Here is a 57,671-nt window from a genome sequence, read left to right on the forward strand (position 1 = left end):
CCTCAAGTCCGCTCGACTTGCATGTATTAGGCATGCCGCCAGCGTTCGTCCTGAGCCAGGATCAAACTCTCCAATAAAGTATTGAAAAGAGCGATTAGCTCATTTTGAATCTGACGAGATTAAAAATCTCATTGTTGTTCCAGTTTTCATGCAGCCAGATGGCATGCACCAAAAACCTTCACGTTCATTCTGCAAGCAGAATGATTACTCACTCGTTGTTCAGTTTTCAAAGATCAAACTTTTTTGTCACTGTCGCTAGTTCGCTTCAGCAACTTTTATATCATACCATTTCCGAACCAACTTTGCAAGCTCTTTTTTTTAAGCTTCTTTCGAAGCTTTTTTGTAAGCTGCTTGCCGCACCGTGTAAACCGTGTTTTCTTGGCCGGAATTAGAATATACCATGTATAGAATATGAATGCAAGTGTTACTTTTTATTTTTTTGACGCGATATGCACCTTAACAACAAGAGTATTTATCTAAGCATACGGATATAAGTACTGCCACATACAACACTCCGCTTTTACTCAGAGTAAAGCACCAAACACATGTGGCTGACCACCTTGTGACGAAGCAAAGCACGCGTGCTAAAATAATCTCTCATGAAACTTGTCATCCGGCTTTCTCTGCCGCTGCCTTTTTCGGCCATAGGGTATAGCTAAAGCTAATCAAGAAATCAATCCCCAATATCATTGTCCAAACTCGAATCAAACCTGAAAATACTTCTGTGCGATCTGCATCACCAATCCACCATATCATCATGAGCAGAATAGCACTCCCTATACCCCATGCCACAAGATGTCTAATCCAGCCCATCCGCTCGTTTTTTGCATGTTCCCTTCCATATAGTTTATTCCTTCTCGGATTGTCCCCTCCTCTAAACCAATATTGAAAGTAACGATCTGCCCAAGCAATCATCTGGTGACCAAAAGCAATGCTGACACCTATATAGATTGCTGCTATGCCATGAACTGTACTTGCTACAGCTCCGCGCTGCAGGTCTAATACCGTCGCAACCAGGAGCATAACATCTACAACTGGTGTAGCTGCCAGTAAGGCGAGCCCCAATCTTTTTTTACCCAGCATATAGCGTACACTAAGACCCGCAGCGACAAACACCCAAAAAGCAATTTCACATGCCACAATGAAATAAGCGATCATTTTGCTCCCTCCTTTTATATAATACAACTGTACTACAATTAATTTAACACATTTGTATCATATTAATCAACAGTGATATAATAGAGCTATGCCTAAAATTGTAGACCATGACAAACAACGCGTGCTCGTAGCTGAAGCCGCTTGGCGTGTCATCCGAAGAAACGGTATGGAGCAAGCCTCTGTTCGAAATATCGCTGAGGAGGCTGGCATCTCTGTTGGCTCGATGCGTCACTATTTTTCTACACAATCGGAGCTGCTGTTATATGCCATGAATCTTGTATCCGAACGGGTGACATCCCGGATTCAGCGCATGACCTTCAACGGTCCTCCCATGGATGATATGAAACGATTATTGCTTGAATTGATGCCAAACACGGATGAGAAAATGGCTGAAATGGAGGTGTGGTACGCTTTTACTGCCAAATCCAAAACTGATCCTGCATTTAAAAAGCTTGCGGATACTGTTTATAACGATATCAGACGCGCTGTTGAAATCGCCATCACTTCACTGACGAAGCTCAACCTTTTCAGACCTGATCTGGACCAGGAACTGGAGATTGAGAGGTTGTACGCGCTTGTTGACGGCTTGGCAATTCATGCTGTACTTAGACCCGATCAGGTGAACGGCAAGCTTATGGATGAAGCTCTCTCGTTACATCTAACCTCTCTATGTTCTAAGTCAGATCATTGAAGTTGTCCTTCGATTGACATTAATGCCCGGAGCATTTTACTCCTACATCTCTGCAAATAAAAAAACGCAGTCTATTCAATGCCCATCCCTTTAACATCCGGGACGCTCACACTGAATACCTGCGTTTTTACGTTTTACATCTTGTATTTTACATTTTACATTTCAAAAAATTTTATTTACCCAATAATGATTCGGCCCTCCGGATGGCGATACAGCTTTTTCTCCTTGCGCGGACGCAATGCGTATGCAATCGTTAACGGCCCGATCCGACCCACAAACATGGTGAAGGTAATAATAATTTTTCCCCAATTCGTCATCTCATGGGTTACACCAACAGACAAGCCTACCGTACCGATAGCCGATGCTGCCTCAAACATCAGTGAGAGAAAAGGTGCATCCTCTGTTGTAAGCAACAGCATGACCACAATCATAAAGATACTGAGGGAAACCATAATAATGGTCAATGCTCGCATGAGCAGATCTTTAGGAACCCGCTGACGGAAAAACACAATATCCTTGTTCCCGCGAATCATCGCGTAAACAGCCCCAATCATAATCAGGAACGTGGTCGTCTTGATGCCTCCTCCGGTTGAGCCTGGAGAAGCCCCGATAAACATGAGCAAAATAAAGAAAAATTGAGTCGCCTGCCGCATCTGTGTAATATCAATTGTACTTGTTCCCGATGAGCGTGTAGAGACCGATTGGAAGAATGATGCGTATATTTTCTCACTCCATGTAAGCGATGCAAGTGTATGAGTGTTTGTGAATTCGAATATAAACAATACAATCGCACCGATCCCAATCAACGCACCCGATACAGAGAGCACCAGCTTGGATTGTAACGACAAACGGCGGCGTTTGCGATATTCAAACAGGTCATTCAAAACAACAAAGCCGAGACCACCCGATACGACAAGAATGGATGCCGTGATGTTAAATATCCAGTCCCCCGTATAATATTGAAAACTGTTGCCAAACAGATCAAAGCCGCCGTTGTTAAACAAGGAAACCGAATGGAATATACCATAGTACACCGCTTGCATGAACGGCATCTCGGTAGCCCACAACATTGCCAGAACAACCGCAGCAACTCCCTCGATTGTAAAAGAGAAAATTAACACCTTGCGGATAATGCGTACAATCCCCTCCATGCTATCTGCATTAATTGCTTCCTTCAGCAAGAGCCTGTCCTTGAGGGATATGCGTTTGCCCAGCACAAGCGCAAACAGCGTGGCCATCGTCATAAAGCCCAACCCGCCCAGCTGCATAAGGATCATAATGACAATCTGACCAAACAGATTAAAGGTGGTTCCAACATCCACTACAACCAATCCAGTTACACATGCCGCAGATGTAGCCGTAAAAAGAGCATCGACAAAGGCCAGATGAGTCCCGCTCTGATTGGAGATCGGCAGCATCAGCAGCACTGTACCCACCGATATGATCAACAGAAATCCACCAACCAGAATCAACGGAGGGGATAGGAATTGGGCTATGTACAGCCTGAACTTCATGGAGGGCACCTCTTTTTAAAATACTTTGTAAACCCAAAGAGGAACTTGCCCCGGCATTAAACGAGCGGGCAGGTTCCTCCTCTATTATGAACGAAGACTACGTTCCTTATTTACTCTTGTGTACGTGGACGCATATGCGGGAAAAGCAGTACGTCACGGATGGATGGCGAATTGGTCAGCAGCATGATCAGACGGTCAATACCAATGCCTAGGCCACCTGTTGGCGGCATACCATATTCGAGCGCACGGATGAAGTCATCATCCATCTCATGTGCCTCATCATTACCGTGCTCTTTCTCCAGCATCTGTGCCTCAAAGCGTTGGCGCTGATCAATTGGATCATTCAACTCGGTGAAGGCATTCGCATGCTCACGTCCAACGATAAACAGCTCAAAGCGGTCCGTGAAGCGTGGATCAGCATCACTTTTCTTCGCCAGTGGCGAAATTTCAAGTGGATGTCCCATAATGAAGGTTGGCTGAATCAATGTCTCTTCAACAAACTCTTCGAAGAAAGCGTTCAGAATATGACCAAATGTCATATGTGGTTCAACTTTTACATTATGCTTTTTGGCCAGATCATGAGCTTCCTCATCTGTCATATGCACGGAGAAGTCTACGCCCACTACTTCTTTAACGGCATCCACCATTGTAACACGGCGCCATTGCGGCTTCAGATTCACTTCATGATCTCCGTATTGGATGACCTGTGTGCCGAGCACTTCCTGTGCGATGTGAGCGACCAGGTTTTCGGTCAAAGCCATGATATCCTTGTAATCCGCATAAGCTTCATACAGCTCGATCATTGTAAATTCAGGATTGTGCCTTGTAGACATGCCTTCGTTCCGGTATACACGGCCAATCTCATACACTTTTTCCAAACCGCCAACAATCAGACGTTTCAGATGAAGTTCAATTGCAATCCGCATGTACAGTTCCATATCCAGTGCATTGTGATGTGTGATAAACGGACGTGCCGCGGCACCACCCGCGATCGCATGCAGCGTTGGCGTCTCCACTTCCAGATAACCGTGGGAGTCGAGGTAACGACGCATGGATTGAATGATTTTGGAACGCATAATGAAGGTTTGCTGTACATCAGGGTTCATGATCAGATCCACATAACGCTGCCGATAACGCAGTTCAACGTCGGTCAGACCATGATATTTATCCGGAAGCGGGTAGAGTGATTTCGACAACACTTCCAGGTCTTTTACTTTAATGGTAGTCTCGCCTGTTTTCGTTTTGAAAACAACGCCGGTTACCCCAACGATATCTCCAAGGTCAAGCAGACTGAATGCCGTAAATTTATCCTCTGGCACGCTATCCTGACGAACATAGATCTGGATTCGGCCGCTCAGGTCCTGAATATGCGCAAAGCTTGCTTTACCCATGCCCCGCTTCGCCATAATCCGTCCGGCAATACTGACTTCGATGTGCTTCTCTTCCAGCTCTTCCTTGGTCAGTTCTTCATACTTCTTCAGAATGGAGCCGGCCTCTTCGGTACGTACGTATTTTTGGCCAAAAGGGTCGATCCCCAAGTTGCGGAGCTCGTCCAATTTGTCGCGGCGAATCTGTAACAGCTCGCTAAGTTCGGTTTCCTGATTCAAGACTTCATCCGTCATGATCTGTATTCATCTCCTTATTTACATTGCAGCCCTTGCGTTTACGCTTGTCCGTAATGTTGAAAAAAGCTTCCCTAAGGAAGCTTTTGTCTACTGCGCCTGACTGCTTCGTTACTACAGCTTTTTAATATCTACAATTTTATATTGAATTACGCCAGCAGGCACACTTACATCAACCACGGTACCTTTTTTCTTGCCCAAAATGGCTTTACCTACAGGACTTTCGTTGGAAATCTTGTTCTGAAGCGGATTGGATTCCGCAGTACCTACAATCGTATATTCCGTGATGTCACCAAACTCCAAATCTTCTACGATAACGGTAGCTCCCACGCTCACAGCATCGGTATCGATCTCGTCACTGTTAATGATCCGTGCATTACGAAGCATTTTCTCCAGCGTAATGATACGTCCTTCAATGAAAGCTTGCTCATTCTTCGCATCTTCATATTCGGAGTTCTCACTGATATCACCATAGCCGATGGCTACTTTGATCCGTTCAGCCACTTCGCGGCGCTTCACTGATTTCAGTGTTTCCAGTTCTTCTTCCAGCTTCTTGAGTCCTTCTGGTGTAAGGATAACTTCCTTGTCGCTCATCTCAACCGATTCTCCTGTCATGGGAATAATTTGATTGTACGGCAACGGAATCAGTGCTGATGACAGAACTCCGCCCGCATACATCTTCAAAACTATATGAAGTTCTCCAGAGAAATAGAATATTCCTCCTGATGCACTAATACTTAGTAAACGCACATGGCGAATTTATACTGAGAAATTATAGGGGAACGATCTCGAAAAGTCAATGTTACGTCCCCTGCGGCTGTAAACGTTTTACAAGACGACTGAGGTAATCAAGAGGCGTTTTCAGCAATTGCCGGTTCGGACTCCAGATTGCCCTCCATTTTCAGCTGAGCCACAAAGTTCTCCAGAATACCCACCATCTCGTCCCGCTTGGTGCCCTCCATAATAACGTCTTTAATTCGCGCTGATCCCTTTAATCCCTTCAAATACCAAGCCAGATGTTTACGCATCTCACGAACCGCAACCGTTTCATTCTTGAGTGCGATCAGTCGATCCATGTGCAGGACAGCTACACGAATTTTCTCTTCGGCATCCGGGTCCGGAGGCAGCTGGCCAGAGCTCAGGTACTGGATTGTACGATACAGCATCCACGGATTACCTAACGCAGCACGCCCGATCATTACGCCATCACAGCCGGTCTCATCCAGCATGCGGCGGGCATCCTCCGGGGAAGCTACGTCACCATTACCGATCACGGGAATCGAAACAGCTTCTTTAACATTTTTGATATGTGACCAATCCGCTGTGCCAGTATACAGCTGCTCTCTAGTCCGGCCGTGTACGCTGACAGCACTTCCGCCGGCGCGTTCCACCGCAAGAGCATTTTCCACCACATAGATATGCTCGTTATCCCAGCCGATCCGCATTTTCACGGTAACGGGTTTCTCGACGGCTTCTACAACGGCGGATACCATCTCGTAAATTTTATTCGGGTCCAGCAGCCAGCGCGCACCTGCATCACACTTGGTTACTTTTGGCACGGGGCATCCCATGTTGATATCGATTATATCTGCGTTCGTTTCCTGATCTACGATTCTGGCTGCCTCAACCAGGGATTCTCGGTCGCCTCCCCAGATCTGCAGACTAAGCGGCTTCTCGCGTTCATCGACAAACAACATCTCACGTGTTCGCTGGTTGCCATGCACAATGGCTTTACCGCTGACCATCTCCGCGCAAACAAGACCTGTACCAAACTCCTTGGCGATCAGACGGAAAGCCGGGTTGCACACCCCCGCCATTGGTGCCAGAACGACCTGATTTATCATTTCAATATTGCCAATCTTCAGCATGCTTGCTGTTTCACCCCTTTATCCATTCTTGAAACCCTGTAACTCCTCAACACTGATCGCAAGCACTTCAGCAATTTTACTGAGCTCCTGCTGCGTCACCCTGCGATTTCCACGTTCAATCGTTCCCAGAATGGCCAGGGATATGCCTGTCTCGGCTGCAAGCTCATGCTGCGTTAACCCCTTCAGCTTCCGGAATGCCCGGATTCGGTTGGCCAATTGCATGTTTTCCAACGCTGTATTCCATCCTTTCCATCCAGTACAGACAACGATGCGTGTACAAAGGTATACAAACCTGATGTGTCGTCCTGCGGCACGATGTCCGACAGCGGCACCAGCACAAATGCCCGCTCTCCCATCCGGGGATGCGGCAGCTGAAGCAATTCGGTATCCCGCGTCTCGCCGTGCATCCAGAGCAAATCCAGATCTACGGTACGCGGCCCCCAGCGAATATCCCGAACACGTCCAAGACGATTCTCTACATCCAGCAGTTCCTTGAGCAGATGCTCAGGAGCCAGACTTGTCAGAACTGCAGCAGCCATATTCAAAAACGCAGGCTGATCCACATACCCTACCGGCTCCGTCTCATACAGCGCAGAGCAGCGCAGCACAGATATGTGAGGATGGGCATCCAGCAGCGTCAGCGCCTCAAGCAGCGTCTGCTCCCGATCACCCAAATTAGCCCCCAAAGCAATATAAGCCTCTGAGGATTCAGAGGTCGAATGTGCAATCATAATGGTTCTCACTTTCTTGAGCGGCGAAGCTCTACCGTTACGCCTCCAAAATGAATATCAAACGGCGGATGAGGCTTCGTCACCTTGACTGTCAATGCATTGATAATAGTATAAGTGTCTAGTAAAGAAGATGCAATATGTTCGCCCAAAGCTTCAATTAACTGGAATGATGTGTTCTCAACCATCTGCTTCACCAGCTCATGAATCTCGGCATAATTAATTGTTTTGGTCAGATCATCATTACGCCCCGCCTCACCCAGGTCCATATCAATCTCCAGATCAATGTAATACCGTTGACCCAGCTTCCGCTCTTCTGCAAAAACACCGTGGTATCCGTAATACTCCATACGATGCAACACCATTCTGTCCATCCGTTTCGCCTGCCCTCTATCTGAAATATATTGAAAATTTAAGTTATATGATAAACGCTTCGCTCTCCCATGGAAGGGCTGTATCAGCCCTCCATCATGATCTTCTCCGCAAGCCTGGAGAGCGATATAACATCGCATCACACATGTCCGCCGTCCGCCGGATCGGCTTCACATCATGGACGCGCACCATTTGGCAGCCTTGGGCAATGCCAAATGCCACCGTTGCCGCTGTGCCTTCCAGCGCATCATCCGCACCGACATCCAGCGTATGCTGGATAAACCGTTTGCGGGAAGTGGCGAGCAGCACAGGGTAGCCCAGCTCATTCAGCATGCCCAGAGAAGACATCAGCTGCAAGTTCTCTGAGATATCCTTCACAAAGCCGATGCCCGGGTCCAGTATAATTTGATGCTCCTGCACACCCGCTGCAAGTGCAAGCTGAATGCTGTCCTGCACATCACGCACGACATCATGCAGATAGTCGGTATAATCATGTGCCTGACGATTATGCATCAGTATAACGGGACACCCCAGCTCGGCGGCAGTCCGGGCCATTGCCGGATCTGCCTTGGCTCCCCATACATCGTTGATGATATGGGCACCGGCCTGAATGGCCTCGCGCGCAACATCTGCCTTGTAGGTGTCCACCGAGATCGGTATGTGCGGCGCTTCAGCATGCAAAGCTTCAATCACGGGAATAATGCGGTCAAGCTCCTCGTCTGCGCTGACAACCTTCGAGCCAGGACGAGTGGATTCGCCGCCGATATCAATCAGATCGGCTCCGTCTGCCATCATCTGCTTCGCATGAGCGACAGCTCGTTCCACGCTATTGTAGCGTCCACCATCCGAGAATGAATCAGGTGTCACGTTTAAAATACCCATAATCTGTGTCCGGGCTCCCAGCGTAAGCGAAGCTGGCCCCCATTCATATTTTCGTTCATAGATGACTGGTGCAAGTGTCATGAAGTATACCCCGCTTTCTCCCGGTACATACGCAATAATACAGCCGTAACCGGGCCAATCTGTCCACTGCTGATCGTTGTCTCTTGACCGTTCAGATCTCGCAGCGTTGTCACCGGAACCAATTCGGCTACCGATCCGGTCACAAATATTTCATCCGCCTGCCACAGCTCCTCCCACGGCGACTGTGTTTCTATGCAAGCAATGCCTTGCTCGGCAGCAATCTCCATGACCACCGCTCTGGTGATGCCCGGCAGAATGCCAGTGGAGAGCGAAGGCGTGTAGAGCACACGCTCGCGCACCCAAAATACATTGCTAACCATACCCTCCGCTACGAACCCTTCCCGGGTAAGCTGCAGCCCCTCTGCACCCTGCACTCGCTGATCCTGCCGAACAAGATGGTTTAGCTCACGCTTTGCCAATATGCTGTTCATATAATGCAGCGACTTGAGCCTGACTTGCCCTTCCGGCGTATTGCGCGGAGTAGAGAGGCGTTGAAGCATTTTTCCACTCTCATACAGGGTGGGAGATGGTTCAGGCAGTGCTTTTGCCAATACAATGTGGGTTGGAGAGGTGTAGTCTCCTGAAGGTAAACCGAGCGGCGCTTCGCCAGCAGATACGGTATAACGCACATAAGCATCCTCAAGCTGGTTCGCCTGCATTAGACGAGATATCCAATCCGCAACCTCACTCGCCGTGACTTCAAAAGGGATACCCAGCTCTGCACAGCCGGAAGCCATTCGCTCCAGATGCCGTTCCAGAAGATACGGCCTGCCCCCGTACGTCCGAAATGTCTCGAACAGCCCGAGTCCGTACAAAAAGCCGTGATCCGTTACAGGAACCACGGCTGATGCCAGCTGAACCAGCTTTCCGTTCATCGCGGCATATTGCATGTTATACGGTTGCCTTCTGCTGTGACAGGAAGTTGCGAAGCATCTGATGACCATGGTCTGTAATAATGGATTCCGGGTGGAACTGTACCCCTTCAATGGCATACTCTTTGTGACGCAGACCCATAATTTCACCTTCTGCTGTCTCCGCTGTAATCTCCAGGCAGTCCGGCAGACTGCTGCGCTCCACAATCAGGGAATGGTAGCGCGTTGCTGTAAACGGAGAAGGCAGACCTGTAAACACGGACGTACCCTGGTGGTGCATCTCGGACGTTTTGCCATGCATCATACGATCCGCACGAATAACATTGCCACCGAACGCCTGTCCGATAGCCTGATGTCCAAGGCATACGCCAAAGATCGGAATGCTGCCTTTAAAATGATCAATAACCGCCAGGCTGATCCCCGCCTCATTCGGCGTGCACGGCCCTGGAGAGATCAGAATATGATCCGGTGCCAGCGCTTCAATGCCTGCCAGATCAATTTCGTCGTTGCGGCGAACTTCCACCGTCTCCCCCAATTCACCCAGATATTGAACCAGGTTGTACGTAAAGGAATCGTAATTGTCGATAACCAGAATCATATGCCCGCTCCTCCTCATCTTCCGCCGCAGCATGCGGCTGGTACCTTATTTATTTTAGATTCGTTACGCCGTTCATTTCGTCAGTTTGCTTCTCTGCTTCAGCTCGTTCACTATAATTTACAGCTCTCATCATTGCCCTGGCCTTGTTCCGACACTCTCTGTATTCACGATAGGGGTCAGAATCAATGACAATACCTGCACCAGCCTGCACATACCCTGTACCATCCTTAATCGCAAGGGTGCGGATAATGATATTCAGCTCCATATTACCACTGTAATCTATCCACCCGATTGACCCTGTATATGGACCCCTACGTACCGGCTCAAGCTCTTCAATAATCTCCATGGTGCGTACTTTAGGGGCACCCGTTATCGTTCCGCCTGGAAACGTTGCGGCAATCACATCATATACCGACAATCCTTCAGCCAGTCTGCCTTCTACCTGCGATACGAGATGCATGACATGGGAATATTTCTCGATGGTCATTAGCTCGGGCACATGGACCGTACCGTATGCAGCAATTCGTCCAATATCATTACGCTCCAGGTCAACCAGCATAATATGCTCGGCCCGCTCCTTCTCACTGCCAAGCAGCTCATCCGCCATCGCCTGATCTTCTGCCGCATCACGACCTCTTCTTCTCGTTCCCGCAATCGGGCGTGCGCTGACTTTGCCATTCTCCACTTTGACCAGTAATTCGGGCGAACCGCTGACCAGCTGGAAGTCTGGACTGCGAAGCATCCCCATATACGGTGAAGGATTCACGATTCGCAGCCATTCATAGATGTGCTCACCACTCGACTGCAGCTTCTTCTCATGTCTGAGCGATAAATTAACCTGAAACACATCACCTTGACGAATATACTCCTGTACCTTGTGCACCGCCTGTTCAAAGTCCTTCTGGGGGAAGGTGGTATGCCATCCTTCCGCTTCCTGCTCCGATTCTTCCCGCCGCAATGCAAGATGCACCTGTCTATGACGCAGCTCCAGGGCCTGCTGCTGCTCTTCTGCCTGGGCAAAGCCCAAAATATGAAGCCATCGCTGCTGCATGGCTGCCGCGCGCCGCTCTGCTGCCGCATAGCGGCTACGCAGGTCCTCATGCTCCTGCTGCTCTGAATTCAATTCGAGATGCACCATGCAGAAGAGCGCCTGCTGTTCGTGGTCATAAGCCCATATCTCTTCAAAACGCATCCACCAGTAATCCGGCAGCGCAGGATGATCTTCAGCCAGTGTTGGCAGCTTCTCCAGCGACCTTGCCACATCGTAGCTGAGATAACCGGCACAACCACCTGCAAAATCCGGTGCTCCATTCACCCTCGGTGCGCGGTAAGGAGCCATCCATCTTTTTAATACGTCCAGCGGTTTGCCCCGATCCGTCCGAGTAATTCCTCGGGATACGTCAAGAATTGTGGCCTCCAGCCCTTTGCCAGAAACGATGGACACGGGATTCAAGCCAAGGAATGTGTATCTTCCTCCCTTGCCATTCTCCAGCACAATCGCATTAGGGGATGCATACTGCCATGCCGCTTCCCACGTCAGCGGTAAACCGCCATGATACGGCCCCTCATCCGACCTCGTAATAAAAGGCAGCATCGTCCAGCCTTGAGCAGCCCATGCTTCCCAGTCGGCGTATGTGGTCATCTGGTGTGTCATTGCTGCCAGCCGCCCTTTCCTCTGTCGCTATATATGTTGTGTATTACATGTTCAACTTATATAGTTCTTATTGTTTGATAGTATACTAAAGCGTCGTTGCTTTTAAAAGCATTACGCAAAAAATCCTCCCCACCCGTCAGGGCAGGAAGGATTCATTTTTACAAAGCATACATCAGAATCATCTCATCAGAATATATGATGCATGCCAAATCGTTATATTATGCTTACGCTTCAAAGTTATACAGCGGTGTGCTCAGGTAACGTTCACCGTTACTTGGCACGATCACAACTACACGTTTACCTGCTCCAAGCTGTTTTGCTACCTGGAGACCTGCGCGGATTGCTGCACCGGAAGAAATACCGGACAGGATGCCCTCTTCTTTTGCAACTGTGCGAGCTGTTTCGAACGCATCATCATTCTCGATGTGAATAATTTCGTCGTAAATTTCCTGATCCAGAATTTCGGGAATAAAGTTGGCACCGATCCCCTGAATTTTGTGAGGGCCAGGTTTGCCTCCAGCAAGGATAGGCGATGCTGCTGGTTCTACTGCCACAATTTTAATGCCAGGGAATGCTTCTTTAAGCACTTCACCCGCACCTGTAATCGTTCCGCCAGTACCAATACCTGCAACAAATGCATCCACTGTTCCACCTACGGAGTGGATTGCCTCAACAATTTCAGGGCCTGTTGTTTCGCGGTGAATTTTCACATTTGCTTTGTTCTTGAACTGCTCTGCCATGAAATATGTTGGATTCTCTTTGAGCAGCTCTTCAGCTTTCTTAACTGCACCATTCATTCCTTCTGCCCCAGGAGTAAGCACCAGTTCAGCACCATATGCACGAAGCAGGTTGCGACGCTCCAAGCTCATCGTTTCAGGCATTACAATAACAGCCTTGTAGCCTTTAGCCGCAGCGACCATCGCGAGCCCAATTCCTGTGTTACCGCTTGTTGCTTCAATGATGGTACCGCCTGGTTTCAGCTTGCCTTCTTTTTCCGCTTCTTCAACAATGCTTACTGCGATACGATCTTTAACACTTGATCCCGGGTTCTGATACTCTAGTTTCACCAATACTTCAGCGCTGCCTTCAGGTACGATACGGTTCAGACGAACAAGCGGTGTACCTCCGATGAGTTCTGTTACGTTATTAACTACTTTAGCCATATGAATGCCCTCCTTAGTGGGATGAATATATTATAAATTCATGTATGTCAGATCTCGATGTATTTTTTATATCCGAGTAAACGAGTAGGTATTTATTATTTTCATCTTATCAACCTTACAGGACATTGTCAATATGAGTACTCAAAAAAATACTTTGCCTTAGGCCCAAGGGCTGTAGACAAAGTATTTTTATCCAGATGCAATATCTATAAGACGGGACAATAGTCATTCGTATTCATGATCTCACGATGCTGGAATATCAGAGATAATGACGGCTTTGTATTTATCTCGCAGCATCTGTTCCACCTGTGACAGCGGATCAGCCTGACTTAGCGCCAGCTGCAAGCGAATCTCTTCATGCACTTCCTCAGGCGATTGTTCCTGGCGCTCGACTTTATCATTCAGCTTGATGATCGCATAGCCGTCTTCCACTTCTACCGGACCACCAAGTTCACCAACTTGCAGTTGTGCCGCAAGCTTCAGAATCGCCTTAGGTTGAAACGGATCATTCTGTTCAATCCAGCCCAGCTTGCCGCCGGAGTCACGGGAATAGCTATCCACGGATTGCGTGCGGGCTGCCTCTTCAAAGTCCTGCCCCTTCCTCAGAGCCGTCAGCAAAGCTTCCGCTTCAGATTTCTCTTTGACAACAATCATCGACAGGTCATACTTCTCAGGTGTGATGTAATCTTCACGGTGCTCTGCCCAATACTGTTTAATGTCATCATCTTTGATCTGTATGCCAGCGGTAGCAATCTTCTCCAGCAGCAAACGATAACCCGCCTCCAGCTCCAAATCCTGTTTTGACAGGCCAAGCTGCGATTTCATCGCATCATAATAAGACTTCTCGGAGTCATACCCATCCATGGCCTCAGCCATTTCTCGGGCAATCTCTTTCGGAGTCACGACCAGATTCCGCTGAACAGCCTCGGCATATACCGCTTTCCGATTCAGCATCTGAAGCAGAACTTCGCTGCCGTAACGTCGTTTTAATTCATCAATCCAGGCTTGATCTGTAATGACTTCCCCATTAATGGTTGCAACCGTGCTGCCCTCTTCCTGATTTGTATCCTGAGGTTTCTCTGCTTCGTCTTTACCTTGGTTTAGCACCTGCATAGCCATCACTGTACCCATAACCATTACGCCCAATGTCAAAATAACAACTGCCGTCCACAGTCCCTTTTCCTGTCTGTTCATACCTCATCCCGTCCCTGCATCGATCAGCTCTTGGCTTGTTCTAGGATGGTTTCTAGCTGCTCTTTGTTAAAATCATATGTTTCGTTACAAAATTGGCAAACCACTTCGGCCTGTCCTTCTTCCTCAATTAACTGCTCCAGTTCAACCTGACCCAGACTGATTAACGTTTTCTCCAACCGCTCACGTGAACAGCTGCAATTAAAACGAATATCCAGTTCGCCCATAACCTGCACATCTGGCAAGAGACGGCGCAGCAGCTCCTCCAGCTCAAGTCCCTCATTCAGCAAGGTTGTTACGGGTGGCAGAGCACCGATCGCATTCTCAATCTCCGTAATCTCCGGGTCCGTTAAACCTGGCAGCAGCTGAATAATAAAACCTCCCGCGACAATAACGGAGTTATCCGTATCTACCAGGACCCCTACACCAACTGCCGAAGGCGTCTGTTCAGATTGCGCGAAATAATACGTAAAGTCTTCACCCAGTTCACCCGAAATAATAGGGATGCTGCCGCGGTACGGCTCCTTCAATCCCAAATCCTTCGTGATGTTGATAAAACCTTCTGTACCTACGGCTCCGGCTACGTCCAGCTTGCCAAAACGGTTACTTGGCAGATGTACATGCGGATGAGTAACGTAACCCCGCACCTCACCCTTGGCATTGGCATCTGCTACGATCTGACCAATTGGACCGTCGCCCTTAACCTGGATGGTCAGCTTTTCTTCACCTTTCAGCATCGCTCCCATAATAGCCGCTGTTGTAACTGTACGCCCCATGGCTGCTGTAGCCGTGGGAAACGTATCATGTCTTCTTCGCAGTTCTTCCACCAGTTCCGTTGTCTGAACGGCAAAGGCTCTTACCTTTCCGTTCATCGCTGTACCACGGATCAACCGGTCAAGCTTGTTGTTGTTTTCCAAGTCATTCAGCCTCCTTTGGCGTGTAATTTTGTATCCATTCCTTTAACAGAAAAAAACGGCTCAACATTAAAGCTGATACTCCAGCCTGCTGTATGCCGCCCTTTGTATGTCTACCTCTCCCTGTTCCGCTCATAGATGACTCGCAGCCCTTCAAGCGTAAGCAGCGGGTCCACCTTCTCGATACTTCGGGTCTCTTCAGCAATCAATGAAGCAAGGCCACCTGTTGCAACAACCATGGGATCAGCATTCATCTCTTGACGAATCCGCTCCACAATGCCGTCCACTTGTCCGGCATATCCATAGATAATGCCTGCCTGCATCGCATGCACCGTATTACGTCCAATCACTTTCTTGGGCTTCTCCAGCTCTATTCGCGGCAGTTTGGCTGCCCGCTCATAAAGCGCCTCGGTAGCAATGTGAATGCCGGGCACGATGGCTCCTCCTAAATAATGACCCTTTTCATCAATACAGTCAAACGTCGTGGCTGTTCCAAAATCAACGACCACAAGCGGTCCGCCATACTTCTCTACGGCCGCCACAGCGTTTACGATCCGATCCGCTCCAACCTCACGCGGGTTCTCGTATCGCAAATTCAGGCCGGTTTTGATGCCCGGCCCCACAAGCAGTGGTTTTCTGCCCACATATTTCTCACACATCGCCTCAATAACATTCACCAGCGGTGGAACCACCGATGAAATAATAACACCCTCGATGTCATGAGCCGAGATACGGGACATATGAAATAAATTATAAATCAATACGCCGTATTCATCCACTGTGGACTGGCGAGATGTGCTCAGACGAAAATGGTGCAGCAGTTCACGGCCCTGATATACCCCGAGCACAATGTTACTGTTGCCCACATCGACAACTAGAATCAAAGAGGTTCACCCCTCTTTCTTTTCGTTTAAATCCAGGCTGATATCCAGGCTCTCAAAAGAATAGGTTAACCTGCCAACTGAAATTACATCCACACCCGTTTCCGCAATTCCACGAATAGTTTGCAGAGAAACGTTACCAGAAGCCTCCACTTTCACATGCGGAGCCTGTTCACGAATCAGTGCAACCGCCTCCCGCATCCGATCAGGCTGCATGTTGTCCAGCATAATGATATCTGCCGCGGCATGCAAGGCCTCCTGTACCTGGGCCAGATTTTCCGTCTCTACTTCAATCGTCATCGTATGCGGAATGACAGCACGCGCACGCTGCACCGCTTCAGTAATTCCGCCTGCACCTTTGATATGATTATCCTTGATCATAACGGCATCGTATAACCCGAATCGATGATTAGCGCCACCGCCAACACGTACAGCATACTTTTCCAGCAGGCGATGACCTGGTGTTGTTTTGCGTGTATCGACCAGTCTCGTCTTCAGACCCTCGAGTGCATCCACGTATGAACGTGTACGCGTAGCAATACCCGACATCCGCTGTAGCAGGTTCAGCGCGAGCCGTTCTCCAGTCAGGAGGGAGTGTGTGCTGCCCTCAACTTCAGCCAGTATCGTACCCGGATGGACAGCATCACCGTCACTCACTTTTGCGGTAAAACGAAGTGCCGGATCAACGACTTGAAATACAAGCTCAGCAATAGGCATGCCTGCAATGATTCCTTGATCCTTGGCATGAATGACAGCTTTGGATTCACTGCCTGTGGGGATGGTCACACTGGTGGTGACATCTCCTGCACCTACATCCTCGTGCAGCCAGCCTTTAATTGTCTCGATCAATTGTTGATTGTATCCATTCAATATCATGACATCCATTCCTCCACAATCGCTTGTTCTCGCTGCTGCAGACTATGCTTCTGCCACATCGCATCGTCTCTGGCCGGGTAATCCTCACGATAATGCGCCCCGCGACTCTCCTCACGATGAAGCGCTCCGCTAGTCACCAGCCATGCACAGGTAAGAAGGTTTGCATATTCCAGCTCTTCTCTGTAATTGAGGCTTTGATTCAAAAACGGAAGCTCCTGCTGCAAATTATCCAGGGCCTGCTGCAGATTTTTGCCGTTTCTTCTCAGACCGACTTTACGAACCATCATCTTCTGCAGGCTCAGCCGTTTTTCTGATATCGGTTTGGATTGCTGCTTCTGTTCAGCACTGCTATTATCCATGCTCCGAGATTTCACATCTCTGCCAAGCGACGGTGCAAGCGACGGCAGCGATTCGATACGCTCCACAATTCTGCGGCCAAATACAATCGCTTCAGACAAGGAGTTGCTTGCCAGGCGATTCGCTCCATGTACACCTGTAGATGACACTTCGCCGCAGGCAAATAATCGGGGTATGCTGCTTTCGCCGCTCAGATCGGTTTTGACCCCGCCCATCATGTAATGTGCTGCAGGTGCTACCGGTATCCAGTCTGTTGTCATATCAAGACCATATCTCATACAGGTTTCATAGATCGTAGGGAAACGATGCTTTACCATCTCCGGCGACTCATGTGTAATATCAAGGTAAACAAACGTACTGTTCGTTAGTTCTATCTCGCTGACAATTGCTCTCGCTACGATATCGCGTGGCGCAAGCTCCAGCTGGGTATGATATTTTTCCATAAAACGCTCCCCTTTTACGTTGCGCAGATATGCGCCTTCCCCGCGTACTGCCTCGGATACCAGAAAGCGCGGAGCACCGGGATAACACAAAGAGGTAGGGTGGAACTGAATAAATTCCATATCACGCACAACGGCACCTGCACGATATGCCATAGCGACTCCATCAGCGGTTGCAACATCAGGATTGGTTGTATAACGGTAGAGCTGTCCAGCCCCGCCAGAGCACAGCACCGTAGCTTTGGCTCTGACAAATACTTTTGAGCCGTCTTCCTTCAAAACCAAAGCACCGATACATTCGCCCTGATCCGTAATCAAGTCGATGACAAAATGCTCATCCCATACATCAATTACCGGATGTTCATGTACCTCAACGGCAAGTGCACGAACAATCTCATATCCTGTCGCGTCTCCATTAGCATGCAAAATACGGCGGTGGCTATGCGCACCTTCCTGCGTCAACGCCAGCTCGCCGTTCTCCAGGTCAAACAATGTCCCCAGACGGATCAGTTCCCTGACGCCTTCTGGCCCTTCATTCACCAATACTTCTACTGCTTCGGAGCGGCATAAACCCGCTCCGGCAACAAGGGTATCCTGCAGGTGGTACGCAGGCGAATCATCTTCAGCAATAACAGCCGCAATGCCTCCCTGCGCATATCGGGTATTACTCTCAAGTAAAGACTTCTTCGTAATCATCAGCACGCGATGCTGTTCACTAGCCTTAATCGCCGTGAACAGTCCGGCAATGCCTGAACCGATCACGAGCACATCGGTCTCCACCATAGGCAGCGCAGAGAGATCAAAATCATGTATATATTGCGGTATCTGCGGTTTCATCTCATTCACCTGTCTCGGAGCAAGAGTAACGCATGTTACTTCACCAGTAACATGCGCTCTAGTGATTCTCTGGCTTTATCAGCAACAGCCGGTGGAACATAGATCTGTGGTTTCATCGTTTCCAGACATTTAACCAGCTTCTTCAGATTGTTGACCTTCATATTCGGACATACAAGGAACTTCGTCGCGAAGTGGAACTGTTTATCCGGACTGTCGAGACGAAGCTGGTACCCCGTTCCATCTTCAGTACCTACGATAAATTCCTTTGTTGCTGACTTTTTGCAATATTCAAGAATGGCCGTTGTGCTGCCTACAAAATCTCCCATCTCCACAACTTCAGGACGACATTCCGGGTGCACCACGAATTCGGCATCAGGGTATTTGGCTTTCATCTCCACCACATCTTTGACCGTCAACATATCATGTGTATTGCAGTACCCTTCCCAGATAATCATCTTTTTGTCTGTGTGCTGCTGCACATAATGTCCAAGATTTTTATCAGGTACCCAAATAATTTCATCAGAATCTACGGACTGGATAACCCGAACTGCATTCGCTGATGTACAGCAAATATCCGTTTCTGCTTTGATCTCAGCCGAGGAGTTAATGTATGTGACTACTTTCGCATTCGGATGCTGTGCCTTCAGCTTGCGCAATCCGTCTACGTTCACCATATCAGCCATCGGACAACCGGCACGTTCATCTGGAATCAGAACCGTTTTGTTTGGAGCCAGAATTTTAGCGCTTTCACCCATAAAATGAACACCACAGAACACGATCACATCTGCATCCGTCTGTGCAGCCTTCTGCGCCAGCAGGAATGAGTCTCCACGGAAATCCGCGACTTCCTGTACTTCGTCACGTTGATAGTAATGAGCGAGAATAATGGCATTACGTTCCTTCTTGAGTTCCATCAGCCGCTCACGCAGCTCACGATTCATCTCAGCCTTGCGCTCTAAAGCCAGAGCTTCCACCTGTGATCCTCTCCTTATCGGGACAGCGCCAAGCGCTGTTTCATAGGGTTAACCTAAGTCGTTATGTTTGCTTGAGAAACGAATCACAAGCGGTTTAACAACTAATGTACACAACGTTCACGACTCTGTCAATAAATGAAAAAGGGCAGGATATCCCCTCATATCCCACTCATTCTATCCGGTTCGCCATCTAGCTCTCGATTATCCGTTTCTACTTCCAAGGAATAATTGTTACAAAAAAGAGAGCCCCGAGGGCTCTCTTTCTTATTCCGACTAATTGCCGATTATATGACATGTTAAGATGTTGGCTTGGTGCCGCCATCATTCGGATCATTGCTGCCCTTATCTACGTCTGGAGCTTCGTTAGGAATATCTCCAGCCAGCGGCTCAGATGTTTCATCTTTGCCTTGAATACGGACACGAACATCACCGATGTTATCAATGATTGGTTCGCCACCTTCACTTGGCGTGCCTTCTCCTGAGTTGTCGCCTTCTGCTTTTGGTGTAAGGGAACCTGTTTCGATCAATTGTTTGATCTGATCCATTTCCAGTGTTTCAACCTCAAGCAATGTTTCAGCAATCAGATGCATCTCTTTGGTATGTTTGATCAGCAAAGCTTTACACTTCTCATAACATTCATTAATAAAGCGCTGCATCTCTTGGTCGATCTCATATGCGATGGAATCCGAGTAATTCTGTTCATGACCGATATCCCGTCCAAGGAATACCTGCCCTTGTGAACTTCCGAATTGCATTGGACCCAATTTCTCACTCATACCGTATTCCATAACCATGCTGCGCACGATACCTGTCGCTTGCTGGAAGTCACTGTATGCACCGGTACCGATCTCCCCGATAAACAATTCCTCTGCAACGCGGCCCCCAAGGAGTCCGGTTACTTTATCCAGCAGCTCTTGTTTGGTAACGAGCATACGATCTTCTTTTGGCAACATGATTACATATCCACCCGCACGTCCGCGCGGAATGATGGTCACTTTATGTACCATATCAGCATGTTCCAGGAAGTATCCTACAATGGTATGGCCTGCTTCATGATAAGCGACAATGCGTTTCTCACGGTCACTGATAACACGGCTTTTCTTCTCCGTACCTACAATGACGCGGTCAATCGCTTCATCCACTTCACGCATCGAGATATCTCTTCTGTTACGACGGGCTGCAAGCAGTGCCGCTTCATTCAGCAAGTTCTCCAGGTCTGCACCGGAGAAACCAGTCGTACGCTTCGCAATAATATCCAGTCTCACATCTTTCGTGAGTGGTTTGTTGCGGGAATGTACTTTCAGAACAGCTTCACGGCCTTTAACATCAGGACGATCCACTGTAATCTGACGGTCAAAACGACCTGGACGCAATAACGCAGGGTCCAGAATATCTGCACGGTTCGTAGCAGCAACGATGATAATACCTTCGTTTGCTCCAAATCCGTCCATCTCAACGAGCAACTGGTTGAGGGTTTGTTCACGTTCATCGTGACCGCCGCCAAGACCAGCACCACGCTGACGTCCTACCGCATCAATCTCGTCAATGAAGATAATACATGGGGCGTTTTTCTTTGCATTTTCAAACAAGTCACGTACACGTGATGCACCGACACCGACAAACATTTCAACGAAGTCGGAACCGGAAATACTGAAGAATGGTACACCCGCTTCACCGGCTACGGCACGTGCGAGCAATGTTTTACCTGTACCCGGAGGACCTACGAGCAATACGCCCTTTGGAATCCGTGCACCAACTGCTGCGAATTTACGAGGGTCCTTGAGGAAGTCTACGACTTCAACAAGCTCCTGTTTCTCTTCATCAGCACCTGCCACATCTTCAAATGTAACCCGCTTTTTCTCTTCGTTATAGAGTCGAGCACGGCTTTTGCCAAAGTTCATTACTTTACCGCCGCCGCCTTGTGCCTGATTAAACAGGAAGAAGAACAGCAGGAACATAATGATCAAAGGAATAAAGGAGGTCAGCAGTGTTAACCAGATGCTGTCACCTTTCATTGGTTCCTGGTGATATTCAAATTTGTTTGTTTCGCTTGCAGCTACAAGCTCGTTGATTGCCTCATCCGTAGGAGGAATATACGTTGAGAAATTTTCTGATTTGGCTCCGTCAGGCGTTTGTTTGTATCGACCAGTTACGAGATACGTCTGACCGTTAAACTGAACCGTCACTTCGGAGACATTGTTGGCTTTGATCGCTGCACGCAGCTGATCATATCTAGGATTATCGGTGGCTTCACCGCCATTGCTGACGAACTGAACGATCCCCACCACAACCAAAAAAAGAATCAAATAAAAAGCAGAATTCCGGATGAACCGATTCATCCCCTACCTCCTCTCGAGACACTTTAATTATTTTAACATAGCCCGACACGGCTTCTCAATAGAAGCCATATACAGCTTCGGGCTTGGGCCCTAGCACGATATTAGCTAGTATAAATTTCTGGTTTCAGAATCCCGATATAAGGCAGGTTCCGATACTGCTCGGCATAATCTAGACCATATCCAACGATGAACGCATCTGGAATGTCAAACCCTGTGTAATGGGCTTCCAATTCCACTTTGCGACCCGATGGCTTATCAAACAGCGTGACCACACGCACCGTCTCGGCACCGCGGTTCTCCAGCAGTTCAATCAAATAGCTAAGTGTGAGTCCACTGTCGATAATATCTTCGACAATCAGAACTTCACGTCCTTCAACAGATACATCCAGATCCTTGATAATTTTGACAACACCGGATGACTTGGTAGATGCACCATAGCTGGACACAGCCATAAAATCCATCTCAACCGGTACCGTTATGTTCTTAACCAAATCAGCCATAAATATAAACGCACCTTTGAGCACGCAAATGACCAAAGGATTCCGGTTAGCATAATCGGCACTTAGTGTTGCACCTAACTCTTTCACCTTACTCTGAATTTCTTCTTCACTGATCAATACTTCCTGAATGTCGTTCTGCAACTGTGCGAACCTCCTAAGTTATACTATGAAAGCCTTACCTGAACCATAACCACTACCCCTGAATCGCTGAATCGCCTACAGTCATGTACAGGATTGCGGAAGTGCTCTCCCTGACAGGGGCTACATCGGACCGGCGAACTCCCGGTAACCAAATGATGTTGCCTGCTCCATCACATACCACAGGAATACATGGTCTGACAGATGGGGGAATTTTCTCATCGATGAAAATATTTTTCACCTTTTTGCTTCCGTTTAATCCCAGTACTTTCATGGTATCTCCAGGTAACCGTGAACGTACAACCAGCGGCATCAGCAGACTGTCCGCATCAAAAGCGGCTTGATCCGCCGATTCCGGTACATGATAGTTCTCGGGACTCATCGTCATAAACCGAATGTATCGGTTAATCTCGGTGAGTGAAAGCTCATAAGTTCCGCTCCATTGTGCAAGACGATACTCGTAAGATCGATCCTGTACGTCTGTCCGTATGCCAAAAGAGATGAGATCATACTCCCGCGTACAAACGAGTGTCTGTCCTATATCCAGGCTCCAGGTCGTCACATCGGTATCCATAACCTTGCGCCGAATAGTTTCAATACGGGTAAAGTCGACAAAATCACTGTCCAAAGGCAGATAATTCAATATTAGTTTAATCAACCTTCGTTGTAAAGCGACATGTAACTTCAAGAAGGAAGGCGCCTCAAAGGTCTGCCTTCCACCGTTCACCTGCACTAGACACCTGTATGTGTCAAGAGCACTCTGCTCCATGAAATCGTCTTCTTCACCCACAATTTCGGCAAGTCGATTCAGTGACGGCGTGAGTTGTCCATTATATTGCCCCAAAAAAGGCAGCACATCCAAACGAATCGCATTACGCCGATATTTGCGTTGATCATTGCTCTCATCATGAAAGTAAGTAAAACCCTGTGTATTACAAGCTTCTACAAGGTCCGTCTTGTTTATACGAAGGCATGGACGAATAAGTTCCACATTTTTTTCACGCCGTTTGAATTTCATTCCTGCCAGCCCTGAAAGGCCGCTCCCCCGCAACAAATGAAGCATAACCGTCTCGGCCTGATCGTCGGCATGATGTGCCAAAGCAATGCTTGCAGCACCGTATTTATCAGCTACCTCATGTAAAAAAGCATAACGCCGATTACGGGCTGCCTCCTGTGGTCCTTGCCCTGTCTGCTTCATATAGGAAGGTATATCTGCCTTGATCCATTCAAATGCAATGCCAAGCTGACTCGCCAGCTCCATCATCTGATGTGCTTCTTCATCTGATTCTTTGCGAAAGCCATGATGTACATGGGCACAGATCAGTTCAAGCGGTACATGCTGCTTGCTGATCTCGTACATGATATGCAAAAAAGCCACCGAGTCCGGCCCGCCCGATACAGCGACGACAATCCGATCCCCGGGTACCCATAACTGATGCTCTTCCGCTGCATCCAGTACGTTATTCACCAGTGTGTCCCAGCGTAAAGCCTCCATACCTTTTCCTCATTCCTTGCGTTATGTATATGCACCCTTACCGTCTAGAAGCGCAGTGCATAGATGAGTACCCCGATAAGTAAAATGACTGATAAAGCAAAGGCATTTTTCAGCCAGCGCGGTGTGCCATTTCTCGAGCGTCTGCGCATAGGTGCAGGGCGTTCCATCAATTCCTTCCATGCCTTTGCAGCAACGCCTGCATCCTGAAATTGACCCCGGAGCGCTCGAATAATCCAGTTCCGGAAAGGGCCTAAACGCTCACTTCGTTCAACCAGCCGCACGAGTTGATTAACATTTCGCAATTGCGGCAGTCCATCTGCAGCCAAAGCTTTCAACGCGTCTGCTTCCATAATATGAATCAGTAGCAGTGCAAAAGCAAACACATCATATGAAGCATCCGCAGTTCGGCTACCTGCATTCCAGTACCCTCGATCGTACCATTCCGTGAACTGTTTGACACTTCGACCAATCGAAGTAACACCGCCATAATCAATGAGCTCAACATGTCCATAATCAGAGACGAGTACATTCTGAGGTTTGAGATCGCCAAACACCCAGCCGGCTTGATGTAACTGACCAAGCTTCTGTAACAGCCTTAACCCAACCAGGAGTGTCCAGTCTGTTCCCTGACGCCGAATAAAATGATGCAGCGCCTCTCCCTGAACGTAACGCATTACATAAAAGGGAATATCCCGGCCTCGAACGGCATAATCGTCCACATCTTTAAGATAGGAAGGTATGCCGCTCTGCCGAAGGGCTTCATGATTACGCTGCAACTGAAATGATTTGAGCACATTGATCTCAGACTGCAAATCGACCGGATCAAATCCCATTTTGAGTGCATAGTGCTTGCCGTTCTCTCCCCGCTGGACAAGAAACACAACCCCGTTAGCACCTCTGCCCAGCAGCTTCCGAATGGTATATCGGCTTCGATTCCATTTTCCCGTAATAACGGTTCCCGGCGGGAAAGAGGCATCAGACAACGTTGTCACCGAGCATCCCTTCTCTTTCAATGCGATAGTTCCCTTCTATTTCCTGCTGTTCCTCCAGTGTACCATATCGGTAAAAATCAATCACCTTCTGAATTGCAGGACCTGTCGGTGTCGCCCCCTTTGTCTGCAGGCGTCCAAACAAGGAACGAACACGCCCCGGATCATCGGTCCAGTCGATGTCCATAACCGCATGCTCTCCGCTGTGGCGGCCTGGAAAATGAAAAACAGAAAGCCGGCTTTTGCCTACCCGTGCCTGCAAGCTTAACATCAAATCCCGTATGCCTTCCTCTACTGCTGCCAGCTTTGGCTTCATGCTTGCACTGACATCAATGAGCAGGGAAACCTGCAGGGCTGTAGTCTCTGCCATATTGTCCATCACTTCTACAACCTGTGAACGCTGTGCAGGCTCGAGATCAGTGACCGTTTTGGAACCTTCCCCCAAAATTTGAGTTAACTCTCTATTAACCGCTTGCTGAATTGTTTGAACCACCGTTTTTCTTGTCATCATCTGCATCGTATGTGCTAATTGTCTTGTGCCTACAATTTGGCTGATTCCCCCTCCTGCTCTGGCAATGTCCTCTATCTCCCGACTTCCCAGCTCTCCAATGGTGCCGTAGTCAATAACACCTACAACATTAACGGTAATGCCCTCCTCCCGTGCCTCAGCTGCTGCAATTACCGGACTTACACCCACATTGGAACAACCGTCTGTAATCAACAAAATTTGTTTCATCCGACATCCCTCCGTCATTCGTACTCTTCAACTCTATGACTAGCATTGCCAGATTGAAGAGAGTTCAAACGATTGATCCGGATTGAGATAGCTGCCTATGGACACGATCTATACGTCAGGTTAACTAACTTACAGTGCGTGGGCGCTCCATACGGCTGATGCCAGGCACTCGCAGGGTAGCCCATTCCGGGCGGAAATGTTCAACTTTGCCAACTACAACGGTCATATCATCTAAAATTTCCTGCTTCTGATACCGAATCACACTTTCGAGCAGACAATCTGCAAGTTCTTGTGGCTCATCGGTATCAATCTCCTGAATGAGACGTTTCATCCACAGCTCTTTGTTCACTGCATATCCTGGCGCATCATAGATTCCATCTGTCATCATGATCAAAATATCACCAGGCTGCAGCTGCAGCGTAACAAGATCCACCTCTATATCTTTAATAATGCCTATCGGCAGATTGCTTGCCGAAACCTGAATAACCTCCTGTCCACGTTTGATAAAGCTCGGTGTAGAGCCAATTTTCATAAACGTTGTCTCTGCTGTGTACTCATCAATGAGTGCCATATCGACTGTAGCGTACATCTCTTCCGGAGAACGCAGCATCAGCACCGAATTGACGGATTTGATCGCCAGCTTCTCATCCATGCCTGATTGAAGCAGCTGCTCCAGAATGTTCAGTGCAGCACTGCTTTCCATGCGAGCCCGCTCTCCGTTCCCCATCCCGTCACTGAGTGCGACAGCAAACGTGCCATTGCCCAGCTCGACCGTACTGAAGCTGTCCCCTGACATCACATCGCCACCCTTGGCCGCAGCAGCCACACCTGTTGTGACCTCGAACGTTTTTGCCGAGCCAAAGGTCACGGTTGCCAGTCCCTGTCGTGGGTCAGTCATCGTTTCATGCAGCACAGCAATATGCTCGTCCAGCACGTTAGAGATCAGCGGAGCGATCATTTTGCGGCATTCATCAAACCCCCTTGTATATGCGTGTACAATCTCGATCTCTACATTGCCTGCTTCCAGATTAATAATTTCAATAGAATGAATGGATAATCCAAGGGACTCCAGCGCATCCCGAATCTGTTCCTCCTGCTGCACCATCTCCTCACTCTCGCGTTGAATTTCTTTGGCCAGGTCCTCCATCACCTGGGATACGCCGGATAATTGTTCGGCAACCAATTGACGACTATCAATAATCTGACGTTTCCATTGCATGTTGTGCTGATGCAGGCCATATTGGGCACGCATCACTTCAAGCACTTCCTCCGGCTTGGCACATACCCTGTTCCATTCGACCGGGATTTGCTTGCCGGACATCTCCGGGTTCGCTTCAATGGAACTCATCACATCCGTCATATAGCTGTAGGTTTGAATAAATTTGGCGTCCCAGCATTGCGCACGCTTGAAGCAGCTTGCACAGGTTCCTTCAGCAACTGCATTCATGAAATGTTCCATGCCGCCTTCTTTGTGTACCGGTTCCCCTGTACCGGACATCTGATCGAAGCTGCGGGATAATTGACGGAACACTTGGGAAAAGCGAGTTACTCGCTCCGCTGTAATATCCCGAATGCGTTTCGCATATTCATGCTGGGACTTGGTATGATCCTGCGTACCCGGTACATATTTGGATATGGCAGCAAGCATACTCTTTGGCGTAAGCATAAACAACACAATTGCCGCACACGTTTCCCATAATGAATTCATCACATCACCCGGACCACTCAAATAGATGGATAGAATAGATGAACCCAGCAGCATGCCTAGTGCAACCGCAGCACGTTTTCCCTCTCTAAGCATGCCTGCCAGCATACCGGCAAAAGCAAGCAGACTCATCTGATATACGGCCGACATATCGGCCAGACTGAGAATTAATCCTGTGATCACTCCAACCGATGCACCCAGGGGGGCTCCGCCCACCAGCGCAAAAACTAGAATGAGATATCGGGAGAGCATATGCTCCACCGAAAGCGACTGAATGGACCAGCCCACCGCTCCGGTCATGACCGAGGCCAGCAGAATGATCAGGCACAGGATCTCCTCGTTCTTTAGGCTGAATTTCTTTTTGCGATACGTAAAAATCGGAATGGCCTGAATGAACACAAGGGTCAATACAAAGCTTAGCACCGAATCCATCGTCAGCATCAGCATCGCATACCAGCTGAACGAAGGACCAATCACCACGGCGAACAGCTTTACCATAAAAGTTGTCGTAAATACCATCGTTGGTGCATAAGATAATTCAGCACGATCGTGAGATTGCAATCCCCGGAACAGCAGATAGAAGATTGCCATCTCGGAAGCGACAATGAGTGATACCGGAAACGGAGCGAACAGACTGCCGGCCAGCAGCGCCGCACCCACTGGAATGATGTAATCCCTGCGCATAAAAGCAATCACTGCAAAGTATGCAATAGCAAAAGGAGATAGTTCATTCAGAATCATTGCTTTACCCAGCAGAAATCCCATAAAGGTAAGCAGCAGTACCCATTTGCGCGAAGCTACCGCCTGGACAGCCTTGCGGGAACCCAGCCAGTGCTTCAGGCGTACTGACAGCTCCTCCCGAGCCGCAGCACCTCCTTTGCCTGCTTTCATTCCCGGAATTTGAATGACATTCCACTTCTCCATCATGCTCAAGGCACCCCATTCGATTAATTTGATTTCGTGTTTCGTTCTCGATGGTTCTGATTATAGATAGAATGCAAGACGTAGTTTGTCAGAATAGCTGGACGAGCTGCAAAAAGTTTACGACAAAAGAAACATTCGCGGCGCGATGGTGTTAAACCCTCGGCCTTATTGTAGTTTCTCGTATTCCAGAGCAGATCCGCTCCGATCCGCATGTCTGATTTTGAACGTGAAGCTGGAAGGTGTCGCCACGATCTGAGCAGGATAACTGGGGAATGCCACGGAAACCTGTCGGTAAAAAATGGTAGACGACAAATGTTCTTATCATTCCGTCTAGCGGTTCACTGGAGAGTAGAAATGATGTCATGGCTCAGCATAAAACGAATTCCTCTCCGAGGTTTCGCCGAAATCAGAATCGGAACAACAGCCTCTTCAACATTCGCTGAACATAACCTGGGGAAGCACAAAAAAACCGTCAGCCGATTGGCTAACGGTTCTGCTTATATATTTCAAATCAGGTTGGACAGATTACACACGCTTCGCGCCACGGCCGCCGCGTTTGCCCTCTGTATTCTTCTTAAGCGAAGAAATACGTTCTTCACTATCTTTCAGGAAGCGTGACATTTTATCCTCAAATGAAGGTTTGCCTGCTGCGGGCTTAAAAGAACGGCCTCCGCGGTCACGGTTAAATCCACCGCCACCACCACGACCTTGGCCACCACTTGGGCCTCCGCCGCCGAATCGTTCGCGATCTCCTCCACTGCGTTCCGGTCTAGGAGCTCTTGGGGGTCTGGATTGTGTTTGTTGCTCTACCGGTTTGTCAACAGCCTGTTTGATGGAAAGTCCGATCTTGCCGTCCTTGTCAACGTTGATAACCTTTACTGTGACTTGGTCATTCAGCTTCAGGTGGTCGTTGACATCTTTGACATAATTGTCGGCGATTTCCGAGATGTGAACGAGACCCGTGACACCTCCTGACAGATCCACAAATGCTCCAAAATGCGTGATTCCTGTCACCTTGCCCTCTAACTTGGTGCCCACTTCAATTGCCATAGAATAAAATGATCCTCCCTTAAAAATATACAACCCGATTTTTTGAATGCCAAAATCAATGCTGCGCTACTTGTAATTATACCTTATGCCATAAACCAAGGTCAACTGAGCAAGAGCCCAATGGAGAGCCTATTTTTTCCGATTTAACCGCATAAGACGTATTGAAATCAGGCCTTGCTCAGCAAAGGACCAAATTCCATTAGTTCCCTGCCCCTTCAACCTGAATTGGTGTTTCTTCAGGCAGGTAGTATCCTTTTTTTCGTGCCAGCTGTCCTATGTATTCAGGGTCCTTCAACCGGCTGACTTCATACTTCAGCTGTTCCAGCTGCTGCTTCGTATCCTGCTTGGACGTTTGCTGTTGAGCCAAATAAGAACTCTTGTCCGAAATTTGCGCATTCTGCACCAGAAAGGTATATCCCGCCCAGATCGCAAAACAGGTTACAAATGTCAACCAGATCATGAGACGTCTTCGCGCACCGGCAGACTTCCCTTGATTGGCTGGACTTTTCTTTCTGCCCACAGGTGTTCTACTCATTACCTGGACCTCCTTGAAACCAGCGTTTCCATATCGCTGCAATTCTTGCACCCGCTTGGACCATCCATCGAGGCGTTACCCAATATCTCAGGAGCGGCCTGAACATCCAGCGAAACAATTTGCCGAAAGGGATTAAACATTGCAGCACCAGTTTGCCCAGGAATATTAGTATCGCAAGCATAAAGCCGAATAATACACGTACTAATCGATATATTCCCTTCACTGGCATTACAATCAGGATGTTAAGGATATGTCCACACCACTGGATTAGTGTTCTTGCGAGTTTAATTAACATTACCACAAAACGCTGGGTTGTAACACTTAAAAGCCAAAAATAGAAGCAAACCCCGATAATCAGCCCCAAAAAGACATAAAACCGCAGCTGTCCGTGGTTTCCGGCGTACAGCATCCGAAACACGAACAGCGCGGAAGCAACCCAGTACAACAGATCAAGCGTATGGATGCTCCACCTTGGAAATCTCAGCTGACCGGACAGTACCCGGTAACTGTCGTAAGCCACGCCCATCACGACTCCCGATAACAGCATCCAGGTCAGTGTGATCCACTGCGCATCAAGAATCATCGGAACATCTTGCCGAACAGGCCTTTACTGTTTTTGGACTGGGAACCGGGGTCCAGATATTGAAGCGAGCTGACCGTGCCCTCAATGGATAACAAACCTTCCTCCAGGCTCAGGTTTTTGATATGTAAATTATGCCCCCGGATGGTCAGATGCCCAAGCTCGGTCTGTAGCAGAAATTCCTCACTGTCAAAGCTCTCCACATTGGAGACTCCTGTCAAGTCCAGCAGTTTCCGATTTTGCATGCTCAAATGATGCTGTTTGGCCTTCCCTCCGTGCTCAACCATGGCATGTACCCCTCCTTCTTTAGTACATAGCTTATGGATGAGAGCCAGAGAATAGAACCACTGCCCACAGATCATTTCCCTTCTCTCTTGCATGCAGGCAAAAAAACGCCCTTCCGGTACCGGAAGGACGTTTTAAGCAGTATAAAATGATACATGTACGGGATCGGAACTACCAGTCCATCCCGTTATCCTTGGCAATCGGCTCTTCCTTAACCAAGGTATAGAGGCTGCTCGCCTCATCCTTCTTGGTGCTCTCGGCAAGACGCTCCACCTTCACGGTGACCAGCTTCTGACCAAACTGAACCGTCAGCTCATCGCCTACTTTAACAGCAGCGCTGGGTTTCGCTTCCCGTCCGTTCACCAGAACACGTCCTTGTTCAGACACGTCTTTGGCTACCGTGCGGCGTTTGATCAGCCGAGATACCTTCAGGAATTTATCAAGACGCATTATTTTACAGCTTCTTTAAGTTTGTTACCTGCTTTGAATGCAGGAACAGTGGACTCAGGAATCACGATCTCATTCCCTGTTTGCGGGTTGCGTCCGGTACGACCGGAGCGTTTGCGGGTTTCAAAAGTGCCAAAGCCGATCAATTGTACTTTGTCGCCGCTAGCAAGTGCATCTGTAATTTCGCCCAAAAAGCCATTCAATACGGACTCGACATCTTTCTTAGTCAAACCGCTTTTGTTAGAAATGTTGTTGATCAAGTCTGTTTTGTTCATGTTTAAAAGCCTCCCAAATTGAAAAAAAAGTATCTGCGGGCCTAGCAGCCTTATGTGGGCCAAGCTAATCCTCGCACGGTTACTACACATGTATTCTGGCTTGCATGCTAAATTCCTGCCTTGGCCTGCGACTTTTTTTAGCATTTGTCGCACTATCGCAGAGATTCGTCTAAGTCCAGTACCCGAAACGTTCTCTTGTTAAACACCGCCATTTACCTGTAATCCCATTCATTTATCAGGTTTCGCATATCGTCATGAACACATGTTCGTATAATCATAACATACGGGCAGGCTTAATTGAAATAAGAAGTTTGGGTATTTTGACAAACGAATCCGCTACAGTCCTGCCTTTTTGGCTTGCTGCCAGAACTGCTCCATCTCTTCTACCGAGCTGTCCGCAGGGGTTTTACCCTGCTCACGCAGCCGTTCCTCGATGAATTGGAATCTGGCGACAAACTTGCGGTTGGTAGCTGCAAGTGCCTCCTCCGGGTCAGTATCAATAAAACGCGCCACGTTAGCTGTAGCAAACAGTACATCTCCAAGCTCCAGCTTGCGAGCCTCGGCATCATGTCCCTGCTGCACGGCTTCCTTCAGTTCGGAGAGCTCTTCCTCGATTTTGGCAAATACACCCTCCACATTATCCCAGTCAAATCCAACCTTGGCCGCTTTCTTCTGGAGCTTGTAGCCTTTCATAAGCGCAGGCAGATCACGCGGTATGCCATCCAGCACAGAAGCCTTCTGCACATCTTGACCTTTGCGCTTTTTCTCCTCTGCCTTCATCTGTTCCCAGTTTTGCAACGCTTCATTCGCATCTTCGGCCTGATTATCACCAAAAACGTGAGGATGACGGAAGATCAGCTTATCATTCAACCCCTCGATCACATCATACACATTAAATGTACCGATCTCTTCTTCCATCTGGGAGTGCAGCATGATCTGCAGCAGCAAGTCCCCCAGCTCCTCCTTCATATGGTCCGGGTCATCCTCATCAATAGTTTCAATGACCTCGTATGTTTCTTCAATCAGGTTTTTACGGATGGACTGATGTGTCTGCTCCTGATCCCACGGGCAGCCACCCGGGCTGCGAAGAATGTTGACGATCTCATGCAGCCGCGCAAAAGAGCGACGGCGCAGCGTATCATCTGTATTTTTAGGAACATAAATTAATGACAGATTGCCATAACCGGGAGTACGATCCAGTTCATGCAGCGGCACCTTGTGAATGACCTCCTGACCCTGCACACCAAGTGCATGGCCTACATACACGGGATAATCATCCGGGTAAACCTCCATCAGACACAGCTTCACATCCGAAGCAGTGAACACATCGTATACTTGTCCGATTAACGTGTGCAGCTGCGGCTGAACCAGTTCAGGATTCAGACTGCTGGCGTCCAGCAGCTGAAAGCCTTCAATGGGGTCAAAGCCCAGCCGGATAAATGCTTCATCCAGAAAGCTCTCCCCGCCCATGATCCGCAGAGAGATACCCTGCTGTGGGCAGCGCTCCTTCAGCAGTCTTACACTGGCTTCGGCTACCATCGGATGGCCCGGTACGGCATAGACAATCTCGGTGCCGGGAGCCCCCGTGCGCGCAGCCTCGATCAATTGGCTTGCAATCTCCTCATAGACCTCCGGGAAAGAGGATTTTGACTCATAGATGGCGTCGAACGACGTCATCTCCAGCCCCTCCTGCTGCAGATCATTCAATACTGGATGATCCAATGTGCGTACATATAATGTAGCCGCATGCTTCATTTTTTTAATAATACCTAATGTGAGCTGGTCCGCATCCCCGGAACTCAGGCCTACCACTGTTAACGCTGCACTCATTGCGATTAAACCTCCATCCGAACCGTCCTGCTCGTCAATACTTCCACAATGCTTATTCCTTTGGCCCTTTGGCGCATTTATGACCAATAAACATGTCTATTCCGACCGAACAGGTTGGCGCTCGATAATTACACGTATTATACCAGAATCTGTAGATATCCTATAATCCCATCTGCATCATGGGGGTTTGGCAGACTCTACAATGTCCATTCTTTGCATTCTCATACATAAGAAAACACGCTGCATATCGTGCTGAACCGGATCTGTCCACCTGTGCGATCTTGTGCGTTGACTGCACTACAATTTCTGTTCCTCAGAACAGTGCAGACACAGGCTGCAGCTGCGATCCATGGGTTAGTGCAGTACACGCAGTCTGCGCAGCAGCCCTGCCAGACGCGGCCCCAGCTTCGGCAAGGCTGCCAGCTCTGCGGCGGTCAGCAGCCCAGTCCGGGCCGCGGCCAGCACAAACACGGCTGTGCCTGCGGCAATGCCCAGCAGGCTTTCGCCCATCGCAGCCAGCCGATGCGTGGCTGCGATGCCCACGCCGCCGAGCACCGCTTCGGCGGCCCAGGCCATGCCCAGCGCCGCCAGGCTCATGGCGGCGATCACCAGCGCCGGCTTCGCCAGGACGGCGCCAGGGGCAGGGCGCATGGCGGTAAGCCGCGCCAGCCGCGCCACATTCAGGCCAGCCGCCAGCATATAAGCGGCTGCGCCCGCAATCGCCGCGCCGCTGATGCCCAGCGTCGGCACAAGCATGACGTTCAGCAGCACCTTGACGCCTGCGGCTGTCAGCATGCTGAACGCGGGAGCGCGCACGGCGCCGAGGCCCTGCAGCAGCGCCGCCGCGATAATACTGACGGTGCTGCCCGCTGCCGTCAGCGCCATGTACCGCAATGCTTCGGTGCCTGCGGCATCCCCGTACAGCATGCGGTTAATCGGATCAGCCAGCACCGCAAGACCTGCGGATGCCGCCAGACCGATAAGCCAGAACCAGCGCAGCGCTGCGCCTGCTTGCTGCCTGACGGCTTCCGGCCCGCCCTTCAGACGTGCTTCGGCCATCGCCGGAATAAACAGCACCGAGAGTGACGTAGCCAGCATCGTCACCAGCTGCACCAGCGGCAAGCCGCGGTTGTAAATGCCGAACGATACCATCGTCTGCACCTCATCCAGCCCTTCACCCTGCAGCAAACGCGGAACCGTGAACGTATCCACCAGATTCATCAACGGCACTGCGAGTGAGCCAAGACAGACCGGGATGGCATAGATCAGCAATGTGCGTATCCATTCTGCGGTGGTACGCTTAGGCTCCCTGGCTTGTGCACTGGCCTCTGCCGGAGCAGCATTGTGCACGGCTGCTGTTTCCCCCCCATTTTCATCTGCCTTGTTCCTGCTTCCAGCATATCGGGTACCATCTTGCAAAGCACCCCCGAACTGTCCCGTCTTTTCCGTATCCTCCACCCGCTCCGAACTTGCATACAACGCTTCTCCAACCACCATACGCTCTGCATGCTCTGTCCGCTCTTTCCGCCGATGCCAGTATACGAATGCTAACATCACGGCAAGTCCAGCACATCCGCCTGCCACCGAGCCCAGCATTGCTCCTGCGGCAACCGTTTCAATTGAAGCCTCCTGACGAATCAGCCATAACAGAACAACGATCATAACCGTCACTCGCACCGTCTGTTCGACCACCTGTGATATCGCTGTAGGCATCATCTGCTGCATACCTTGAAAATATCCGCGCAAACCTGTCATCAGCGGCACACATAACAGCGCCAGGGATGCAGCACGAATCGACGGAATAACATGCTGATTGCCGATCAGTGCTGCAATCCATGGCGCGCTGGCATACATCACTATCGCCGTGATGAATCCGAATCCTGCGAGCAGCAGCGAGGATATTCGAATAATTCTTCGGCTCTCTGCCCACTGGCCCAGCGCTTGCTGCTCTGCTACAAACTTGGACACAGCCAGCGGCAGCCCTGCAGCAGCAATCGTAATGATAAGCATATATAACGGATAGACTGTGTTGTAGATGCCAAAAACACCGTCTCCCCCCAGATTTTGCAATGGAATCTTCTGAAAAGCACCGATGATTTTGGAGATGATGGCGGCAAGCCCTAGAATAAACGCTCCCTGCAGCAGCCTTGTACCTGAAGATAAATGTTTCATAACTTTCTGGTTCCTCCTGTGTGCACCCTGACATTCAACAAACGGAGCATAAAGCTCCCTTAGCTATTATACCTGCCAGAAGGCACACAGACGAATCCGCTCTTGTTCGATCTGTCGCTTCCCTTGTTTTGCTTCACAAAGCCAAAAGTTGCTCCATTTCGATCAATCACTCCAACAAAGCAAAAACTCCCGTATGCCCGATACAGGCTCACAGGAGTTCAGCTGCTGTCTATTGTTCCATTTGTTTGCCAAGGAAACCCGCAGCAGTCTCAGCCATTTTGGTTTCCATCTGAGACATCTTCACGGATTCATCCTTGTTGTACAGAATGACCGTTCCAATCGGATCGCCTCCAGAAATAATCGGCGCAATAACAAACGAGGATAACGTCTCATCGTGATCTTTGCTAATCTCATAGGTGCCGCTTGTTGCTTCAATCATCGTTTTGCGGTTCTCCATACAGCTCTCTACAAGGCTGCCAATCTGCTTGTCCAAATATTCCTTCTTGGAGCCGCCTGCCACCGTGATTATGGTATCCCGGTCAGAAATCATCGTCACGTGACCTGTACTCTCATATAACGATTCTGCATATTCTTTGGCGAAATCGCCGAGCTCGCCGATCGGTGAATATTTTTTTAATATAACTTCACCATCCCGATCCACGAAAATCTCAAGCGGATCTCCTTCACGAATACGTAACGTACGACGAATCTCTTTTGGAATGACCACACGACCCAGGTCATCTATACGGCGGACAATACCAGTAGCTTTCATTTTACATGTTGCCCCACTTTCTCGAGAAGATTTTTCAACTACTGTTCCTTAATGGGTAGAGGAAAGTCCCAGAACGTTTAGTGTGATTTCTTGACCATAGTATTCATCTGTTCCCAAGTCCTTATACATGCTTTAGGGAATATCGTTAATAATCTTTTGCAAAAAGAAAACAAAGCACAGAAAGAACCTTGTCGTTCTTTCTGTGCTTCATATAAGAGCTTGTCCTGTATAACGTGCCCATAACCCGCTCTGTCAGGTCTTCAGAGCTTCCCTGAAGTGCATCGCACGGCTGCGTTACACTTTATTTACTGCTTGTACCCTCTTCGGTTTTCGAATCCGTAGTTGTACCTGTTCCTTGATCTGTCTTCGCATCGGTACCTTTGGAATCGGTTTTGGATTCGTCTGTCTTGGTTCCCTCTGTACCTGTCGTACCTTCTGTACCTGTTCCTGTTGTACCTTCTGTACCTGTTCCTGTTGTACCTTCCGTACCGCTTGTGCCTTCCTCTTTCTTCTCGGTTTTAGGAAGCTTCACTTCTTTGATGATTTTTTCCAGATCTTTTTGCATGAATGTATCGATTTCAGCTGCAGCCAGCTGGCTTTTCAGTGTTTCTTTCTGTTCAGCCGTCAATTTGGCGTAATCTGCTTCCGTACGAGCTTCCACCTTCATGATGTGGTAACCGTACTCTGTTTCAACCGGATCACTGATTTTGTTCAGTGGCAATGTTTTCGCTGCTTCCTTGAACGCCTCTACCCAAGTGGAAACCGGTGTATTCTCATACAGTCCGCCTTTTTCAGCAGAACCTGGATCTTCAGAGTATTTTTTTGCAATCTCGGCAAAGTCCGCTCCGCCATCCAATTTTGCTTTTACATCTTTTGCAATTTTCAAAGCGTCTTCTTTCTTACGCTCTTTTTGTGTTTTAGGATCAGTAAAGTTAATCAACACATGACGTACAGATGCCGTTGTGAACTGATCTTTGTTTTTCTCAAACTCCGCCTTCAGCGCATCTTCGGTTACACCTGTCTCTTTGTCCTTGATTACCGTCATAATACGAGTCATATAGTCTTTAATGTTCTGATCTGTCAGATTTTGAGCTTTCAACATCTCAGTCCATTGATTTTGCTCCACAGAAGCCTTCATTTTGTCGAACTGTTCGGTTGCTGTTTTCGCACCTGCTGTTTTTGCTTCCTCACTCGCTTTGCCGCTCAAATATTCATAAGCAACTTCCTGTTTAACCAGGTATTCCTTGAAATCATCCATATCCATCATTTGTGCATATTCAGGATAGAGGAACTTCATGACACGCTGCTCCAGGTCGAATTCATTCGCTGTAATCGTGCCACCATCATATGTTGCTACGACAGCACTGGTATCCTTTGATTCCGGCGCTTTCGCTTCTTCCTTCTTGCCGCATGCAGCAAGCAAGGACAGGGACAGTACTGCCACCAAACTTACGGACAGCACTTTTCCCACTTTTTTATACTTTGCTAACATCTTTTAGTTCCCCCTTTGATTTAAAAGCAGTCTTCATGGACTCCAGAAATTTCTCTACCAGCTCCATCAGTTGCTTATCCCCAAGCCCCTTGCCTTTGACATGAATCAGCATTTGGGGTCCTTGTTCAAATTGTACACGTCTTTCGAACTGATTTCCAATGTGTGAGATTTTTGAGAGCTCGAAGGCATTTTCACGCCCCTCATAGAACTTCAATGTAAGGTCATCCCCGCGCTGTGTAATCGACTCAATTCCGTAGATTTTGCCGTACACTTTGAGCCGCGCCACGGCCATCAGGTTAATGACAGCCTCTGGCAGATCACCGAAGCGGTCAACCAGTTCGTCTTCCAGCTCCATTGCATCGTCGAAGGAAGAAATGACGGCCACCTTTTTATAAATCTCGATCTTCTGAATACTGTCATAAATATAGTCAGATGGCAAGTAGGCATCCATGCTGAGATCCAGCGTGGTATTCCACTGATCCGAAGGCACCGGCTCTTCACCCAGCATGGTAACTTTGCGTTTGTTGATCTCTTCAGCGAGCATCTGTGAATACAGATCGAACCCGACGGAAGCAATGAATCCATGCTGCTCCGCTCCAAGCAGGTTGCCTGCGCCACGAATGGACAAGTCACGCATCGCAATTTTGAAGCCTGAACCCAGCTCAGTGAATTCCTTGATGGATTGCAGACGCTTCTCTGCCACTTCGGTCAGCACTTTATCCCGCTGGTACGTGAAATACGCATAGGCAATCCGGTTGGACCGACCTACCCTTCCGCGCAGCTGGTAAAGCTGTGACAGTCCCATTTTATCCGCATCATGCACAATTAATGTATTTACATTCGGAATATCTACACCGGTCTCGATGATGCTGGTGCTCACCAGTACATCATACTCTCCGTCCAGGAAGTCGAGGATCGTCTTCTCCAGCTCCGTTTCGGTCATCTGACCATGCCCTACGCCCACCTTGGCTTCCGGCACCAGCTCCGAAATTTCCGCAGCCATCTCCTGGATGCCCTGCACGCGGTTATAGAGATAATACACCTGGCCGCCACGTGCAAGCTCACGCTCGATCGCTTCACGAACCAGCGCCTGACTGTGTTCCACTACATACGTTTGAACAGGGAAACGATTCTCTGGCGGTGTTTCAATAACAGACAAGTCACGCACACCCAGCATCGACATGTGCAACGTACGCGGAATCGGCGTCGCTGTAAGGGTCAGCACGTCCACGTTGGTTTTGAGCTTTTTCAGTTTCTCCTTATGGGTTACACCGAAACGCTGCTCTTCATCGACAATGAGCAGTCCGAGATCTTTAAATACCAGATCCTGTGACAGCAAACGGTGCGTACCGATAACAATATCAACTGTACCGGATTTAATGCCCTTTGCTGTCTCATTTTGTTCCTTACGGGAACGGAATCGGCTAAGCACATGAATGTTGAACGGATAACCCGAGAAACGCTCGCGGAACGTCTCATAGTGCTGCTGGGCCAGAATCGTTGTCGGAACAAGCACCGCCACCTGTTTTCCCTCGATCGCCGCTTTGAACGCAGCCCGAATAGCTACTTCCGTTTTGCCGTAACCAACGTCTCCACACAATAAACGATCCATTGGACGGTTTTGTTCCATATCTTTTTTGATTTCCTCAATCGCACGCATCTGATCCCGTGTCTCATCGTAAGGGAACATGTCTTCAAATTCCTGCTGCTCAGCAGAGTCCTTGTCGAAGCCGTATCCTTTGGATGTTTGACGTTCAGCGTAGAGCTTGATCAGATCATCAGCGATATCCTGAACGGAGGAACGAACTTTATTTTTAACCCGTGTCCACTCGTTACCGCCCAGCTTGTATATCTTCGGCTCCTTCTCTTCGGAACCCACATACTTCTGAATCAGATCAATCTGCTCAATAGGAACAGACAACTTGTCGCCGCCTGCATACAGAATGTGCATGTAGTCCTTGTGGATGCCAGCGACTTCAAGTGTGCCTATCCCGAGATATTTACCAATCCCGTGATTCTGGTGAACGACATAATCGCCCACTTTCAGCTCACTATAGGACTTAATGCGCTCGGCATTGTCGATGTTTCGAATCGGCTTGCGGGCTTTACGCTGCTTCTGCGAGAACATCTCGCCTTCCGTAATGACCGCCAAATGAATGGACGGCATCTCGAAACCGGTCTGCAAGTTGCCATTCAGCATCTCTGGCTCAGGGATGTCGTAATCCTGCAGCACACGGCGCATCCGATCCATACGCTCTTCACCATTAGCCAGCATCAGCACCTGAACGCCTGCCTTCTGCCAGCGTTCCATCTCTGCCTTCAGCACGTTCATCTGCCCGTGGAAATCCTGCATACCGCGGCTAATAAAGTTCAGAATGTTCTGAGGCTGTGTATGTGGCACCTGACGCAAGAAGATCGACATAAATATGGTCTGGAACGAACGCTCATAGAGTAGCTCGTCCCCATCTGCCGATAACGGCAGATCAGGCAGTGTCTTACCATTTTGCATCAGATGCAGGTTCCACTCCGATTCGTCCCTGTCCAGTTGTTTCGAGGTTTCCGACAATCTCGCCGGCTCATCCATCACCAGTATTGTATCTTCTGGCATATAGTCATAAATCGTTTTATTTTCTGGATAAAGCGGGGAGATGTATTTGTACATTTCCGAAAAATAGACATGCTGACGCAGCAGCTCAATCTCCCGGTGCATCTCTTCCCGCAGCCGCAGCTTGGCCTGACGATCCGTCATTTTCTCCAGCTGCTGCTCCAGCAGAATTGCCGCCGTGTCGGCTGCTTTCTCCATACGCTCCCGATCTGCAATCAATTCCTTGCATGGCAGCACGGTAATCTCTTCTATCCGTTCAATCGAACGCTGATCTGCCGGATCAAACGTACGGATTGAATCAATCTCGTCGTCAAATAACTCCACCCGATATGCAATCGATGAAGTCACTGGATAAAAGTCAATAATTCCTCCGCGAACGCTCATCTCCCCGCGAGATTCAACGCGTTCCACGCGCTCATATCCCAGCGTCACCATCTCCAGCAGAAATGAATCCAGCTGAAGTGTGTTGCCCTGTTTAATCTGAATGTGAGCATTCGCCATAACTTCCGGCAGTGGAACATAACGTCTTACCCCGGAAAAGGGAATGACAACAATGCCCCTGAACCCTTGGGCACAGCGGACCAATACCTCTATACGCTGAGCAAGCGTCTCCGGACTTGATACGGCTGCCTCAGCGGCAACAAGTTCATTAGCCGGATAGATTAGCACCTGCTCCGGTGAAAGCGCTTCCTGCAAATCTTCTGCAATCTTTTGTGCGGAAAACATATTATGTGTCACGACGAGCAGTGGACGGTCCATCTCCTGATGCAGTGCTGCCAGCATAATCTGACGAGCCGAACCGGATAGGCCGGAAACCAGCTGCTCCTTCATGCCGGATTTAACCCCGGCCGTAATGGACGTAAAGTCCGGGTCTTTGGAAAAAGCCTGTATGAGTGCTTGTAACAAAAGGGGCACCTCTCTTATAACTTTCTTGAATATTGCACATATCTGTGCAGCATTTTGATGGTCATCAACGTTTTTTATAATTGGATAGTTATTCCTTTTTGTCCTGTTTCATCATAAAGCATTACTCGGAACATTGCCACATCTGTTCATATGGCTTACTCTGGAATTCAACTTCGAGCAGGGTGACTGAATCAGTCCCTGATTTTGTTCCAACTGAAAAGAAGCCTCAGCAGGCTGCCAAGGCTATAAAAGGCGGGCCGCAATCATATTGCGGCCTTCCCATCTGTCATTTGTTCAATGTACATTCATTGGTAACGTACTTCAGCCATCGCCACCTGCGTTGTCTATTGAAGCGGACTAGCAAGCAGGCTTAGCTCGGGGTTATGCTCCAGCGCTTCCTTACAATAATCACATGTAATGCGAACGGTCACATCACCACCGGAATTATACGCTATTATATCCCTCCGCTCGTCGGGGGTCAAGAAATGAAAACCGAGCTGTGCTTCTGTAATTTTAGCCGAATCAATCTGCCCAATAAAAGTACGGCAATGCCGACATACATAATTCACTGACATAGTTATGCCTCCTGAACATGGTTTATACATCCAGTATGTCCAGATTGTCTGAATTGAAGTCGTCATTTTGATCTTTTTTCCAGTCGTACTGGATTATATTAACCGTTGAATTTGGCCATCGTATGCTCAAACGTATTCGTCAGGCTGTACTCGAGCGCATCACATGTCTGCTCAATAGTTTGCTCCAGCGCTTCTTTTTCTTTTTTCATAAATGTAGACAGCACATAATCCACAATGGCATGTCCCGGATCAGGCCTTGATATTCCCATGCGAACCCGGTTAAACTGCTGTGTACCTGTATGCTGAATAATGGACTTGATCCCATTATGTCCACCTGCGCTGCCCTGATAACGCAAACGCACCTTGCCAATCTCGGTATCCATATCGTCGTACACAACGATCAGATCTTCCAGGCTCACTTTATAAAAATCCATATAAGCCCTTACGGATTCACCGGAAAGGTTCATATAAGTCATCGGTTTGATCAGCACCGTTTTGACGCCACCAATGTTACCCTCTCCGATAAGAGCTTTACATTTATTTTGCGTAACCGAGATGTTATGGCGTTCTGCAAAACGATCGAGTGCCATAAAACCGATATTATGCCGCGTTTTGGCATAGTTCGATCCTGGATTCCCAAGTCCGACAATCCACTTCATCGTATTCCCTCCTTCGGGTTAGCCTGAGGCGAGGCATAGACTTCGAATGTTATATTTCATATAATATCAGGAAAGCACATATCGAACATTTTATCCACCTAGGAAGGTGAGCGGGTTTTGCGCGAAGATAACGGACAACTGACTCAACATAGTGACTTTATTTATCATCTGGAGCATCACGTGCCTGTACAGGTATATGACCGTGACACCCATATCGAGATTGGTTTAATTACTCGTTTCGATAGTCAATTTGTCGAAATTGCCGATACACTTTTTCACAGACGCCGCTTCCGCTTTATTTCCCGCCCGGGATATTAATGCACGTTGGCACCCTTTGTTCATCCTAATTAAAAAAACGGCACGCCGACAGGGGTTACATTTTCCGTTCAACCGGAAGACGTAACCCCTCTACTACTTTATGCAGACATCTTATTCAATTTCAAACAGCTTGCTGATAGACAATTCCTCATGAACACGGATAATCGCTTCCCCAAGCAATGGCGCTACGGACAACACTTTGAGCTTGCTTGTCGGATTGGCATGTGTAATTGGAATCGTATCGGTTACGATGACTTCCTTCAGTGGTGCATTTTCCAGACGCTCCATTGCAGGACCGGACAATACCGGGTGAGTACAGCATGCATATACTTCCTTCACGCCGCCTTCCATCAAAGCATTGGCTCCAAGAACAATCGTTCCGGCCGTATCAATGATGTCATCGATCAGAATTGCTGTTTTTCCTTCGATGTTACCGATAATGTTCATGACTTCACTGACGTTCGGCTCAGGACGACGTTTGTCAATGATTGCGAGCGGTGCATTCAGGAAATCAGCCAGCTTCCGCGCACGCACGACACCACCGTGGTCAGGTGACACAACAACCGGGTTTTCAATCTGTTTCGAGCGGAAATATTGTGCCAGAATCGGCACACCAAGCAAATGGTCAACCGGAATATCAAAAAATCCTTGAATCTGCATGGCATGCAGGTCCATTGCGATCACACGTGTTGCTCCTGCTTTTTCAATCAGATTAGCAACCAGCTTCGCCGTAATCGGATCACGTGAACGTGCTTTACGATCTTGACGTGCATAGCCGTAATACGGGATTACAACGTTAATGGTCTTGGCAGATGCACGTTTCAATGCATCAATCATCACCAGCATTTCCATCAGGTTATCATTAACCGGCAAGCAAGTGGACTGTACGATATATACGTGACAGCCGCGAACACTCTCGGAGAGTTTCACTTGAATCTCGCCATCGCTAAAGCTGGTTGTATGAGATTCACCCATAGGAATCCCGATATAATCCGCAATTTGATGGGCAAGCTTGGGGTTAGAATTGCAAGTAAATATTTTTAGTTTCGAGTCAAAATAAGTCATAAAATAAAAACCCTCCGTGCTGGTTCATTGGAATCTATAAGCGTCTGCGACATGTCGGCACCTCCCGTATTCCGGGAGGTGATGGTTATCAAAACCCTTTATTCGGGTTTAGCGTTTTGTTTCTTGGCTTTGGCGCGTCCGCGAATTTTCTCCGCGTAACCGGCCTTGTTCTCCTGACGTGCACGAGCAATCGCCAGATCATTCTCAGGAACATTATGTGTAACCGTGGAGCCCGCAACAACATATGCACCTTTACCAACGGTGATCGGTGCAATCAGATTGACATTGCTGCCTACAAAGGCATTATCTTCAATCGTTGTCACAGCTTTATTATAACCATCATAATTGACCGTTATTGCTCCGCAACCTACATTTACGTTTTTGCCTACCTGTGCATCCCCGATATAACTCAGATGGGACACTTTGGAGCCTTCATCAATTGTAGCATTTTTCACTTCGACAAAGTCACCAATTTTTACGTTTCGGCCTAATTTCGTGCCTGGACGCAAATTAGCAAATGGACCTACCGTTGCATCTGGACCAATCTCTGCCTTGGACACCACGGAATGTTTGATGGCTGCGCCGTCTTGTATAATGCTGTCCTCGATATCCGCATGTGGGCCAATATGGCAGGCTTCACCGATCGATGTAGTGCCTTTAAGAACGGTTCCCGGATACAATACTGTATCTGATCCAATGGTAACATCTGCTCCGATATATGTCGATGACGGATCGATGATTGTTACACCATTCAGCATGTGACGCACTGCCAGACGTTCACGCATATATGCTTCTGCTTGTGATAGTGCAAGTCTGTCGTTAACACCGATGGACTCTGAAATATCATCAGACATATACGCCTCAACAACTTCGCCTTCATTCTTGAAGATGCCAATGACGTCTGTCAGATAATATTCGCCCTGAGCATTCTCATTCGTTACCTTCTCCAGTGCTGCGAACAGCTTGGCGTTATCGAAGCAATACGTACCTGTGTTAATTTCCTTAACTGCATCCTCCTGCGGCGTGCAGTCTTTCTGCTCTACGATCCGCTGAACGGAACCGTCTTCTCCGCGGATGACACGTCCATATCCCTTGGGATTATCGAGTTCAGCCGTCAGCACTGTTGCAGCTGCTCCATTTTCCTCATGCAGCTTCATCAGACCTTCCAGCGTTTCGCTTGTCACAAGCGGAGTGTCACCACAAACCACAATAGTTGATCCACTTTCATTGCCCAGCAGCGATTTCACCTGCTTCACGGCATGTCCCGTACCGAGCTGTTCTGCTTGAAGCGCGTACTCTGCTCTGGAACCTAAAAATGACTGCACCGCTTCGGCCCCATGTCCGACAACGACCACACTGCGTTCCACGCCTGCGTGAAGTGCTGCATCCAGCACATGTCCGACCATAGGTTTACCGCATACGGGATGCAGCACTTTGTACAATTTGGATTTCATTCGTTTGCCCTGACCTGCGGCCAGAACAATTGCCATGCGTTTCAAAATTAACGACCTCCTGTTCTGAATCCCCTTGGTTTATGTACCTTGTTGTCTCCAAGTGAGTATCGTTCAGCCGGCTTCAAGCCGGTTTTGTTCATCGCCTGCTGACGCTGTAATCACGCGTAACAACGCAGTCGCGAGTAGCTCGCGAGCCTCTATCGTACGCCGTGTGCCCTGCGGGCTTAATTGAATTCCAACGATTCCTGAGATGCCGCTCTGCAACCTAACGCAATATGCGCTCTGGTCCTCTTTTGAATAAACTCAATACTGAATATATCTTATTCCGATCAAAAAGAAAAGAGAGCCATAAGACATGGCTCTCTTTTCCTTCGAACCCCAATAATGTTCTCAGGCACCTTCTTCAATGACTTCTTCCTCAGTCGCTGCTCGATCATACTCAGTTAATACTGCTGCCTGAATCTTCTCACGCGTACCGGAAGAGATCGGGTGGGCGATATCACGGAACTCTCCGTCAGGAGTCCGCTTGCTCGGCATTGCAACAAACATTCCGTTGTTACCATCGATGACACGAATGTCATGTACGACAAATTCATTATCGATGGTAATGGATGCGATAGCCTTCATTCTCCCTTCCGAGTTAACGCGGCGGAGTCTGACATCCGTAATTTGCATGTGTGTGTTCACCACCTTTTTCCATCAGAACTTGGTGTATAATTCCACACAGCCTATACGAACTCCTTCTTTTTATGACCATAAAAATATCCTAATATCAGGAATTTTTTTATTTAATACACAATTCGACAACGTTAGTGCCAGGTCGATGGAAAAGAACCTTTCCCGACATGTTATTCGCCATGATTCTACAGGTCAAAATAGTTGCCCGGCGAGACAGAAATATGTCTGCTCTTCGCATCAACTGCTGTCAGCTTCGCGAGAGATACATAATCCGTCAGCAGACGCTCCTCGGAGTCTATCGAACCGGACTCCACCAGCACGCCTACCCCGGCTACCGTTGCATTAAACTCTGCCAGCAGATCAATCATACCTTGAACCGTACCCCCGGCCTTCATGAAATCATCCACAATCAACACTCGGGAATGCTCTTTCATTGCCCTGCGGGATAGGGACATGGTATGCAGACTTTTGTGGGACCCGGATACATAATTAATACTTACGGCCGATCCTTCCGTAGCCTGATGGTCCCTGCGAACGAGCACAACAGGAAGGTTAAGCTGGGCTCCAGTCGCATATGCGAGCGGGATTCCCTTGGTTTCCACCGTCATGACTACATCAATGTTCATATCGCCAAAAGCCGTTGCAAAGATTTTGCCCGCTTCATTCATCAGGGCCGGCTGCCCCAGAAGGTCTGACATATACAGATAACCTCCCGGCAAAATCCGGTCTGGCTGTGCAAGCTGTGTGGACAACCGCTCAGCAAAAGCAAGAGCATGTTCCACAGGCACCTTCGGAATCCACTTCACTCCACCGGCAGCTCCCGCCAGTGTATGCAGTTCTCCTGACCCACCTTCTTCGAACACTTCCTTGATAATGGCCAGATCCTCACTGATCGACGACTTGGCAGCACCATAACGTTCGGCAAATGTGGTGAGCGGAATCACCGTATGTGGTCTCGACAATAAGTATTGCGTCATTTCAACCAGCCTTGCGCTTCGTTTTAACTTCTTCACAGAGATCCATCCTCACGATCACGGAAACATCCAAATCCGAATAATTATTTAAAAATATACCACCTTTATACGTGTTTGTACATTATAAAAGTAAATTTCACGTTAACATCCGCACAGCGTAAACTTCTTTGCAGAAGCCACGAAGGCCGTTATAGACCCGGGCCACTTTGGATTCCTTCGACACAAGTCCGAATACGGTTGGTCCACTCCCGGACATCAGCACTCCGTCTGCACCAAGACGAATCATCGCATTCTTGAGATGCTGCACTTCCGGATACAGCTTCAAGGTCACATCCTCGAGCACGTTGCCCATCTGATCGCAGACCTCTGTGAAGGACTGATTACGAATCGCCTGCTCCATTTTGGCGGCACTTGGATGCCGAACAATCTTGTCGCTGCGAAAGCGTCCATACACATCGGCAGTAGACACATTGATTGGAGGTTTGGCTAAAATCACCCAGCACTGTGGCGGATTAGGTATCGGGGTCAGCTTCTCTCCCCGTCCTGTTGCAAGCGCCGTTCCACCTGTAATACAGAACGGCACATCCGACCCCAGCTCGGCACCCAGCTCCTGCAATTCCTGATCTGGAATGTCCAGCCGCCACAGACGGTTCAGCCCGCGAAGTGCAGCCGCTGCGTCACTGCTGCCCCCGGCAAGACCGGCAGCAACCGGAATTTTTTTGTCCAGATGAATATGAACTCCCGTACGTACGTTGTAGCGCTCCTTGATCAGTCTGGCTGCCTGAAATGCCAGATTCTTCTCGTCCAGCGGAATATATCCCGCCTGACTGGAGATCACAATGGTATCGCGCGGCAGTTCCGACATCTCAAGCCGATCGGCCAGATCAACCATCGTCATGATCATTTCAACTTCATGAAATCCATCACTTCTTTTATGTAGGACATCCAACATCAAATTAATTTTAGCTGGCGCTTTTTCGTAAATTTTCAAGACGTTCACCCGTCCTCACCTTTTCCCTAAGACAACTTAACATATTATATCAAAATGGGACTGTCAAGTCATTTCTATTCCGCATCTATGGGGAAAAAGCAGGGGTATTCCAAATGAAATATCCCCGCTCTCCAATCCGATGAACGCTGACTATGATTTACGCGCTGCCTGCTCTGCCATCTGAATCGCCCGCTTCACCATGTTGCCGGCATCCTTGGCCTTGATCCCGCCCCAGCCCTCCTGCTGAACCGTATCATAGAAGCCGAGATCCTTCGCCAGCTCATATTTCAGTTCCTCCGACATGACACTTCTTCTTCTGCGACTCATGATTGATCCTCCTCCATGGAAAAGTGATGTGTAATCGAGGTGATAAGGCCTTCTAATTCCAGAATGCAGTATACCCCAGGTCCTGGTCTGCCTGACATCTGATACAGGGATATCTCCATGACCTGTCCCGTTAGTATGCCGTTCCTGCAGGATCATCATTCTTTGATTATCTCCCCACATAAACTCCTCATTAGCTCCGCATATAAAAAGCGACCCGCCCTCTAGGGGTGAGCCGCCTGTAAACCGATGCTTACGTCTCCATGAAGGAGTTCGTCTCGCTGCCAGGATCGAAAACCATGACCTCTACAGACTCCGTAAGTATATCCGCATAACTGTATGATACTCGCTTGAAGGTTTCCTGCTCTTCATCAAGCTTTACAATAAAAACAGAAGGGTACGTTTCTTCCAATACACCCGTACGCTCAATCGTCTTACGGCGGCCACCATTAGCCCGCAGCGTAATTTTCTGACCAATATGTGCATCGAGATTGCGTTTGATATCCAACAGCGTATTTTTAGCCATTGTGGACGTCCACCTCTTTTCTTGTCCATTATACCGTATTTTACAGTCATTGTCAAATCAAAGATAAATATTATATCAGCAGTAAAAAGTTATTGTCAATGATTTTTTTCGCAAAGAAAAAAGCCCTTTCCAGGGCCCTATCCAAATCGGCTTACACTGCGGAAGGATTTACTTTTAATGTAGATAAATCGTTAAGACCCGGCAGGCCTACCCGATAACTGCCTTTGGTTTCCATACCACCAACACCCTGAATACCGCTGATCGTATTGTGGAGCACGTCATTCATGTTTACCGTATCTCGAACCGACGTAAAGGAAGCTTTGGCAGCCACATAGACCGGATCAAGCGCATGGATGAGAATTCTGCCAGGGGAGCTGGCAAAATTCGCTCCAGCACGCAGCAGTGCCTCAAAATGAGACTGACATGCTCCCGCAATAATGGTCAGCGCGTCCAGATGACGCTCATACTGCCTTGCCACCTGGATAGCAGAAACGAAATTTTGCGAATTTTTGTAGCTTCCGAGACTGTAGAGATCATATGGCTGCCTTGTCTTTAATACCCCGTCATGACCTGTGATTACTACGATATCAGGACGAACTTTGGGCAGCAGGCGGTATAACGTATCCGCCATAGCAGACTCATGCACATACTGCCCTTCTGCAGGAACGCGAAGCTGTTCGTACAGGTTCATGCTCTTTTTCAGATAGTTCGGATCTCCATCCAGATGCAGCACCTTGCCGGGCATTTCAAAATATGCCGGTTCCTGCTGTGCAGCCCATTCTTGCATCAGACCTTCCCGATTGCGCTCCGCCTGCTCCATCCGGTGCTGCTGAAGCCGTGAGAGTGTCTGATGGGCTTTAATATGTGCCTGCCTTGTCTTTGCATTCTGTGGTTCATAGGGAACCTGTATCAAATCATCCACCGGGGAGTCTGCCATCAGCCGGAACTCAGTCCCTTTAATGACCGCAGCATCCGCCTGAAGTCCCTCTACCCGAAAAGTCACATCACCACCGTATGACTTCCGAACGACCAAGTCTCCGATATTCATCAACATTATCACCTCTACCCCATCGTATGGGCAGAGACCCGGATTGGTTCATTCGAATTTACAGGTCGCCGCGAACTCCGGCTTCCCACATGACGGTACTAAGGGTCGCATACTCCTGCAAGCTTAATGTTTCTCCGCGCCGCGAAGGCTGAATGCCTGCCTGTTCAAGAAGCTGATCTGCCTGCTCCCTGTTCTCCTTCGTGAAGAAGCGTGCTTTCAGATTGTTAGAGATCGTTTTCCTGCGCTGGGCAAAAGAAGCCTGTACGACCTCGAAATAATGCTTCTCGCTCGGAACCTGTACTGGGGGCTGCTCACGCACCTTCAGCTTGATTACCGCCGACTCTACATTCGGCTGCGGAATAAATACAGTAGGCGGAACCACACAAACCAGTTCCGGCATACTGTAATACTGCACGGCAATGCTAAGGCTGCCGTAATCCTTGGAGCCTGGCGCAGCTGCCATTCGTTCGGCCACTTCCTTCTGAATCATGACCACAATACTGTCCACCGGCAGCTTCTCCTCCAGCAGTTTCATCATAATCGGGGTCGTTACATAATAAGGCAGGTTGGCAACAACGCTAACCTTATCCACTGAAGCAAAGTCTGTAGCAAACAGCTCGGCCAGATCCAGCTTGAGTACATCGCCGTGATGAACCCGTACATTCGGGTAAGGCTCCATCACCTCTCCGAGAATCGGAAGCAGACGCTGGTCAATCTCTACCGCGGTAACCGGACCTGCCACGCGAGCCAGACGCTCTGTGAGCGCACCGATGCCCGGCCCGATCTCCAGCGCGCCCTTCGATTCGTCCAGATCGGCAGCGCCGACGATTTTGTTCAATATATTTTGATCAATCAGAAAGTTCTGACCCAGACTTTTTTTGAAGGAGAATCCATGCTTTTGAATAATCTCCTTGGTGCGTTTCGGTGTAGCTATCTCAATGGTTTGATCCATGTCCTTCATAAGTTCACAATCCTTCACGTTCAATTTGCGCCAGTGCAGCGGAGAACTCTTCTCTGGTAATCTGAAATACACTCAGTCGTTTGTGAAACTGCTTGCCGTTACAGTATCCGATCCCGAGCAGGTTGCCCATCTCCATCCGGCGTGCAGCAGCCTGTGGATGTACAATCAGACCTGCCTCGATCAGATCTTCCCAGTCAATGAGAGGAGGTGCACCCTCATAGGAGGTATGTACACGTGCCAGTGCATGACGAATGGCTTCTGGAGAAGCATTCTCTACCCCGATATCGCCTTTGCGCGTTGCATCTGCCTCCGGAATAAATGCATGCTTGCAGCCAGGAATTTTATTCGCAATAATTTTGCGGATTCGCTCTCCGGCATGATCGGGATCGGTCAGGATAATCACACCTCGTCTCTCCTGAGCAAGTGCGATTCGCTTCAGCACACGCTGATTAATTGCAGAACCTCCTGTTTCAATGGTGTCCGCTTCAACCGCCCGGCGAATGGCTACCGTATCGTCACGGCCCTCCACCACAATCACTTCTTTTATCATGTTCCTTTTCTTCCTTTCTAACGCAAAAAGAAGAGGAATATCCTCTTCTCTGCCAAACGGCGGAGGAGACTGAATTCAGACCCCTCCGCCGCATATTCCGCATGAATCATTCATGCAACTATTTTATAGCATTCCCATATCAAAGTAAAACGATTTTAGTTCGCTTCCGGCTTCACCGGTCCAATCACGTAGACCGTTTTGCCTTTTTTACGTCCGAAATTCAGGGCATGCTTCACACTGTCGTAGTAAACGTCAATTTTATTACCTTTAATCGCACCGCCTGTATCTTCCGCACGACGGAAGCCAAGGCCCTCGATGTATACCCACCAGCCAATAGGAATGACTTTAGGATCAACCGCGATGGTGCGCCCCTCTGTTACACGAGTACCAGAAGCCGTTTTCGTACCAATACCTGGCTCTTCGGCAGAGTAGGCAGTCATGGATACATTTTTCAACACTTTGGAATATTTAAAAGAAGTCCCGGCGACCGTAATCACCTTGCTGCCCGAGGCAGATGTTTTCGTCGAGTTCGTTGTTGTTGCTTTGCTGCTTGAGGTTTTGGCCGATACCAGTTGAACCTCAGGTTCTTTCACTACTGGCTTGGCTTTCGTACCTACCGCGATGACCTTATCTACGCGATTATTCGCGATCGTTTTGCCCACCATTTTTTTGGAGACGAGTTCCCCATCTTGAAATACCTTTTCGATATGCTGCACCAGTGTGCCTTCTTTACCGTTTACAACAACACGGTTATCCCCTTTGAACAAACTAGGATCTGCCGTTTTTACAACCTTGTACGCAATCGGTTGCTTCACATCCACAGTATGCTTTGTTACACGCACTACACGAATCTTCATATCCGCTTTAATTGCGGTTCCGAGCGCTGGGTACACTTTATCATGATTTGCAACTTCAATACCTGATTGCTGAATTACATCTTGTACCGATGAATCGGTTGTATACAGAGTCTTGGTGTCTCCGTCTGCCGTAATTTTTACTGGAACGGCCCGCTCGATAACGATTCGGTCTCCATCTGCAAGCGCCCCGTTCATGGGCATGGATACCTTGTCGTGAGGGCTGACTGTGATTGACTGCTCCTCCAACATTTCGTGAAGCATTCCTGTACGAGTCTCTACCACTTGAGCTTTGCCGTCAATAACCAGCGAAATTTGCTTCCCGGCCTGACCGTAAACGACTAACAAGATCATGATTGCAAGCGCAATTGAGAATATCGCGATCAGTGCCATTTGACGCAAGTTCTCATGCTTCCACCGCAACGCGAAAGACTTACTGGATGATCGTGACTCATGGGTCTCTTCTGGTTGGAATGTGCCCACTTCTCCGTCCTCCTTCATAGCCTCGCCGTCTAAAGTAATGCATGATGTATGTGACGCGACTATACCAAATTTTCCTACAGAACACAGATCAGAGGTAATGACCGGTTCTGCACCATGAACCCCTCTTCGCAACATGATGTCATCTCCAGAAAGCTTGCCGTAAGATGACGTTATTTCTTTTATTCAAAACAAAAAAAGCCAAAGAAAGAGTGTTAAGAGACTCTTTCGTGGCTTCCGAATGATTTGAATATCGGAAATTCATGCACGAGGTTGCCTCTCTTTTTCCGCTTGCGAGGTTAGCTGTCGGGTTCGGGCGAAAGAGAGCCGCCCTATCTTAGGTCACCCGCTCATGGCGGACGCCCTTGAATTCACCCCGAGACCCAAAGAAGAAATCAAATACGGCTTCCAGATTCATTCGCTGCTTTTGGGTCAGCGAACGATGCGCATCGGCTGCAATCACCGATGTTTAAGCCCTATTGGTTCCCCCGCTCTCCGGTAACGGAGACTCAGCGAGATTGATTCATGAAAGTATTGTTGTCTTATCGGAAAGTGTCCCTTTGTTCATCCCCCGAACATCTGTCCAATTTTCCGCACAACAATTCACTGAAAAGATGATATCCTGTTTTGATGCATGTTGTAAAGCATGGATCAAGTACGTTTTTCTAAATATTTGGTTAAAATATTGTAATATTCTTCAATTATTCGAATCAAAGAGCAGATTACCTCTCTATAACTCCCTATTTCACCTGATTTACTCCATTTCTTATCGAATTCCAAATCGTTCCATGGCATTTTTGGTTGTTATTGCAGCAATTTCCTCAACCGAAATGCCTTTAATTTCCGCAGCTGCCTCGGCAACCAGACGAACATGCGCTGTTTCATTTCGTTTTCCACGATAAGGATGGGGTGTAAGATATGGGGAGTCCGTTTCCAGGAAAAATCGATCCATCGGAACCTTCGCAAGCACCTCTTTGGGCTGCTTCGCATTTTTGAAAGTGACCGGCCCGCCGAAGGATAAGTGGAACCCTAAATCCAGACACATTTTCGCTGTTTCCCAGCTGCCTGAAAACGAATGCATGACTCCGCCAACTTCACCAGCCTTTTCTTCACGCAAAATACGAACAATATCCTCATGAGCATCCCGATTATGAATAACAATAGGCATATTCAACTCACGTGCTAATGCAATCTGTTGTCGTAATACGCGGTGCTGTACGTCCTTTGGTGAAGTGTCCCAATGATAATCCAAACCGATCTCGCCAATGGCTACCACCTTTTCATGCTTGCACAATGATGCAATCCATTCCAGGTCACCCTCCTGCATCGTAATCGCATCCACCGGATGCCATCCTACCGCCGCATAGATAAAATCGTACGTTTCCGCCAGCTTCATCGTTGTCGGGATCGTCTCCCGATTGAAGCCAACATTGATCATACGTGTAACGCCTGCATCTACAGCCCGCTGGATCATGTCCTCCCGGTCTTCGTCGAATTGTGGCGCATCGAGGTGTGTATGTGTGTCGAATAACATGCTGATTATTTCTCCCTTCATGTCGAAATACAAATCCAAATTATTTCTGTATCAGACTCTCAAAATTTTTTTTCTTAACCAATTGATTGGGACAACTCATTATTTCTTTATTTTCATTTTGAACACTTCAGCAACTATATATAGAAGAAAAATAAAAAGTCAAATCAATATGTTGCATCTAAACTACATCTGGAAGGGAACATTTCCTCTCTTCAATTACAAAATTATGTCGATCTACATTTACTCCCCATTAAAGCAGATTAATGTATCATGTAAAATAGCTCTCTTAGAAAGTCTTTCGATATCGAAATGTTCACCCTGCTGCATCACTCGGAATTACAGAAAATAGGGGCGTATATGGGACGGCAATTCATGCAAAATGGCATCCACCTTGTTTTGCGGGTAGTACAGGTGATGTTTCCCCAGATGAAGACCGCTGATTGAACGCACAATATCGGAGACCTCTGACAATTCAATGAGTTTGTCCTGCCGATCCAGCAGAAGAATCTGTTTATCAGTAGATTGATCTGGACGAAACACATCATATGGATTATCCGTAGGAAAATCAATTTCAAGATCATATTCGGGATTCAGTCCTACGTGAACAAATGCCTCCCGAATCTCTTCAATGATGTTCAAGTCGATCTGTTCAAGCTCCACATATTTATACAACTTGCGATCCATAAAACGCTCGCACAGCTCGCTCAGAACAGCATCGCCCTCTTTACGCCACTGCATAAAGGCTGTCTGTATCAATGCTTCATCAAGCTGCAGATACTCATCAACCGAGATTTCACCATTAAACAGCTGAGGCAGTGGCTCCACCATGAAACGAAATGAAAATTGCTGCTTCACAAGCTCCTTTGCCCTTTTGAAAATTTGACGCAAAATAATTTCGGAGCTGCGCGTCACAGGATGAAAATAAATCTGCCAGTACATCTGGTATCTGGACATGAGGTAATCCTCAACAGCGTGCATGCCAGACTCTTTAACGACAATCCGTCCATGATACGGACGCAGCATCCGAAGAATTCGGTCCAAGTCGATGGTACCATAATTCACTCCGGTAAAATACGCATCTCGGAGCAGGTAATCCATTCGATCAGCATCCAGCGGACTGGTCACCAGATTTACAACAATCGGTTTATCATAGGTTTTCTGGATGACAGAAGCAATTTTCTCAGGAAAATCAGGAGCGTACCGTCTTAGAATCGCCCCTACTTCGGTATCCCCCTGAATAATGCGGCAAGTCCAATCTTCATGATGCATATTAAAAGCCTCTTCAATGGAATGTGAGAAAGGCCCATGTCCAAGATCATGAAGCAGGGCAGCACAAAGTGCCACCAGCTTTTCTTCCTTCGGCCAGTCCGAATAATGACTCCGTTCAAACTGAGAGATAATTTTGCGTGTAATTTCGTATACACCTAAGGAATGGGAAAAGCGGCTGTGCTCTGCCCCGTGAAAAGTAAGATAGGACGTCCCTAATTGACGTATGCGGCGTAGCCGCTGGAATTCAGGTGTGTTGATGAGTTGCCAAATAATCGGTTCTTGCACATGGATGTAATTATGTACCGGATCTTTGAATACTTTTTCTTCCGTCAGACGATGTTCCATATCCATTCACTCCTTTTAAAATTTCTCTTGCTATAGATATTACCGCGTTTGGCTTCGTTTTTCATCAAGGATTCGACACACTTTGACGAACTTTGTCGAATAAAGGTGTTTTAACGTTTTCCAAATCGACAAAGCTGACATGGATGTTTAAATGCGAAATATTGCTATCAATCCCTTACTACCAGCAAACTCAACAAAAACCCCCTTTATTTTAAGCTAATTTTAAGGTTGACTGTTTTGGGAATCGTTGGTATGATGAGTATCATAAAACATAAAATAATGTCGAATAATGACAATGATAGTTAGCTGAGAGGAGCACTGATTATAATGATGAAATCAACAGGTATTGTAAGAAAAGTGGATGAACTGGGACGGGTAGTTATTCCAATCGAATTGCGTCGTACGCTCGGTATTGGTGAAAAAGATGCTCTGGAAATCTACGTAGACGGCGAGCGCATCATGCTGAAAAAATACGAGCCAGCTTGTATCTTCTGTGGTAACGCAGAGAACGTAACTTACTTCAAAGGCAAAATCGTTTGTAACGAATGTATTTCCGAAATCCCTGCACCAGTAGCAAAATAAGAAAAAACAGGTATCATTGAATTATCTGTATCGTTAATTCTAACCATTTTATATTCCTTAATGTCCCTCCCGGTGTGTACCCCACCGCTGGAGGGATTTTTTCTACCCATTATGAAGAGCTGTCACATACCTTTCACATTTTATTGCAATACCCAATTTTCATTTTAAGGTTTTACTAAGGTTAGATTTAAGTTCCCTTTCAGGTCATTTACCCCATTTTTTGAAAATGTTATTTGTTCCAGCCTTTTTATTCGATCAGCGCGTTGTATACATCCCGTTTGGTCAGACCGCGATCCCCTGCCGTTTTCTTCATCGCATCCTTCCGGCTGTTTCCTTCATTCTCATAGTGCGCTACATGCTCTTCCAGTGAAAGAATCTGCCACCAGGCTTCCCGTTCAGCCTTACGCTCCTCTTCCCGGATTCCTTCAACCAACAGACAATATTCGCCCAAAGGGGGGTGCTGCTCCAGCCATTCAATACATTCCTGCAAATTACCTCTTACAAATTCCTCATGCCGCTTGGTCAGCTCTCGTGCCAGTACAATCGAACGATCGCCCAGAATCTCTTCCAGGTGCATTAACGTTTTGCGAATACGATGAGGCGATTCATAGAACAACAGCGTTCCATTGGATTCGTTAAAGGCCTCCAGCACTTTCCGCATATCCTTTTTCTCCCGTGGTAAAAAACCACCAAACGTGAATCGCTCCGTTGGCAACCCGGATACGATCAAAGCAGATAATGCAGCATTCGGACCTGGAATCGGAATAACCGTAATTCCCGCTTCAATTGCAAGCTTCACCAGATCAGAACCCGGGTCCGAAATGGCTGGAAGACCCGCATCACTGACCAGTGCCAAATTTTTTCCTTCTATTATATAGCGTATCAATTCAGGGCCACTTGCACTCTTATTGTGCTCATGATAACTGAATAGCATAGACGGTGTAATTTCAAAATGGGTCAGCAGCTTTCGCGTTTGACGAGTATCTTCTGCGGCAATAATGTCACAGCTCTGCAGTGTCTTGATTGCACGGAAGGT

56 protein-coding genes, 1 rRNA gene and 1 riboswitch (1 of these 58 running past the window's edge) are annotated in these 57,671 nt (G+C 48.3%); of the genes, 3 read left to right on the top strand and 54 right to left on the bottom strand.

Features of this window, described 5'->3' with window-relative positions; genetic code table 11:
• Positions 1-77 (bottom strand): 16S ribosomal RNA (locus HNR77_RS24490); the annotation flags it as partial.
• 532 nt (positions 78-609) lie between these two features.
• Positions 610-1,158: a hypothetical protein gene (locus HNR77_RS24495; RefSeq protein WP_184190114.1), complete on the bottom strand. Its 549-nt coding sequence runs from the start codon at positions 1,156-1,158 to the stop codon at positions 610-612.
• Positions 1,159-1,246: 88 nt separating this feature from the next.
• On the opposite strand from HNR77_RS24495, the gene HNR77_RS24500 reads away from it, so the two are divergent.
• Positions 1,247-1,849 carry a TetR/AcrR family transcriptional regulator gene (locus tag HNR77_RS24500; RefSeq protein ID WP_184190116.1) on the top strand — a complete coding sequence of 201 codons (603 nt, stop codon included), beginning with the start codon at positions 1,247-1,249 and terminating at the stop codon, positions 1,847-1,849.
• Between the two features lie 176 nt (positions 1,850-2,025).
• Here the strand turns inward: HNR77_RS24500 and HNR77_RS24505 are convergent, their stop codons facing one another.
• The 37 genes from HNR77_RS24505 to pth form a co-directional block, all read right to left on the bottom strand.
• Positions 2,026-3,363 carry a TrkH family potassium uptake protein gene (locus HNR77_RS24505; RefSeq protein ID WP_184190118.1) on the bottom strand — a complete coding sequence of 446 codons (1,338 nt, stop codon included), beginning with the start codon at positions 3,361-3,363 and terminating at the stop codon, positions 2,026-2,028.
• A gap of 110 nt (positions 3,364-3,473) precedes the next feature.
• Positions 3,474-4,985 carry a lysine--tRNA ligase gene (gene lysS / locus HNR77_RS24510; RefSeq protein ID WP_111273281.1) on the bottom strand — a complete coding sequence of 504 codons (1,512 nt, stop codon included), beginning with the start codon at positions 4,983-4,985 and terminating at the stop codon, positions 3,474-3,476.
• A 114-nt stretch (positions 4,986-5,099) separates the two neighbouring features.
• Positions 5,100-5,579 (bottom strand): transcription elongation factor GreA, encoded by a 480-nt coding sequence (gene greA / locus HNR77_RS24515; RefSeq protein WP_110899248.1) that lies wholly within the window; start codon positions 5,577-5,579, stop codon positions 5,100-5,102.
• Between the two features lie 254 nt (positions 5,580-5,833).
• Positions 5,834-6,853, bottom strand: a complete 1,020-nt coding sequence (gene dusB, locus HNR77_RS24520) for a tRNA dihydrouridine synthase DusB (RefSeq protein WP_184190120.1) — start codon at positions 6,851-6,853, stop codon at positions 5,834-5,836.
• A gap of 18 nt (positions 6,854-6,871) precedes the next feature.
• On the bottom strand, positions 6,872-7,075 hold the full coding sequence (locus HNR77_RS24525; RefSeq protein ID WP_253299521.1) for a helix-turn-helix domain-containing protein: 204 nt from the start codon (positions 7,073-7,075) through the stop codon (positions 6,872-6,874).
• Positions 7,036-7,584 carry a 2-amino-4-hydroxy-6-hydroxymethyldihydropteridine diphosphokinase gene (gene folK, locus HNR77_RS24530; protein WP_184190124.1) on the bottom strand — a complete coding sequence of 183 codons (549 nt, stop codon included), beginning with the start codon at positions 7,582-7,584 and terminating at the stop codon, positions 7,036-7,038. The genes HNR77_RS24525 and folK overlap by 40 nt, the downstream gene beginning before the upstream one ends.
• 8 nt (positions 7,585-7,592) lie before the next feature.
• Entirely contained in the window at positions 7,593-7,955 is a 363-nt protein-coding gene (folB, locus tag HNR77_RS24535) for a dihydroneopterin aldolase (protein ID WP_110899249.1), read from the bottom strand.
• 94 nt (positions 7,956-8,049) lie between these two features.
• On the bottom strand, positions 8,050-8,916 hold the full coding sequence (folP, locus tag HNR77_RS24540) for a dihydropteroate synthase (protein ID WP_184190126.1): 867 nt from the start codon (positions 8,914-8,916) through the stop codon (positions 8,050-8,052).
• A complete protein-coding gene (locus HNR77_RS24545; RefSeq protein ID WP_184190128.1) occupies positions 8,913-9,806 on the bottom strand; it encodes an aminotransferase class IV in 894 nt (297 codons plus the stop codon). Before HNR77_RS24545 ends, folP begins: the two co-directional genes overlap by 4 nt.
• Before the next feature lies 1 nt (position 9,807).
• The gene (pabA, locus tag HNR77_RS24550) at positions 9,808-10,386 is read right to left on the bottom strand and encodes an aminodeoxychorismate/anthranilate synthase component II (protein WP_110899202.1); all 579 of its coding nucleotides are present in this window, start codon (positions 10,384-10,386) and stop codon (positions 9,808-9,810) included.
• A gap of 49 nt (positions 10,387-10,435) precedes the next feature.
• On the bottom strand, positions 10,436-12,040 hold the full coding sequence (locus tag HNR77_RS24555) for an anthranilate synthase component I family protein (protein ID WP_184190130.1): 1,605 nt from the start codon (positions 12,038-12,040) through the stop codon (positions 10,436-10,438).
• Positions 12,041-12,264: 224 nt separating this feature from the next.
• The gene (gene cysK / locus HNR77_RS24560) at positions 12,265-13,203 is read right to left on the bottom strand and encodes a cysteine synthase A (protein ID WP_184190132.1); all 939 of its coding nucleotides are present in this window, start codon (positions 13,201-13,203) and stop codon (positions 12,265-12,267) included.
• A 243-nt stretch (positions 13,204-13,446) separates the two neighbouring features.
• On the bottom strand, positions 13,447-14,397 hold the full coding sequence (locus tag HNR77_RS24565; protein WP_184190134.1) for a peptidyl-prolyl cis-trans isomerase: 951 nt from the start codon (positions 14,395-14,397) through the stop codon (positions 13,447-13,449).
• A gap of 23 nt (positions 14,398-14,420) precedes the next feature.
• Positions 14,421-15,311 carry an Hsp33 family molecular chaperone HslO gene (gene hslO / locus HNR77_RS24570; RefSeq protein WP_184190136.1) on the bottom strand — a complete coding sequence of 297 codons (891 nt, stop codon included), beginning with the start codon at positions 15,309-15,311 and terminating at the stop codon, positions 14,421-14,423.
• Between the two features lie 110 nt (positions 15,312-15,421).
• Positions 15,422-16,192 (bottom strand): type III pantothenate kinase, encoded by a 771-nt coding sequence (locus HNR77_RS24575; protein ID WP_111273270.1) that lies wholly within the window; start codon positions 16,190-16,192, stop codon positions 15,422-15,424.
• Between the two features lie 6 nt (positions 16,193-16,198).
• Positions 16,199-17,065: a carboxylating nicotinate-nucleotide diphosphorylase gene (gene nadC, locus HNR77_RS24580; protein WP_184190138.1), complete on the bottom strand. Its 867-nt coding sequence runs from the start codon at positions 17,063-17,065 to the stop codon at positions 16,199-16,201.
• On the bottom strand, positions 17,062-18,699 hold the full coding sequence (gene nadB / locus HNR77_RS24585) for an L-aspartate oxidase (protein ID WP_184190140.1): 1,638 nt from the start codon (positions 18,697-18,699) through the stop codon (positions 17,062-17,064). Before nadB ends, nadC begins: the two co-directional genes overlap by 4 nt.
• Positions 18,700-18,734: 35 nt before the next feature.
• The gene (nadA, locus tag HNR77_RS24590) at positions 18,735-19,673 is read right to left on the bottom strand and encodes a quinolinate synthase NadA (RefSeq protein ID WP_184190142.1); all 939 of its coding nucleotides are present in this window, start codon (positions 19,671-19,673) and stop codon (positions 18,735-18,737) included.
• A 296-nt stretch (positions 19,674-19,969) separates the two neighbouring features.
• Positions 19,970-22,012 carry an ATP-dependent zinc metalloprotease FtsH gene (gene ftsH, locus HNR77_RS24595; RefSeq protein ID WP_111273266.1) on the bottom strand — a complete coding sequence of 681 codons (2,043 nt, stop codon included), beginning with the start codon at positions 22,010-22,012 and terminating at the stop codon, positions 19,970-19,972.
• 101 nt (positions 22,013-22,113) lie between these two features.
• Positions 22,114-22,653 carry a hypoxanthine phosphoribosyltransferase gene (hpt, locus tag HNR77_RS24600; protein ID WP_090924626.1) on the bottom strand — a complete coding sequence of 180 codons (540 nt, stop codon included), beginning with the start codon at positions 22,651-22,653 and terminating at the stop codon, positions 22,114-22,116.
• 52 nt (positions 22,654-22,705) lie between these two features.
• Positions 22,706-24,145 carry a tRNA lysidine(34) synthetase TilS gene (gene tilS, locus HNR77_RS24605; RefSeq protein ID WP_184190144.1) on the bottom strand — a complete coding sequence of 480 codons (1,440 nt, stop codon included), beginning with the start codon at positions 24,143-24,145 and terminating at the stop codon, positions 22,706-22,708.
• A gap of 44 nt (positions 24,146-24,189) precedes the next feature.
• The gene (locus HNR77_RS24610) at positions 24,190-25,137 is read right to left on the bottom strand and encodes a serine/threonine protein kinase (protein WP_184190146.1); all 948 of its coding nucleotides are present in this window, start codon (positions 25,135-25,137) and stop codon (positions 24,190-24,192) included.
• Complete coding sequence (locus HNR77_RS24615; RefSeq protein ID WP_184190148.1) at positions 25,121-25,870, bottom strand: VWA domain-containing protein; 750 nt, start codon at positions 25,868-25,870, stop codon at positions 25,121-25,123. Before HNR77_RS24615 ends, HNR77_RS24610 begins: the two co-directional genes overlap by 17 nt.
• A gap of 124 nt (positions 25,871-25,994) precedes the next feature.
• The gene (spoIIE, locus tag HNR77_RS24620) at positions 25,995-28,502 is read right to left on the bottom strand and encodes a stage II sporulation protein E (RefSeq protein ID WP_184190150.1); all 2,508 of its coding nucleotides are present in this window, start codon (positions 28,500-28,502) and stop codon (positions 25,995-25,997) included.
• A 522-nt stretch (positions 28,503-29,024) separates the two neighbouring features.
• Positions 29,025-29,549 (bottom strand): S1 domain-containing RNA-binding protein, encoded by a 525-nt coding sequence (locus tag HNR77_RS24625; protein WP_110899216.1) that lies wholly within the window; start codon positions 29,547-29,549, stop codon positions 29,025-29,027.
• A 199-nt stretch (positions 29,550-29,748) separates the two neighbouring features.
• Entirely contained in the window at positions 29,749-30,084 is a 336-nt protein-coding gene (locus tag HNR77_RS24630) for an FtsB family cell division protein (protein WP_145406572.1), read from the bottom strand.
• Positions 30,077-30,667, bottom strand: coding sequence for a spore cortex biosynthesis protein YabQ (gene yabQ, locus HNR77_RS24635; protein ID WP_184190152.1), 591 nt, complete (start codon positions 30,665-30,667; stop codon positions 30,077-30,079). Before yabQ ends, HNR77_RS24630 begins: the two co-directional genes overlap by 8 nt.
• Entirely contained in the window at positions 30,664-30,951 is a 288-nt protein-coding gene (gene yabP, locus HNR77_RS24640; RefSeq protein WP_110899219.1) for a sporulation protein YabP, read from the bottom strand. Before yabP ends, yabQ begins: the two co-directional genes overlap by 4 nt.
• Positions 30,952-31,120: 169 nt before the next feature.
• Complete coding sequence (locus HNR77_RS24645; RefSeq protein WP_090924618.1) at positions 31,121-31,399, bottom strand: RNA-binding S4 domain-containing protein; 279 nt, start codon at positions 31,397-31,399, stop codon at positions 31,121-31,123.
• On the bottom strand, positions 31,399-31,671 hold the full coding sequence (locus tag HNR77_RS24650) for an HU family DNA-binding protein (RefSeq protein ID WP_090924617.1): 273 nt from the start codon (positions 31,669-31,671) through the stop codon (positions 31,399-31,401). The genes HNR77_RS24645 and HNR77_RS24650 overlap by 1 nt, the downstream gene beginning before the upstream one ends.
• 336 nt (positions 31,672-32,007) lie before the next feature.
• Positions 32,008-33,501, bottom strand: a complete 1,494-nt coding sequence (gene yabN, locus HNR77_RS24655) for a bifunctional methyltransferase/pyrophosphohydrolase YabN (RefSeq protein ID WP_184190154.1) — start codon at positions 33,499-33,501, stop codon at positions 32,008-32,010.
• A gap of 354 nt (positions 33,502-33,855) precedes the next feature.
• Positions 33,856-35,673 carry a putative polysaccharide biosynthesis protein gene (locus HNR77_RS24660; RefSeq protein WP_184190156.1) on the bottom strand — a complete coding sequence of 606 codons (1,818 nt, stop codon included), beginning with the start codon at positions 35,671-35,673 and terminating at the stop codon, positions 33,856-33,858.
• A gap of 229 nt (positions 35,674-35,902) precedes the next feature.
• The gene (gene spoVT / locus HNR77_RS24665; RefSeq protein WP_184190158.1) at positions 35,903-36,445 is read right to left on the bottom strand and encodes a stage V sporulation protein T; all 543 of its coding nucleotides are present in this window, start codon (positions 36,443-36,445) and stop codon (positions 35,903-35,905) included.
• Positions 36,446-36,746: 301 nt separating this feature from the next.
• Entirely contained in the window at positions 36,747-37,937 is a 1,191-nt protein-coding gene (locus HNR77_RS24670) for a peptidylprolyl isomerase (RefSeq protein WP_184190160.1), read from the bottom strand.
• Positions 37,921-41,448 carry a transcription-repair coupling factor gene (mfd, locus tag HNR77_RS24675; RefSeq protein WP_184190162.1) on the bottom strand — a complete coding sequence of 1,176 codons (3,528 nt, stop codon included), beginning with the start codon at positions 41,446-41,448 and terminating at the stop codon, positions 37,921-37,923. Before mfd ends, HNR77_RS24670 begins: the two co-directional genes overlap by 17 nt.
• A 344-nt stretch (positions 41,449-41,792) precedes the next feature.
• Positions 41,793-42,023 carry an anti-sigma-F factor Fin gene (fin, locus tag HNR77_RS24680; protein WP_111273255.1) on the bottom strand — a complete coding sequence of 77 codons (231 nt, stop codon included), beginning with the start codon at positions 42,021-42,023 and terminating at the stop codon, positions 41,793-41,795.
• A 98-nt stretch (positions 42,024-42,121) separates the two neighbouring features.
• Positions 42,122-42,682 (bottom strand): aminoacyl-tRNA hydrolase, encoded by a 561-nt coding sequence (pth, locus tag HNR77_RS24685; protein WP_111273254.1) that lies wholly within the window; start codon positions 42,680-42,682, stop codon positions 42,122-42,124.
• Between the two features lie 117 nt (positions 42,683-42,799).
• Between pth and HNR77_RS24690 the strand changes: the two genes are divergently transcribed.
• Positions 42,800-43,000, top strand: coding sequence for a hypothetical protein (locus HNR77_RS24690; protein ID WP_110899227.1), 201 nt, complete (start codon positions 42,800-42,802; stop codon positions 42,998-43,000).
• A gap of 111 nt (positions 43,001-43,111) precedes the next feature.
• On the opposite strand, the gene HNR77_RS24695 is transcribed toward HNR77_RS24690, so the two are convergent.
• The 14 genes from HNR77_RS24695 to HNR77_RS24760 form a co-directional block, all read right to left on the bottom strand.
• Positions 43,112-44,065 (bottom strand): ribose-phosphate diphosphokinase, encoded by a 954-nt coding sequence (locus HNR77_RS24695; RefSeq protein WP_017691370.1) that lies wholly within the window; start codon positions 44,063-44,065, stop codon positions 43,112-43,114.
• Positions 44,066-44,163: 98 nt separating this feature from the next.
• Positions 44,164-45,555 (bottom strand): bifunctional UDP-N-acetylglucosamine diphosphorylase/glucosamine-1-phosphate N-acetyltransferase GlmU, encoded by a 1,392-nt coding sequence (glmU, locus tag HNR77_RS24700; protein ID WP_221443994.1) that lies wholly within the window; start codon positions 45,553-45,555, stop codon positions 44,164-44,166.
• Positions 45,556-45,630: 75 nt separating this feature from the next.
• Positions 45,631-45,783 carry a hypothetical protein gene (locus HNR77_RS24705; RefSeq protein ID WP_184190164.1) on the bottom strand — a complete coding sequence of 51 codons (153 nt, stop codon included), beginning with the start codon at positions 45,781-45,783 and terminating at the stop codon, positions 45,631-45,633.
• 126 nt (positions 45,784-45,909) lie between these two features.
• Positions 45,910-46,194, bottom strand: a complete 285-nt coding sequence (spoVG, locus tag HNR77_RS24710) for a septation regulator SpoVG (RefSeq protein WP_017691372.1) — start codon at positions 46,192-46,194, stop codon at positions 45,910-45,912.
• Positions 46,195-46,382: 188 nt separating this feature from the next.
• On the bottom strand, positions 46,383-47,210 hold the full coding sequence (purR, locus tag HNR77_RS24715) for a pur operon repressor (RefSeq protein ID WP_184190166.1): 828 nt from the start codon (positions 47,208-47,210) through the stop codon (positions 46,383-46,385).
• A gap of 97 nt (positions 47,211-47,307) precedes the next feature.
• Positions 47,308-48,162 (bottom strand): 4-(cytidine 5'-diphospho)-2-C-methyl-D-erythritol kinase, encoded by an 855-nt coding sequence (gene ispE / locus HNR77_RS24720; RefSeq protein WP_184190168.1) that lies wholly within the window; start codon positions 48,160-48,162, stop codon positions 47,308-47,310.
• A 150-nt stretch (positions 48,163-48,312) separates the two neighbouring features.
• On the bottom strand, positions 48,313-48,489 hold the full coding sequence (locus HNR77_RS24725; RefSeq protein WP_090924606.1) for a small, acid-soluble spore protein, alpha/beta type: 177 nt from the start codon (positions 48,487-48,489) through the stop codon (positions 48,313-48,315).
• Positions 48,490-48,739: 250 nt separating this feature from the next.
• The gene (gene veg, locus HNR77_RS24730) at positions 48,740-49,012 is read right to left on the bottom strand and encodes a biofilm formation stimulator Veg (protein ID WP_110899231.1); all 273 of its coding nucleotides are present in this window, start codon (positions 49,010-49,012) and stop codon (positions 48,740-48,742) included.
• A 151-nt stretch (positions 49,013-49,163) separates the two neighbouring features.
• Entirely contained in the window at positions 49,164-50,060 is an 897-nt protein-coding gene (yabG, locus tag HNR77_RS24735) for a sporulation peptidase YabG (protein WP_184190170.1), read from the bottom strand.
• Between the two features lie 58 nt (positions 50,061-50,118).
• Complete coding sequence (rsmA, locus tag HNR77_RS24740) at positions 50,119-51,021, bottom strand: 16S rRNA (adenine(1518)-N(6)/adenine(1519)-N(6))-dimethyltransferase RsmA (protein WP_397367517.1); 903 nt, start codon at positions 51,019-51,021, stop codon at positions 50,119-50,121.
• A 4-nt stretch (positions 51,022-51,025) separates the two neighbouring features.
• Positions 51,026-51,571: a ribonuclease M5 gene (gene rnmV, locus HNR77_RS24745; RefSeq protein ID WP_111273250.1), complete on the bottom strand. Its 546-nt coding sequence runs from the start codon at positions 51,569-51,571 to the stop codon at positions 51,026-51,028.
• 155 nt (positions 51,572-51,726) lie between these two features.
• Positions 51,727-52,908, bottom strand: coding sequence for a resuscitation-promoting factor (locus tag HNR77_RS24750; RefSeq protein WP_184190172.1), 1,182 nt, complete (start codon positions 52,906-52,908; stop codon positions 51,727-51,729).
• 269 nt (positions 52,909-53,177) lie between these two features.
• Positions 53,178-53,430, bottom strand: a riboswitch (cyclic di-AMP (ydaO/yuaA leader).
• A gap of 241 nt (positions 53,431-53,671) precedes the next feature.
• On the bottom strand, positions 53,672-54,439 hold the full coding sequence (locus HNR77_RS24755) for a TatD family hydrolase (protein ID WP_184190174.1): 768 nt from the start codon (positions 54,437-54,439) through the stop codon (positions 53,672-53,674).
• A 336-nt stretch (positions 54,440-54,775) separates the two neighbouring features.
• Positions 54,776-56,053, bottom strand: a complete 1,278-nt coding sequence (locus HNR77_RS24760) for an HD domain-containing protein (protein WP_184190176.1) — start codon at positions 56,051-56,053, stop codon at positions 54,776-54,778.
• 327 nt (positions 56,054-56,380) lie between these two features.
• Between HNR77_RS24760 and HNR77_RS24765 the strand changes: the two genes are divergently transcribed.
• On the top strand, positions 56,381-56,635 hold the full coding sequence (locus HNR77_RS24765; RefSeq protein ID WP_017691383.1) for an AbrB/MazE/SpoVT family DNA-binding domain-containing protein: 255 nt from the start codon (positions 56,381-56,383) through the stop codon (positions 56,633-56,635).
• Between the two features lie 247 nt (positions 56,636-56,882).
• Here HNR77_RS24765 and rsmI read toward each other — a convergent pair whose 3' ends face one another.
• On the bottom strand, positions 56,883-57,671 hold the 3' portion of the coding sequence (gene rsmI / locus HNR77_RS24770) for a 16S rRNA (cytidine(1402)-2'-O)-methyltransferase (protein ID WP_184190178.1). It continues 96 nt past the right edge of the window; the window shows 789 of its 885 coding nt (coding positions 97-885); its start codon lies beyond the right edge, outside the window; the stop codon is at positions 56,883-56,885.

The sequence above is a fragment of the Paenibacillus sp. JGP012 genome (genome assembly GCF_014203995.1).
Lineage (GTDB): Bacteria > Bacillota > Bacilli > Paenibacillales > Paenibacillaceae > Paenibacillus > Paenibacillus silvae.

Bases quoted from the DNA above. Each gene is read 5' to 3' on its own strand.
- HNR77_RS24495 (WP_184190114.1), bottom strand. From the start codon at position 1,158: ATGATCGCTTATTTCATTGTGGCATGTGAAATTGCTTTTTGGGTGTTT.
- HNR77_RS24500 (WP_184190116.1), top strand. From the start codon at position 1,247: ATGCCTAAAATTGTAGACCATGACAAACAACGCGTGCTCGTAGCTGAA.
- HNR77_RS24505 (WP_184190118.1), bottom strand. From the start codon at position 3,363: ATGAAGTTCAGGCTGTACATAGCCCAATTCCTATCCCCTCCGTTGATT.
- lysS (WP_111273281.1), bottom strand. From the start codon at position 4,985: ATGACGGATGAAGTCTTGAATCAGGAAACCGAACTTAGCGAGCTGTTA.
- greA (WP_110899248.1), bottom strand. From the start codon at position 5,579: ATGAGCGACAAGGAAGTTATCCTTACACCAGAAGGACTCAAGAAGCTG.
- dusB (WP_184190120.1), bottom strand. From the start codon at position 6,853: ATGCTGAAGATTGGCAATATTGAAATGATAAATCAGGTCGTTCTGGCA.
- HNR77_RS24525 (WP_253299521.1), bottom strand. From the start codon at position 7,075: ATGCAATTGGCCAACCGAATCCGGGCATTCCGGAAGCTGAAGGGGTTA.
- folK (WP_184190124.1), bottom strand. From the start codon at position 7,584: ATGATTGCACATTCGACCTCTGAATCCTCAGAGGCTTATATTGCTTTG.
- folB (WP_110899249.1), bottom strand. From the start codon at position 7,955: ATGGACAGAATGGTGTTGCATCGTATGGAGTATTACGGATACCACGGT.
- folP (WP_184190126.1), bottom strand. From the start codon at position 8,916: ATGACACTTGCACCAGTCATCTATGAACGAAAATATGAATGGGGGCCA.
- HNR77_RS24545 (WP_184190128.1), bottom strand. From the start codon at position 9,806: ATGCAATATGCCGCGATGAACGGAAAGCTGGTTCAGCTGGCATCAGCC.
- pabA (WP_110899202.1), bottom strand. From the start codon at position 10,386: ATGATTCTGGTTATCGACAATTACGATTCCTTTACGTACAACCTGGTT.
- HNR77_RS24555 (WP_184190130.1), bottom strand. From the start codon at position 12,040: ATGACACACCAGATGACCACATACGCCGACTGGGAAGCATGGGCTGCT.
- cysK (WP_184190132.1), bottom strand. From the start codon at position 13,203: ATGGCTAAAGTAGTTAATAACGTAACAGAACTCATCGGAGGTACACCG.
- HNR77_RS24565 (WP_184190134.1), bottom strand. From the start codon at position 14,397: ATGAACAGACAGGAAAAGGGACTGTGGACGGCAGTTGTTATTTTGACA.
- nadC (WP_184190138.1), bottom strand. From the start codon at position 17,065: ATGATATTGAATGGATACAATCAACAATTGATCGAGACAATTAAAGGC.
- nadB (WP_184190140.1), bottom strand. From the start codon at position 18,699: ATGAAACCGCAGATACCGCAATATATACATGATTTTGATCTCTCTGCG.
- ftsH (WP_111273266.1), bottom strand. From the start codon at position 22,012: ATGAATCGGTTCATCCGGAATTCTGCTTTTTATTTGATTCTTTTTTTG.
- tilS (WP_184190144.1), bottom strand. From the start codon at position 24,145: ATGGAGGCTTTACGCTGGGACACACTGGTGAATAACGTACTGGATGCA.
- HNR77_RS24615 (WP_184190148.1), bottom strand. From the start codon at position 25,870: ATGAAACAAATTTTGTTGATTACAGACGGTTGTTCCAATGTGGGTGTA.
- spoIIE (WP_184190150.1), bottom strand. From the start codon at position 28,502: ATGATGGAGAAGTGGAATGTCATTCAAATTCCGGGAATGAAAGCAGGC.
- HNR77_RS24625 (WP_110899216.1), bottom strand. From the start codon at position 29,549: ATGGCAATTGAAGTGGGCACCAAGTTAGAGGGCAAGGTGACAGGAATC.
- HNR77_RS24630 (WP_145406572.1), bottom strand. From the start codon at position 30,084: ATGAGTAGAACACCTGTGGGCAGAAAGAAAAGTCCAGCCAATCAAGGG.
- yabQ (WP_184190152.1), bottom strand. From the start codon at position 30,667: ATGATTCTTGATGCGCAGTGGATCACACTGACCTGGATGCTGTTATCG.
- yabP (WP_110899219.1), bottom strand. From the start codon at position 30,951: ATGGTTGAGCACGGAGGGAAGGCCAAACAGCATCATTTGAGCATGCAA.
- HNR77_RS24645 (WP_090924618.1), bottom strand. From the start codon at position 31,399: ATGCGTCTTGATAAATTCCTGAAGGTATCTCGGCTGATCAAACGCCGC.
- HNR77_RS24650 (WP_090924617.1), bottom strand. From the start codon at position 31,671: ATGAACAAAACAGACTTGATCAACAACATTTCTAACAAAAGCGGTTTG.
- yabN (WP_184190154.1), bottom strand. From the start codon at position 33,501: ATGAGTGCAGCGTTAACAGTGGTAGGCCTGAGTTCCGGGGATGCGGAC.
- HNR77_RS24660 (WP_184190156.1), bottom strand. From the start codon at position 35,673: ATGAAACATTTATCTTCAGGTACAAGGCTGCTGCAGGGAGCGTTTATT.
- spoVT (WP_184190158.1), bottom strand. From the start codon at position 36,445: ATGAAAGCTACTGGTATTGTCCGCCGTATAGATGACCTGGGTCGTGTG.
- HNR77_RS24670 (WP_184190160.1), bottom strand. From the start codon at position 37,937: ATGTTAGCAAAGTATAAAAAAGTGGGAAAAGTGCTGTCCGTAAGTTTG.
- fin (WP_111273255.1), bottom strand. From the start codon at position 42,023: ATGTCAGTGAATTATGTATGTCGGCATTGCCGTACTTTTATTGGGCAG.
- pth (WP_111273254.1), bottom strand. From the start codon at position 42,682: ATGAAGTGGATTGTCGGACTTGGGAATCCAGGATCGAACTATGCCAAA.
- HNR77_RS24695 (WP_017691370.1), bottom strand. From the start codon at position 44,065: ATGACTTATTTTGACTCGAAACTAAAAATATTTACTTGCAATTCTAAC.
- glmU (WP_221443994.1), bottom strand. From the start codon at position 45,555: ATGGCAATTGTTCTGGCCGCAGGTCAGGGCAAACGAATGAAATCCAAA.
- spoVG (WP_017691372.1), bottom strand. From the start codon at position 46,194: ATGCAAATTACGGATGTCAGACTCCGCCGCGTTAACTCGGAAGGGAGA.
- HNR77_RS24725 (WP_090924606.1), bottom strand. From the start codon at position 48,489: ATGAGTCGCAGAAGAAGAAGTGTCATGTCGGAGGAACTGAAATATGAG.
- veg (WP_110899231.1), bottom strand. From the start codon at position 49,012: ATGGCTAAAAATACGCTGTTGGATATCAAACGCAATCTCGATGCACAT.
- yabG (WP_184190170.1), bottom strand. From the start codon at position 50,060: ATGAATATCGGAGACTTGGTCGTTCGGAAGTCATACGGTGGTGATGTG.
- rsmA (WP_397367517.1), bottom strand. From the start codon at position 51,021: ATGAAGGACATGGATCAAACCATTGAGATAGCTACACCGAAACGCACC.
- rnmV (WP_111273250.1), bottom strand. From the start codon at position 51,571: ATGATAAAAGAAGTGATTGTGGTGGAGGGCCGTGACGATACGGTAGCC.
- HNR77_RS24755 (WP_184190174.1), bottom strand. From the start codon at position 54,439: ATGTTATTCGACACACATACACACCTCGATGCGCCACAATTCGACGAA.
- HNR77_RS24760 (WP_184190176.1), bottom strand. From the start codon at position 56,053: ATGGAACATCGTCTGACGGAAGAAAAAGTATTCAAAGATCCGGTACAT.
- HNR77_RS24765 (WP_017691383.1), top strand. From the start codon at position 56,381: ATGATGAAATCAACAGGTATTGTAAGAAAAGTGGATGAACTGGGACGG.